This is a genomic window from Corynebacterium sp. CCUG 71335 (assembly GCF_024454075.1).
GTDB lineage: Bacteria > Actinomycetota > Actinomycetes > Mycobacteriales > Mycobacteriaceae > Corynebacterium > Corynebacterium genitalium.
The window spans coordinates 1-56,952 of sequence record NZ_JAGPYY010000010.1; the positions used below are offsets into that span (position 1 = coordinate 1).

The 56,952-nt window shown below is 62.9% G+C and carries 51 protein-coding genes (1 of these 51 only partly in view); 37 read left to right on the forward strand and 14 right to left on the reverse strand.

Features of this window, described 5'->3' with window-relative positions; genetic code table 11:
• Positions 1-682: 682 nt before the first annotated feature.
• From KBX19_RS08000 to KBX19_RS08015, 4 genes are all read right to left on the reverse strand, one after another.
• Complete coding sequence (locus KBX19_RS08000; RefSeq protein WP_255998284.1) at positions 683-1,336, reverse strand: suppressor of fused domain protein; 654 nt, start codon at positions 1,334-1,336, stop codon at positions 683-685.
• Positions 1,337-1,378: 42 nt separating this feature from the next.
• Positions 1,379-1,690 (reverse strand): hypothetical protein, encoded by a 312-nt coding sequence (locus KBX19_RS08005; protein ID WP_255998285.1) that lies wholly within the window; start codon positions 1,688-1,690, stop codon positions 1,379-1,381.
• Positions 1,691-1,814: 124 nt separating this feature from the next.
• Positions 1,815-4,208: a glycogen/starch/alpha-glucan phosphorylase gene (locus tag KBX19_RS08010; protein WP_255998287.1), complete on the reverse strand. Its 2,394-nt coding sequence runs from the start codon at positions 4,206-4,208 to the stop codon at positions 1,815-1,817.
• Between the two features lie 171 nt (positions 4,209-4,379).
• Positions 4,380-5,690 (reverse strand): DUF4921 family protein, encoded by a 1,311-nt coding sequence (locus KBX19_RS08015; protein ID WP_255998289.1) that lies wholly within the window; start codon positions 5,688-5,690, stop codon positions 4,380-4,382.
• A 31-nt stretch (positions 5,691-5,721) separates the two neighbouring features.
• On the opposite strand from KBX19_RS08015, the gene KBX19_RS08020 reads away from it, so the two are divergent.
• A complete protein-coding gene (locus KBX19_RS08020) occupies positions 5,722-6,117 on the forward strand; it encodes a hypothetical protein (protein WP_255998291.1) in 396 nt (131 codons plus the stop codon).
• Here KBX19_RS08020 and KBX19_RS08025 read toward each other — a convergent pair.
• The gene (locus tag KBX19_RS08025) at positions 6,087-7,289 is read right to left on the reverse strand and encodes a glycerate kinase (RefSeq protein ID WP_255998293.1); all 1,203 of its coding nucleotides are present in this window, start codon (positions 7,287-7,289) and stop codon (positions 6,087-6,089) included. The genes KBX19_RS08020 and KBX19_RS08025 overlap by 31 nt on opposite strands.
• A gap of 167 nt (positions 7,290-7,456) precedes the next feature.
• Here KBX19_RS08025 and gdhA point away from each other — a divergent pair, with 167 nt between their 5' ends.
• The 10 genes from gdhA (at position 7,457) to ffh (ending at position 20,837) form a co-directional block, all read left to right on the forward strand.
• The gene (gene gdhA, locus KBX19_RS08030) at positions 7,457-8,800 is read left to right on the forward strand and encodes an NADP-specific glutamate dehydrogenase (RefSeq protein ID WP_255995838.1); all 1,344 of its coding nucleotides are present in this window, start codon (positions 7,457-7,459) and stop codon (positions 8,798-8,800) included.
• An 80-nt stretch (positions 8,801-8,880) separates the two neighbouring features.
• On the forward strand, positions 8,881-9,675 hold the full coding sequence (locus KBX19_RS08035; RefSeq protein WP_255998294.1) for a DivIVA domain-containing protein: 795 nt from the start codon (positions 8,881-8,883) through the stop codon (positions 9,673-9,675).
• A gap of 74 nt (positions 9,676-9,749) precedes the next feature.
• Positions 9,750-10,310: a DUF177 domain-containing protein gene (locus KBX19_RS08040; RefSeq protein ID WP_255998296.1), complete on the forward strand. Its 561-nt coding sequence runs from the start codon at positions 9,750-9,752 to the stop codon at positions 10,308-10,310.
• Positions 10,310-11,068, forward strand: a complete 759-nt coding sequence (rnc, locus tag KBX19_RS08045) for a ribonuclease III (RefSeq protein WP_255998297.1) — start codon at positions 10,310-10,312, stop codon at positions 11,066-11,068. The genes KBX19_RS08040 and rnc overlap by 1 nt, the downstream gene beginning before the upstream one ends.
• Positions 11,069-11,905 (forward strand): bifunctional DNA-formamidopyrimidine glycosylase/DNA-(apurinic or apyrimidinic site) lyase, encoded by an 837-nt coding sequence (gene mutM, locus KBX19_RS08050; RefSeq protein ID WP_255998299.1) that lies wholly within the window; start codon positions 11,069-11,071, stop codon positions 11,903-11,905.
• 57 nt (positions 11,906-11,962) lie between these two features.
• The gene (locus KBX19_RS08055) at positions 11,963-13,510 is read left to right on the forward strand and encodes a sodium:alanine symporter family protein (protein ID WP_255998301.1); all 1,548 of its coding nucleotides are present in this window, start codon (positions 11,963-11,965) and stop codon (positions 13,508-13,510) included.
• A 10-nt stretch (positions 13,511-13,520) separates the two neighbouring features.
• Positions 13,521-13,805, forward strand: coding sequence for an acylphosphatase (locus KBX19_RS08060; RefSeq protein ID WP_040423615.1), 285 nt, complete (start codon positions 13,521-13,523; stop codon positions 13,803-13,805).
• A 37-nt stretch (positions 13,806-13,842) separates the two neighbouring features.
• Entirely contained in the window at positions 13,843-17,304 is a 3,462-nt protein-coding gene (smc, locus tag KBX19_RS08065; protein ID WP_255998303.1) for a chromosome segregation protein SMC, read from the forward strand.
• A 34-nt stretch (positions 17,305-17,338) separates the two neighbouring features.
• Positions 17,339-19,018, forward strand: coding sequence for a signal recognition particle-docking protein FtsY (ftsY, locus tag KBX19_RS08070; RefSeq protein ID WP_370687011.1), 1,680 nt, complete (start codon positions 17,339-17,341; stop codon positions 19,016-19,018).
• Between the two features lie 76 nt (positions 19,019-19,094).
• The gene (gene ffh, locus KBX19_RS08075; RefSeq protein WP_255998304.1) at positions 19,095-20,837 is read left to right on the forward strand and encodes a signal recognition particle protein; all 1,743 of its coding nucleotides are present in this window, start codon (positions 19,095-19,097) and stop codon (positions 20,835-20,837) included.
• A 124-nt stretch (positions 20,838-20,961) separates the two neighbouring features.
• Here ffh and KBX19_RS08080 read toward each other — a convergent pair whose 3' ends face one another.
• Positions 20,962-23,301 carry an acyltransferase family protein gene (locus KBX19_RS08080; protein ID WP_255998305.1) on the reverse strand — a complete coding sequence of 780 codons (2,340 nt, stop codon included), beginning with the start codon at positions 23,299-23,301 and terminating at the stop codon, positions 20,962-20,964.
• 274 nt (positions 23,302-23,575) lie between these two features.
• Between KBX19_RS08080 and rpsP the strand changes: the two genes are divergently transcribed.
• From rpsP to KBX19_RS08135, 11 genes are all read left to right on the forward strand, one after another.
• Complete coding sequence (gene rpsP, locus KBX19_RS08085) at positions 23,576-24,100, forward strand: 30S ribosomal protein S16 (RefSeq protein WP_255995845.1); 525 nt, start codon at positions 23,576-23,578, stop codon at positions 24,098-24,100.
• A gap of 82 nt (positions 24,101-24,182) precedes the next feature.
• Entirely contained in the window at positions 24,183-24,692 is a 510-nt protein-coding gene (rimM, locus tag KBX19_RS08090; RefSeq protein WP_255998306.1) for a ribosome maturation factor RimM, read from the forward strand.
• A 2-nt stretch (positions 24,693-24,694) separates the two neighbouring features.
• Positions 24,695-25,900, forward strand: coding sequence for a tRNA (guanosine(37)-N1)-methyltransferase TrmD (gene trmD, locus KBX19_RS08095; RefSeq protein WP_255998308.1), 1,206 nt, complete (start codon positions 24,695-24,697; stop codon positions 25,898-25,900).
• A 117-nt stretch (positions 25,901-26,017) separates the two neighbouring features.
• Complete coding sequence (rplS, locus tag KBX19_RS08100) at positions 26,018-26,365, forward strand: 50S ribosomal protein L19 (protein WP_005289675.1); 348 nt, start codon at positions 26,018-26,020, stop codon at positions 26,363-26,365.
• Positions 26,366-26,584: 219 nt separating this feature from the next.
• Positions 26,585-27,286, forward strand: a complete 702-nt coding sequence (gene lepB, locus KBX19_RS08105) for a signal peptidase I (protein WP_083770353.1) — start codon at positions 26,585-26,587, stop codon at positions 27,284-27,286.
• A gap of 1 nt (position 27,287) precedes the next feature.
• Positions 27,288-27,935 (forward strand): ribonuclease HII, encoded by a 648-nt coding sequence (locus tag KBX19_RS08110; protein WP_255998309.1) that lies wholly within the window; start codon positions 27,288-27,290, stop codon positions 27,933-27,935.
• A complete protein-coding gene (locus KBX19_RS08115; RefSeq protein WP_005289678.1) occupies positions 27,932-28,237 on the forward strand; it encodes a DUF2469 domain-containing protein in 306 nt (101 codons plus the stop codon). The genes KBX19_RS08110 and KBX19_RS08115 overlap by 4 nt, the downstream gene beginning before the upstream one ends.
• A 179-nt stretch (positions 28,238-28,416) precedes the next feature.
• Positions 28,417-28,794: a YraN family protein gene (locus KBX19_RS08120; protein ID WP_255998310.1), complete on the forward strand. Its 378-nt coding sequence runs from the start codon at positions 28,417-28,419 to the stop codon at positions 28,792-28,794.
• On the forward strand, positions 28,781-30,313 hold the full coding sequence (locus KBX19_RS08125; RefSeq protein ID WP_005289680.1) for a YifB family Mg chelatase-like AAA ATPase: 1,533 nt from the start codon (positions 28,781-28,783) through the stop codon (positions 30,311-30,313). The genes KBX19_RS08120 and KBX19_RS08125 overlap by 14 nt, the downstream gene beginning before the upstream one ends.
• Positions 30,310-31,506, forward strand: a complete 1,197-nt coding sequence (locus tag KBX19_RS08130) for a DNA-processing protein DprA (RefSeq protein WP_255998313.1) — start codon at positions 30,310-30,312, stop codon at positions 31,504-31,506. The genes KBX19_RS08125 and KBX19_RS08130 overlap by 4 nt, the downstream gene beginning before the upstream one ends.
• Positions 31,507-31,802: 296 nt before the next feature.
• Complete coding sequence (locus tag KBX19_RS08135; RefSeq protein ID WP_255998315.1) at positions 31,803-32,687, forward strand: tyrosine recombinase XerC; 885 nt, start codon at positions 31,803-31,805, stop codon at positions 32,685-32,687.
• Here the strand turns inward: KBX19_RS08135 and KBX19_RS08140 are convergent.
• A complete protein-coding gene (locus KBX19_RS08140; protein ID WP_255998316.1) occupies positions 32,650-33,195 on the reverse strand; it encodes a M23 family metallopeptidase in 546 nt (181 codons plus the stop codon). The two genes, KBX19_RS08135 and KBX19_RS08140, sit on opposite strands and share 38 nt — an antisense overlap.
• 387 nt (positions 33,196-33,582) lie before the next feature.
• Here KBX19_RS08140 and rpsB point away from each other — a divergent pair, with 387 nt between their 5' ends.
• The 4 genes from rpsB to KBX19_RS08160 all read left to right on the forward strand — a co-directional run bounded on the left by rpsB (position 33,583) and on the right by KBX19_RS08160 (position 37,392).
• On the forward strand, positions 33,583-34,563 hold the full coding sequence (gene rpsB / locus KBX19_RS08145) for a 30S ribosomal protein S2 (RefSeq protein WP_005289686.1): 981 nt from the start codon (positions 33,583-33,585) through the stop codon (positions 34,561-34,563).
• A 192-nt stretch (positions 34,564-34,755) separates the two neighbouring features.
• Positions 34,756-35,574, forward strand: coding sequence for a translation elongation factor Ts (gene tsf / locus KBX19_RS08150; RefSeq protein WP_005289687.1), 819 nt, complete (start codon positions 34,756-34,758; stop codon positions 35,572-35,574).
• A gap of 192 nt (positions 35,575-35,766) precedes the next feature.
• On the forward strand, positions 35,767-36,450 hold the full coding sequence (gene pyrH, locus KBX19_RS08155; protein WP_232210339.1) for a UMP kinase: 684 nt from the start codon (positions 35,767-35,769) through the stop codon (positions 36,448-36,450).
• Positions 36,451-36,462: 12 nt separating this feature from the next.
• Positions 36,463-37,392 (forward strand): DMT family transporter, encoded by a 930-nt coding sequence (locus KBX19_RS08160; protein ID WP_255995856.1) that lies wholly within the window; start codon positions 36,463-36,465, stop codon positions 37,390-37,392.
• Here KBX19_RS08160 and KBX19_RS08165 read toward each other — a convergent pair.
• Positions 37,379-38,479: an amidase gene (locus tag KBX19_RS08165; RefSeq protein WP_005289690.1), complete on the reverse strand. Its 1,101-nt coding sequence runs from the start codon at positions 38,477-38,479 to the stop codon at positions 37,379-37,381. The genes KBX19_RS08160 and KBX19_RS08165 overlap by 14 nt on opposite strands.
• Before the next feature lie 79 nt (positions 38,480-38,558).
• Here KBX19_RS08165 and frr point away from each other — a divergent pair, with 79 nt between their 5' ends.
• The 3 genes from frr to rlmN all read left to right on the forward strand — a co-directional run bounded on the left by frr (position 38,559) and on the right by rlmN (position 41,206).
• Positions 38,559-39,116 (forward strand): ribosome recycling factor, encoded by a 558-nt coding sequence (gene frr / locus KBX19_RS08170; protein ID WP_005289691.1) that lies wholly within the window; start codon positions 38,559-38,561, stop codon positions 39,114-39,116.
• A gap of 4 nt (positions 39,117-39,120) precedes the next feature.
• On the forward strand, positions 39,121-40,014 hold the full coding sequence (locus KBX19_RS08175) for a phosphatidate cytidylyltransferase (RefSeq protein WP_255998318.1): 894 nt from the start codon (positions 39,121-39,123) through the stop codon (positions 40,012-40,014).
• Between the two features lie 70 nt (positions 40,015-40,084).
• Positions 40,085-41,206 carry a 23S rRNA (adenine(2503)-C(2))-methyltransferase RlmN gene (rlmN, locus tag KBX19_RS08180; protein WP_156774825.1) on the forward strand — a complete coding sequence of 374 codons (1,122 nt, stop codon included), beginning with the start codon at positions 40,085-40,087 and terminating at the stop codon, positions 41,204-41,206.
• A 93-nt stretch (positions 41,207-41,299) separates the two neighbouring features.
• Here the strand turns inward: rlmN and KBX19_RS08185 are convergent, their stop codons facing one another.
• Positions 41,300-41,830, reverse strand: coding sequence for a DUF2631 domain-containing protein (locus KBX19_RS08185; RefSeq protein WP_370687012.1), 531 nt, complete (start codon positions 41,828-41,830; stop codon positions 41,300-41,302).
• Positions 41,831-42,047: 217 nt separating this feature from the next.
• On the opposite strand from KBX19_RS08185, the gene dxr reads away from it, so the two are divergent.
• The 6 genes from dxr to map all read left to right on the forward strand — a co-directional run bounded on the left by dxr (position 42,048) and on the right by map (position 49,822).
• Positions 42,048-43,196 carry a 1-deoxy-D-xylulose-5-phosphate reductoisomerase gene (gene dxr, locus KBX19_RS08190; RefSeq protein WP_255998322.1) on the forward strand — a complete coding sequence of 383 codons (1,149 nt, stop codon included), beginning with the start codon at positions 42,048-42,050 and terminating at the stop codon, positions 43,194-43,196.
• Positions 43,187-44,389, forward strand: coding sequence for an RIP metalloprotease (locus tag KBX19_RS08195; protein WP_255998323.1), 1,203 nt, complete (start codon positions 43,187-43,189; stop codon positions 44,387-44,389). Before dxr ends, KBX19_RS08195 begins: the two co-directional genes overlap by 10 nt.
• A gap of 10 nt (positions 44,390-44,399) precedes the next feature.
• Positions 44,400-45,563, forward strand: a complete 1,164-nt coding sequence (ispG, locus tag KBX19_RS08200; RefSeq protein WP_255998324.1) for a flavodoxin-dependent (E)-4-hydroxy-3-methylbut-2-enyl-diphosphate synthase — start codon at positions 44,400-44,402, stop codon at positions 45,561-45,563.
• A 63-nt stretch (positions 45,564-45,626) separates the two neighbouring features.
• Positions 45,627-47,480 carry a penicillin-binding transpeptidase domain-containing protein gene (locus KBX19_RS08205; protein ID WP_255998326.1) on the forward strand — a complete coding sequence of 618 codons (1,854 nt, stop codon included), beginning with the start codon at positions 45,627-45,629 and terminating at the stop codon, positions 47,478-47,480.
• Between the two features lie 91 nt (positions 47,481-47,571).
• Positions 47,572-48,800, forward strand: a protein-coding gene (locus KBX19_RS08210; protein WP_255998328.1) for an IS3 family transposase whose coding sequence is annotated in 2 segments (ribosomal slippage) — positions 47,572-47,848 and positions 47,848-48,800 — 1,230 coding nt in all. Because the reading frame shifts where the segments join, the coding sequence is not laid out codon by codon here.
• 149 nt (positions 48,801-48,949) lie between these two features.
• Positions 48,950-49,822 (forward strand): type I methionyl aminopeptidase, encoded by an 873-nt coding sequence (gene map, locus KBX19_RS08215; RefSeq protein WP_040424368.1) that lies wholly within the window; start codon positions 48,950-48,952, stop codon positions 49,820-49,822.
• 101 nt (positions 49,823-49,923) lie between these two features.
• Here the strand turns inward: map and KBX19_RS08220 are convergent, their stop codons facing one another.
• The 4 genes from KBX19_RS08220 to KBX19_RS08235 form a co-directional block, all read right to left on the reverse strand.
• Complete coding sequence (locus KBX19_RS08220) at positions 49,924-50,319, reverse strand: hypothetical protein (RefSeq protein WP_005289700.1); 396 nt, start codon at positions 50,317-50,319, stop codon at positions 49,924-49,926.
• Between the two features lie 51 nt (positions 50,320-50,370).
• Positions 50,371-50,742 carry a hypothetical protein gene (locus tag KBX19_RS08225; protein WP_005289702.1) on the reverse strand — a complete coding sequence of 124 codons (372 nt, stop codon included), beginning with the start codon at positions 50,740-50,742 and terminating at the stop codon, positions 50,371-50,373.
• Positions 50,743-50,969: 227 nt separating this feature from the next.
• A complete protein-coding gene (gene mtr / locus KBX19_RS08230; protein ID WP_255998329.1) occupies positions 50,970-52,382 on the reverse strand; it encodes a mycothione reductase in 1,413 nt (470 codons plus the stop codon).
• Entirely contained in the window at positions 52,364-53,368 is a 1,005-nt protein-coding gene (locus tag KBX19_RS08235; RefSeq protein ID WP_255998330.1) for an alpha/beta hydrolase, read from the reverse strand. The genes mtr and KBX19_RS08235 overlap by 19 nt, the downstream gene beginning before the upstream one ends.
• 141 nt (positions 53,369-53,509) lie before the next feature.
• On the opposite strand from KBX19_RS08235, the gene mqo reads away from it, so the two are divergent.
• A complete protein-coding gene (gene mqo / locus KBX19_RS08240; RefSeq protein WP_255994978.1) occupies positions 53,510-55,057 on the forward strand; it encodes a malate dehydrogenase (quinone) in 1,548 nt (515 codons plus the stop codon).
• A gap of 28 nt (positions 55,058-55,085) precedes the next feature.
• Here the strand turns inward: mqo and KBX19_RS08245 are convergent, their stop codons facing one another.
• The gene (locus KBX19_RS08245) at positions 55,086-56,270 is read right to left on the reverse strand and encodes a protein adenylyltransferase SelO family protein (protein ID WP_255998331.1); all 1,185 of its coding nucleotides are present in this window, start codon (positions 56,268-56,270) and stop codon (positions 55,086-55,088) included.
• A gap of 24 nt (positions 56,271-56,294) precedes the next feature.
• Between KBX19_RS08245 and cobA the strand changes: the two genes are divergently transcribed.
• Positions 56,295-56,952, forward strand: partial view of a uroporphyrinogen-III C-methyltransferase gene (cobA, locus tag KBX19_RS08250; RefSeq protein ID WP_255998332.1) — the 5' portion only. Its footprint extends 83 nt past the window's final position; the window shows 658 of its 741 coding nt (coding positions 1-658); the start codon lies at positions 56,295-56,297; its stop codon lies off the right edge, out of view.

The window sequence follows — 56,952 nt, forward strand, 5'->3', positions numbered from 1 at the left end:
AACTCGTCACTGAACTTCCTAGGCATGATCCAATCCTCCTCTAGAAACGATCGGAACTAAACCCAGGACACTTCAACCCGTCTGGGCCCCAAAGGTTTCAACTTGACAGAAGTAGTTCCGAAAGATTGGGATAGCCATTAACTGTTCTGGCGGAAACCTTGGCCGACTGACCTTTTCGCTAACGCAATACCCTCAGCCTGGCGCTCACGGATAATGGCCCGCTCAAACTTCGCAAACGAACCAAAATGCCGAGCATTGGATCCGCACGCGGATCCGTGGTGCCTTTCGCAAACGTGAGATTCTAATGAAGAAAAGTAACAGTCACGCCCGTGTCGGTAAGTTCATCAACCATACCGCGCGAATCCGTGTGCGCGGTGGAAACTATTGCTGACAACAGCCTGACAGAATCGTTTAGCGTCACGCGCAAGCGTGAAGTACTGCGCGCTCGGAACGTCTAATCCAATCATGTGCTACCAAGGAGGTTTCCAATGGTGCATGCGCTACAGTGCGCACCGGCGACACTCTTAGTGCGACTTTGAACCTCGATGATTTCAAAGCCCTCACTTCGGTAACGTTGGAGCAAAATCAATCCTATAGTCCATCCTCGCCTTTATAAAAGGGAATAAGCTGAAGTGACATCGTAGGGCACACTCCACAACTGCACCTGCGGGAAAACTATCTTTTAGGCCACTGGCGGACGGCCGGGATGGGCACCTTCTGCAAAACCAGCTTCGTAGAGGAGATCGAGCACCTCAACCCCAGCTAGGTAGGCTTCAATTTCCTGCGCGTACAGCGGGAAAAGACCCAAGAAGTGGACTGTCTCACCGCCGAACTGTGTCTTGAGCAGGTCGAACTCAGTATCCAGGGAAACCGCGCCACCGAGAACGAATCCAGAGAAGTCACTGCCCGGATAGGTTTCCTCCAAGGACTCACCCCACTGGGAAGAGGAGCCGTACGACAACCACGAGTTCGTGCTCCGGGGCAAGCGCGCAGTCATCTTCAGCAAGTCTAGCGGCCATGAGATCCCTTCTTGCCCTTCATTCGCACTCGACGTGACCTCATCTAGGGGCCAGTCACCCGGCAGAGTCATGATCAACTCAATGCGGTCGAAGTCTTCTCTGCCCTGAGGCATCTCCATCTTGTGCCAGCTCATACCGGACGTGACCAGTGTCCACAATGGACGCTCTTCGGTGGGCCGCCAGCAGTAGATGTGGACCGGTTGCCCGTCCAGTCCGAGCATTTCGTGGTAGACCCAGTAGTCCTCACCGAGGACGGGGGTGAAGCGCGAAGCGACGAGGTCGTCGGGATTGAACTCTTGTCCTGCAATGTTGTCCATGGCTGGGTTCCTTCTGTGTGTGAATTCAGGGGTCAGGGAGAGTTACCAGCCGTCCTCGCCTGCTTCGACCTTGCTGTCAATCAGCGCGCGGATCGGCTCGTTGTACCACTCCTCCAAGATCTCGGCTTCCGCCAGGCGCATGGCTTGTCCGTGGCAACGACCAGTGACTTCACCCGGTATCCACGGGTTGCCACCGTTTTCTTCGCGCCACTGGGCGATGAGCCGAGCGAAGTGATCATCGCAGCGCTCGCAGGCTGCTTCGTTTGCGTCCTCGAAAGCGGCTTGAATCGTTTCCTCATCGGTAGGTCGGCCAAGTTCCTCGTGTGCCGCACGAATCGTTTCTTTGAAAATCATTGTGGGCCTTTCTCCGTGTGGTGCCTTCAGTTTCAATACGACGGGGGGTGCTGTGGGGTGGTGCTAGGTGATGCGCTGGTTCCCGCCCCGATCCGCTGCACAGGGTCGAATTCAAACAGGGGAATCAGCGGTTGATCGGGGTCGGCTCGATCTTCCACACCTCGTTCGCGTAGTCGCGGATGGTGCGGTCGGAGGAGAAGCGGCCGGACTCGCAGATGTTGATCCAGCACATGCGTGCCCAGTGCAGCGGGTCCGCGTAGTACTCGGCTGCCATGCGGTCGCGGGTCTCTTTGTAGGAGTCAAAGTCACCGAGCACGTAGTACGGATCGGCGGTGTTCCAGCCGCCGTCGATAAGCAGGGAGTCACGCAGGTCGGCGAACATACCGGTGCCGGAGTCGTCGAGGGTGCCGTCGGTAAGCGCATCGATCGCGCGCTTGATGGCGGGGTTGTTCTCGTAGACCTCCTGGGGCTGGTAGTTCTCCTTGAGCTCCGGCAGCTCCTCCTCGCGTGCGCCGAAGATGTAGGCGTTGTCCTCGCCGACGGAATCGACGATCTCCACGTTCGCGCCGTCCATGGTGCCCAGGGTCAACGCACCGTTCATCATGAACTTCATGTTGGAGGTACCGGAAGCTTCCTTACCGGCGGTGGAGATCTGCTCTGAGACGTCGGTCGCAGGAATGATCTGCTCTGCCGGCGAGACGTTGTAGTTCTCCACGAACACAACGCGGAGGAACTCGGAGACCTCCGGGTCGTTGTTCACCAGGTCACCGATGACGTTGATGAGTTTGATGATGCCCTTGGCGCGGTCATAACCGGGTGCTGCCTTCGCGCCGAAGATGAAGGTGCGCTTGGGCACGTCACGCTCACCGTCGTGCTTGATGCGGAAGTACAGGTCCAGGATGTAGAGCGCGTTGAGCAGCTGGCGCTTGTACTCGTGCAGGCGCTTGATCTGGGTGTCGTAGACGGACTCGGGATCGATCTCCACGTGCTCGTGGACGCGGACCCAGTCGGCAAAGTCGCGCTTGTTGGAGGACTTGATCGCGCGCAGTTCCTTCATCACTGCGTCATCGTCAGCGTAGCGGCGCAACTCGTTGAGCTTGTCCATGTCGGTGACCCATGCGTCGGAACCGACGAGGCGGTCCAGCAATTCCGACAGACGCGGGTTGCACATGCGCAGCCAACGGCGCGGGGTGACACCGTTGGTCTTGTTGTTGAACTTCTCCGGGTACAGCTCGTGCCAGTAACCCAAGGTGTCGCGTTTGATGATCTCGGTGTGGATCGCGGCGACACCGTTGATGGAGTACGCGGCGTAGCAGGCGATCCACGCCATGTGCACCTTGTTGTCGTGCACGGGCGAGTATTGGTGAATCGTGTCGGGAGAAAGCTGGCGGGACGCCATGTCCTCGCGGTAGCGGCGGTCGATCTCCACAACGATCTCCCACACTCGGCCGAAGAGCTGCTGGAAGATGGATACGTCCCAGGTCTCCAGCGCCTCCTGGAGGACAGTGTGGTTGGTGTAGGCGAACGTGTTGGTGACAACGTCCCAGGCATCTTCCCAGGTCATGCCGTGGTCATCGAGCAGGATGCGCATGAGTTCCGGGATGCCCAGCACCGGGTGGGTGTCGTTGAGCTGCACGGAGTTGTAGTCGGCAAAACCGCGCAGGTCGTCCCCGTGGTGCTCGATGTAGTTGTCCACCATCTCCTGCAGCGAGGCGGAGACGAAGAAGTACTGCTGGCGCACGCGCAGCACCTTGCCGTCGTAGGTGGTGTCGTTCGGGTAGAGCACGCGGGTCAGGTCATGCACGGCCTCGCGCTCAAGGATGGCGTCAGAGAAGCGCTGGGAGTTGAATGCGTCGTAGTCGAACTCGCTCATCGGGGAGGCGTCCCACAGGCGCAAGGTGCCTACGTTGTCGGTGCCGTACCCGGTGATGGGCATGTCGTAGGGGATGGCACGGACGTGCATGTCATCGAATTTGACGATGCGCTGCTGCGTGCCGCGGCGGACCGCGAACGGGTGGAAGCTCTCGCGCCACGCGTCCGGGTGCTCTTTCTGGAAGCCGTCGACGATTTCCTGGCGGAACAGGCCGTAGCGGTAGAGGATGCCGTAGCCGGTGACCGGGTAGTCCTGCGCGGCGGCAGAGTCGAGGAAGCACGCAGCCAGGCGGCCCAGGCCGCCGTTGCCCAGCGCGGCGTCGTGCTCAGCTTCGAGCACATCGAGGAAGTCGTGGTCATTCTCTGCTGCTGCGCGCTTCGCATCGTCCACCAGCCCAAGGTTGGTCAGGTTGTTCAGCAGCGCGCGACCCATGAGGAACTCTGCGGAGAAGTACGCCTGTTGGCGGGTGGCAGAGTACGCCTCGCGAGTAGCCTCCCACTTGTCGCCGATGTTCTCGATGACGGCCAGGGACAGGCCGGTCCAGAACTTCTTGCGGGATGCGGAGTCGGGGGCGGAACCAGAGACCGAGCGGACGTGGCCTCCAACAGTGTCAACGAATGCGGGCGGATGTGCTGGCATGTTCATTGCGGTGTTTACCTCAGTTATTCATCTGGTTTCATCAGGGTGCGCTTTCGTGCGCCTGCCACTGTACCGAGATTGCGGATACTGGGTGCCGCCCCAACTAGTGCACCCGGGCGACATCAGACAACGTCAACCAGCACCGAGCTGCATCGGGTAATCCCGAGCAACACAGGGCTACTGCAGCACAGGGTTGTAGCGCAACGCGTTGCGCACGGGCGAGCATTCTGTGGCGATGCGCAGCCCGTCGGCTACTCGTCCCTGCTCACGCAACCTGTAGAGGTTGCTTACCATGCGGTCACGGATGTCGTACGGGGACAATGTATTCACGTAGACCTTGGTGCCGCCTTCGAAGCCGGCCAGGGTGGATACACGCCATTTCAGGTTGATGTGCCACGGCATGGGCATGTCCAGGTCGATGGGTTTGTGGTGCCATTCTTCGTTGCTCGGTACTTCCGGGCCGGTCGCCGCGTGGGCGGCGTGAATGAGGTCGGACATCCCGCGCACCTCGTCTGCTGTTTGCAGCCACGGTTCCGGGGTCGCGGACTTGGAGTAAATGTTCATGGTGGGGTAGCGGTGGCCGATGCCCGCCGTCATCACCGCGTGATCGTTCTCCGCGATGATGAGGTTGTGGTAGCTGGCGTAGTTGATGCCCCACTCGTTGTAAATGTTGGGGTTCTGGCGCAGTTTGTCTATCTCAAAGTCGGCTTGCACACCGCGTTCGTCGATCGCAACGAGCTGTTTGTGCAGATGGTCGAACGAGGCACCGGCAGGAGCGAGCCAGTTTTGGAAGACGGACACGTACGGCGCGTAGCGGTTGCGTTCATAGAGGTCGCGCAAGGAATCGATGGTGAACGCGATGAACGCGTGGTGCTCGTCGGGCGTCAGGGTGCCGGAGGACGCGAGCTGGGAAGAGTCCTGCGCGCCGTCGACAAAGTGGCGGCTGCCGATGATCACGTCGTGTCCGCCGCCGAAGTAGGCGGGCACGTGCGCGAGCAATTCCTCTTCGGTCAGGTTGTCGTCGTGGCCGCCGGCTTTCAGGCGCATGCGCACGACGTCGAAGACGTGGTGGCGCCCGGCATCGTCGGCGAGGTAGCGCTCCATGTGGTCTTCGCGGGAGGTGTCCATGTGGAAGCCGTAGTTCTTCGCCCAGTAGTCGTAGGAGACGATCTCGAAGAGGTTGGGCACGCGGCGGAACATCGGCTGCGTGTCGTCCAATTCATGCGGCAACAGGTCGCGGAGGATCTCCCACCCGCCGTCGCGCTGGACAATGCGGGATTTCTCCGGCGGGGTCTTCAGCTTGCGTTCCGCGCAGAAATTGCAGGAGTCGGTGAAGTCGTGCGGCTCCAGGGAGTGCGGTTCTTGCTTGGGTACGGCCAGCGGCCGGTTGCCGCGCCCCGGCACCGTCCACACCTGGGTGCCCGAGAACGGGTTGTACTGTTTGATGGTTCCGTCCGCCATGTGGCTGATCGGGTCGCGGTGAGTCATGCTCCTCAAGGCTATTAGCTAGTCTGTTTTCATGCCTGCTATTCAGTTTGACGTGCTTGTTCCCGACGATTCCGCCGCGCGCGAAGTGGGGGAGGCATTCACGCGTGCGGTGGAGATTTTGGTGCGGCGCGGCAAGCTTAGCGACGGCTCCGTCCGCCACACCGGCACACCCGACCTCCACGGGGACACCCTTGAGCAGCTGCGCGGCGCCTACCGCGAAGAGCGTGGGGAAGAGCCGGCCGGGGCAGTCGTGCACCGCTACGTCATTGAGGCCGACGGGGCTAGTTCCATCAACAGCCTGGCCATGGGCTTGTCGCGCGTACTCACCCCGAAGGCGGATTTGCCGAAGGATCCGGTGGCGCTGGAGCGCCAGATGGACTTCGAGCTTCCGGCTGTCTATCCCTGGGCCGTGGAAGTGTTGAGGTAACCCACCGCGGCCTGGGCGCCGGCACGGATGAGCTGATCGCGAACGTCTGCCTCGGACTCGCCGGGCTCACCGATCTCCACCGTGATCACATCGTCTGGCAGCTCTTCTTCGAAGCCGCCCGCAATGACTGCGACGGTCGCACCGGTGCCCTCGGCGAGCTCGGCGACGACGGAGACCACCTTGCCGCCTGCGGACTGCTCGTCGTATGTGCCCTCGCCGGTGACTACGAGGTTGGCCCCAGCGATCTTCTCCTTGAGGCCGTAGGAAGAGGCGACGGTGCGGGCACCGGAGACGACGTGGACGTGCTCGTCGTTGCCGTGCAGGAACCGCGACAGCCACGTGATGCCCACGGGCAGCGCGCCGGCGGCACCATAGCCGGGCTGGTCCGGGTCGATGCCGGCGAACTCGCAGAAGTGGTGCAACGCGGCATCGACACGCTCGATGTCTTCGTCGCTGGCACCCTTCTGTGGACCGAAGATGCGGGCAGCGCCACGTGGGCCGGTTGCGGGGAACTCGGAGTCCGCCAAGAGCACCCAGTCCACAGACGCTGCCGGAATGTTCAGCTGCGCGGTGTCGATGTCGTGGAGGTCGCCCAAGTTCCCGCCGCCGTGGCGTAGGGGATGCCCGTTGGCATCCATCGGGTTGGCGCCTAGGGCAACGAGGATGCCGGTGCCACCGTCGATCGTGGCAGATCCGCCCATGCCCAGCACGATCGTTGTCGCGCCGCGGCTCTGCGCGTCAGCGATGAGGACCCCAGTGCCGTAGGTGTCGCCGGTGAGCGGGACAGGCTTGTCCTTCACAGCGGGTAGCCCTGTTGCTGCCGAGACGTCGATGTACGCGGTTTCCTCCGCGGCGTTGTAGACGTAGCTAGCCTCGGTGAGACGTCCAGCGGCGTCGGTGGAGGGGAGGGTGACCACGGTGCCGTCGAAAAGCGACGAGGTACCCTCGCCACCGTCTGCCATAGGCATGTGCTCAATGTCACAGTCGATGATGACTGACTGGATTCCTTCCGCAATCCATTCCGCAGCGTCGGCGGCAGAGGCCGTGCCCTTGAATGAGTCTGGGGCGACGATGACGCGGATGGTCTGCGCATCTGGCTGAAAATTAGCAGGTAAGCCGACGTTGTCCTCATCTTCGTTGCGTCGGGCGGGAGCTGGGTAGGGGTGCGTCATCGAAATCCTTCGTTCATGCTCATCCAGCTGGGTGGGGCCGGACGCGGTAGGTTCATAGCTGCCAGTTCACCGAAGACGATAGCAACGGGCGGCAAGAAAAAGCGCAGGGAGTCCATGCGGGACTATAGTGCTTAACTGTCAACCGTTAGAAAAGGAAAGGATCCAGCATGGCTAACTACGACGATGAAATGTCCGGTTACTACGACAAGCTGCTCCGCCGCAACGCCGGCGAACCCGAATTCCACCAGGCAGTCGCTGAAGTCCTCGACTCCCTGAAGATCGTCCTGCAGAAGGATCCTCACTACAACGACTACGGCCTCATCGAGCGCCTCTGCGAGCCGGAACGCCAGATCATCTTCCGCGTGCCGTGGGTCACTGACTCCGGCGAGGTACGCGTTAACCGTGGCTTCCGCGTTCAGTTCAACTCCGCGCTGGGTCCTTACAAAGGCGGCCTACGCTTCCACCCGAGCGTGAACCTCGGCATCATCAAATTCCTCGGCTTCGAGCAGATCTTCAAGAACTCCCTGACCGGCCTGCCCATTGGCGGCGGCAAGGGCGGTTCCGACTTTGACCCGAAGGGCAAGTCCGAGCAGGAGATCATGCGTTTCTGCCAGTCCTTCATGACGGAGCTGCACCGCCACATCGGTGAGTACCGCGACGTCCCGGCGGGTGACATCGGTGTCGGCGGCCGCGAGGTCGGCTACCTCTTCGGCCAGTACCGCCGCCTTTCTAACGAGCATGAGTCCGGTGTCCTCACCGGCAAGGGCCTGACATGGGGTGGCTCCCTGGTCCGCACCGAGGCCACCGGCTACGGCGTTGTCTACATCACCAACGAGGCGATGAAGCACAACGGTGACTCCTTCGACGGGGCGAAGGTCATCGTCTCTGGCTCCGGCAACGTGGCCACCTACGCCATCCAGAAGGCGCAGGAGCTTGGCGCCACCGTCATCGGTTTCTCCGACTCGTCCGGCTGGGTGGAGACGCCGAACGGTGTCAACCTTGAGCTGCTCCGTGAGATCAAGGAAGTCCGCCGCGGCCGCGTTGACGAGTACTGCAAGGAGGCAGAAGGTACCTTCCACTCCGACGGCTCCATCTGGGACCTGTCCGCCGATGTCGCTCTGCCGTGCGCAACCCAGAACGAGCTCGACGGCGATCACGCCCAAAAACTCGTGGACAACGGCGTGAAGTACGTCGCCGAGGGTGCGAATATGCCGTCCACCGCTGATGCCATTGAGGTCTTCCGCAAGTCCGGCACCCACTTCATTCCGGGCAAGGCCGCTAACGCCGGCGGCGTGGCAACCTCCGCCCTGGAGATGCAGCAGAACGCCTCCCGTGACTCCTGGTCCTTCGACTACACCGACGAGCGCCTCAAGCGCATCATGGAGAACATCTTCCGCAACGTTTCCGACACCGCGGCCGAGTACGACCACGAAGGTGACTACGTTGTCGGCTCCAACATCGCCGGCTTCAAGAAGGTCGCCGACGCTATGCTTGCTCAGGGTGTTATCTAGCCTGATCTAGGCTGCGCCACCTGCAACACACCGCCCCGGCCTGCCGGGGCTTTAGTGTTTCTACCAGTACTTTAGAAGTCATGTACCGCGTATTTGAAGCATTGGATGAGTTGGTCACCACTGTCGAGCAGGCTTACGGCGTGCCCATGACATCGAACTGCATGGTTCCCCGCAACGAAGTGCTCGCGCTGCTTGACGACATCCGCAACGCCCTCCCCGTCGAAGTCGACGATGCACAAGACGTCCTGGACAAGCAGGACGAGATCCTCCGCGGCGCCGAGGAGCGCGCAGACGAGATGATCGTCGAGGCCGAAGATCAAGCTCAGCGCCTCGTCTCCGACGCCCACAACGAGTCGGAGTCGATGCTGGGTGAGGCGCAGCAGCGCGCCACCATGCTCGTTGCAACCGCCGAAGACGACGCGAACACGCTCGTCGACCGCGCACGCGAGGAGGCCGACACAACGGTCGACCGCGCCCGACGCGATTCCGAGCGCCTTATCGCTGACGGTAATGAGTCCTACGAGCGCTCTGTGGTCGAAGGCCGCGAAGAGCAGCAGCGTCTCGTCTCCGAGGCTGAGGTCACCCGCCGCGCCGACGAGGAAGCGCACCGTATCGTCGAGACCGCCCACACCGAGTCCAACCGCCTGCGCACTGAGTGCGATGAGTACGTCGACTCCAAGTTGGGTGAGTTCGAGGAAACTTTGACCAGCGTGCTGCGCACCGTCTCCTCTGACCGTTCCGCTCTGCGCCACGGCGCCGGAGCATCCGGCCGCGCTACGCACGCCGACGGGTACGCCCGTTACGACCGTGAGCGCGCTGAGCGTCCAGAGCGCCCCGACCGTGCCGACCGCGCCCGTCGCCCGCGTTCAAACTAACGCATCACCGCCCCTGCCACCTGCTCTGCCTGAATCTGTCGCGGGGGCGGGGACACGGTAGGCTTGTGCGCGTTATGGCTACGAATCCGTTTGTCTTCGATGTAGCCGACGTCCTGCGCGGCGACGGCCTTCCGAAAACTCTCACTCATACCGGCCCATCCCCGTCACGCATCGGCCCCGAGATGATCGCCATCCCGGAAGGCGCCGAAGTTGAGGTGGAGGCAGCGATCACGCCGCTGGGCAGTGGCGTGCTCGTTGATGCTACAGCGACCGCTCAGCTCCAAGGCCAGTGCGTTCGCTGCCTGCGTCCCCTCACCCCGACCGAGACCCTGACCGTCTCCCAGGTCTTTTCCGGTGGCGACGACTTCATCACCGGCGACGCTGAGGATGACGCGGATGCCGGCTCCGGCGACGATGTGCCCCGCATTGTGGACGACACAGTTGATTTGGAACAGGCGTTTGTCGACGAAGCAGGCCTGAACCTGCCGTTCAACCCCACCTGCCAGCCGGAGTGCCCGGAAGATTCCGACGTTCCCGCGCCCGACGGTATCTCCGAAGAAGAGACGGACCGCGTCGACCCGCGCTGGGCCGGTTTGGAGAAGTTCCTCGGCGACGGGGACAGCGGGAGCAAATAGTGCCGCGGGCGAAGAAGAACAAGCTCTCGGGTTCTCAGGCGTGGGCTGAGGCGTTCGCGGGAATCGATCACGCTTCACTGCTGGAGCGTCTCGGTGTTGACGTTGAGCCTGATCTGCTCAAACTGGCGCTGACTCACCGGTCTTTCGCGAATGAGCACGGGACCTTACCGAACAACGAGCGTCTCGAGTTCGTTGGTGACGCCGTGTTGGGTCTCACGATTGCCAACGAGCTGTTCGACCGTTTCCCGTCCCGGCCGGAGTCTGACTTGTCGCCCATGCGCGCCCGCATCGTCTCGCGCTACGGGTTGGCGGATGTTGCTCGCAGCATCGACCTCGGCGCACACGTCCTGTTGGGGAAAGGCGAGGAAGCCACCGGTGGCCGCAAGAAGGACTCGATCTTGGCGGATACGACCGAAGCCGTGCTGGGTGCAATCTACCGGCAGCACGGCTTTGATGTGACCCGCGACGTGATTACCCGGCTCTTTGACGACAAGATCGAGAACGCGCATTGGATCCAGGACTGGAAGACGGAGCTGCAAGAACGCGTCGCAGAGCTCGGCGGCAACCCGCCCGTCTACACCGCCACGGCCAAGGGGCCGGAGCACGAGCAGATCTTCACCGCCGAAGTCGCCATCGACGGGGTTCGCCGTGGCGTAGGCCGCGGCCAGAACAAGAAGACAGCGGAGCAGAACTCGGCCCGCGAGGCATTCTTCTTCCTCAAGGAGCACCCTGAAGCTGTCGCGCTGAGGCAGAAGTAAATGCCCGAACTCCCCGAAGTCGAGGTAGTCCGGCGGGGGTTGGACACGCACATCGTCGGCAGCACCTTCGACACCGTCGAGGTGCTTCACCCGCGCGCTGTGCGCGGCAACGATGTCGATCTCACGGAGATCCTGCCTGGCCTGAGTGTCACGGGCACAGGTAGGCGCGGCAAGTTCATGTGGCTCGAGCTTTCCGACGGCGCCGCGGTCATGGTCCACCTCCGCATGTCCGGCCAGATGATCGTCGGAGAACCAGGGCTCGTCGACAGCCCCCACCTGCGCATCCGCGCGCTCATGCACGGCGTGGGTTCCGCGCCATTCGAGCTCGACTTCATTGACCAGCGCACATTCGGGTCCTGGCAATATACGCAGCTTATCGACGGCATCCCCGCCGCCATCCCGCATATCGCCCCGGACCCGTTCGAGACGGATTTTGACCCAGTGGCTACCGCCCGTGCGATCCGGAAAAAGAACGTGGCCATTAAGACGGTTTTGCTGGACCAGTCGGTGGTCAGCGGCATCGGTTCTATTTATGCCGACGAGGCTATGTGGGCCGCCGGGATCAAACCCACCCGCAAGGGGCGCGCCCTACGGCAGCGCGACGCAGTCCGGTTGCTGGAGGAATCTCGCGCCGTGATGGCCCGCGCGCTCCAGGCAGGCGGAACGAGCTTCGATTCGCTCTACGTCAACGTCAACGGCGCCTCCGGTTACTTCTCCCGATCCTTGAATGCGTACGGGCAGGCGGACGAGCCGTGCGCCCGCTGCGGTACCCCCATCGCCCGGACCGTGGTCAATGGCCGATCCAGTTATTTTTGCCCGGTCTGCCAGGTGCTTTAGGCACTGCTCCTAGTAACCATTACGTCGATGGGTCGGGTTGCCGATAAACTCCCCGGCATGGAAACCGCCTTAAACGTTGTTGACGGCACCATCAACGACATTCTCTGGACATACATCGTCCCATTCTTCCTGGTGCTGGGTGGGCTGTACTTCGGCCTACGCACGATCTTCGTGCAGATTCGGTCGTTGCCGGACATGTTCAAAGCCATTACCGAGTCCCCAAAGGGCAAGGACCGGGAAGGGCGCGACCTGGATGAGGAATACGGTGGGCTCTCCGCGTTCAAGTCCTTCACCATCTCTGCTGCCTCCCGTGTGGGCACCGGCAACGTCGCCGGTGTTGCCCTGGCTATCTCTGTCGGCGGTCCCGGCGCTGTGTTCTGGATGTGGATGCTCGCCCTTCTCGGAGGAGCGACGGCCTTCGTTGAGTCGACGCTTGCCCAGCTGTGGAAGACCAAGGACGAGGACGGCAACTACCACGGTGGCCCCGCTTACTACATGACCCGCGGTCTGGGATGGGCCCCGCTGGCCACGATCTTTTCCGTCTTTCTCGCGTTGACCTACGGGTTCGTCTACAACGCCATCCAGACCAACTCGATCGTTGAGGCAGTCGGCGGTTCCCTGGGCACCGACTCACTGGTTATGAAGGGCGCGGTCGCAGCGATTATCGCGGCGCTGACTGCAGTGGTCATCTTCGGCGGTGTCACACGCATCGCTAACTGGACCCAGGTCATCGTGCCGTTCATGGCCGGCGCATACATCATCATGGGTGTCACCGTCGTTGTGTTGAACATCGGCGAGGTCCCTGGCATGGTCAGCCTCATCGTGGGCCACGCCCTCGGCTTCCAGCAGGTTGCTGGTGCCACGGTCGGCTTAGCGCTCATGCAGGGCATGCGCCGCGGCTTGTTCTCCAACGAGGCCGGCATGGGCTCCGCCCCGAACGCCGCTGCGACTGCAACCGTGTCCCACCCGGTCAAGCAGGGCCTAGTGCAAACGCTCGGCGTGTACTTTGACACCCTCATCGTCTGTTCCATCACGGCCTTCGTCGTGCTGCTCGGCCCGGCGGTGAGTTACGGAAAAGACGACATCCAGGGCGCCGCGTTGACCCAGTCCGCGCTGGCTGATTCCGTCGGTGCATGGGGCGCCCACGCGATCACATTCATCCTGTTCTTCCTGGCGTTCTCCTCCGTGCTGGGCAACTACTACCTTGCACAGGCCAATGTGGAGTACCTGACGGAGAACAAGACCGTCATGCTCGTCTTCCGCCTTGTGGTGATTGGCTTCGTCATCTTCGGTGCATTCGGCTCCGTGCCGCTCGTGTGGGCGCTCGGCGACACCATGGCTGGTCTGCTGGCCGTCTTCAACATCGCGGCAATTGTTCCGCTTGGCGGAGTGGCCATCAAGCTGCTGAAGAACTTCAACGATCAACGCCAGCAGGGCATGGATCCGGTCTTCCACCGCGACATGCTGCCTGAGGTGAAGAACGTCGAGTTCTGGGACGGCTCCGACCCAGTCACCCGCCGCAGCATCGAAGATCGTGTCACCGCACGCGATGCACGCCGCTCTGGCGAAAGCAACGACGAGGGCGGGCTGACAGAAGCACGCTAATCTGGTCTGCATGGCAGACACACGCATGACAGCCCACGTTCACGGACACGTCCAAGGCGTGGGCTTTCGCTATTGGGTGAAATCCCAGGCGAAGAAGCACAACATCACCGGTTACGCGAAGAACCTCGAAGATGGCCGCGTGGAGGTTGTGGCTGAGGGGGAAGAGGCGGACGTCGATAAGCTTCTGGCGCTGTTGCGCGAAGACCCGTCGACGGCCGACCGCCCGGGGAACGTGACTCACGTGGAGGCGCAGCACAGTGAGCCGAAGGGCGCGCAGGGTTTTGAGGAGCGGTAGGTACTCCGTCAACTAACTGTCGACTAGAATCACCCGAATGCACCTCAGTTCGTTGACGCTTAAAGGATTCAAGTCCTTCGCGTCGTCGACGACGATGAAATTCGAGCCGGGCATCTGCGCGGTCGTTGGCCCGAACGGTTCTGGCAAGTCGAACGTGGTCGATGCGCTGGCGTGGGTGATGGGGGAGCAGGGGGCCAAGAATCTCCGCGGCGGGAAGATGGAGGACGTCATCTTCGCTGGTGCTGGCGAGCGCAAGCAGCTCGGCCGCGCGGAGGTGACGCTGACGTTCGACAACTCGGACCGCAAGCTGCCAATCGAGTACACGCAGGTGGCCATCACCCGCCGCATGTTCCGCGATGGCGCGTCGGAGTATGAGATCAACGGCTCCAAGGCTCGCCTGATGGATATTCAGGAGCTGCTGTCGGACTCAGGCATTGGCCGCGAGATGCACATCATCGTCGGCCAGGGCAAGCTCAATGAGATTCTCGAGTCGCGCCCGGAGGACCGCCGCGCGTTCATCGAGGAAGCTGCCGGTGTGCTCAAGCACCGCCGCCGCAAGGAGAAAGCACAGCGCAAGCTGACGGGCATGCAGGCGAACCTGGACCGCCTCACCGACCTCACCGACGAGCTGGGCAAGCAGCTCAAGCCGTTGGCGCGCCAAGCTGAAGCCGCGCAGCGGGCGGCGACAGTCCAGGCGGATCTGCGCGACGCTCGCCTGAAAATCGCAGGCCACAGGGTTGTCACTCTTCGCGCGTCGCTTATCGACGCCACTCGCGCAGCCGAACTCCACGCCCAGAAAGTCCAGGACGTCACCGCCGAGTTGGAAGACGCCGAAGGACACCAGCAGACAGTAGAAGAAAACCAGGCACGCGCGACGGGCACTGCTGACGCTGCGCAACAGCTCTGGTTCGGCCTGTCGTCGCTGGCAGAGCGAACGTCGGCGACACTGCGCATTGCCTCCGAACGCGCCCGTCATGCTGACGAGATTGTGGACTACCGCGGCCAGGATCCGAAGAAACTGATCGCGCTCGCCGAGCGGGCGGAGGAAGACCATGCCGCGAAACAGGCCGCGCACGACAAGGCCCAGGCTGCATTGAACGCTGTGCTGTCCGAAGTCGCGGAACTGAAGGAGAAAGCCGCCGCGGCCGAAGCTGAGCACAAAGCCCAAGTCAGGGCGATTGCTGACCGGCGTGAAGGCGTGGTTCGCCTGCTCGCCCAGGAGGAAAGCCAAGCAGGAGCGGTTGAGTCCGCCCAGCAAGAAGTGGAAAGGCTTGCGGCAGCGGCGGAGGAGACGCGCCAGCAGGCCCGCAATGCGGAGGAGCAGGCGGCTCAAGCTGCTGAGAAGCTGGCGTCCGTCGACAGTGAGCGGGAACCTCTCGTCCAGGCGCACACCCGCGCCGGGGCGGAAGCCGATGCGGCGGAGAAGCGCCTCGACCAGCTCCGTGAGGAGCAAAAACAGCGTGAGAAGACTGTCTACTCTCTATCTGCACGCATCTCCACACTCGCTGAAACCGCCCCGGTCGCCGACGCGGCCGATGTCTTAGGCCAAGGTTTCGCCCCGTTGGCCGACTGGGTCAAGGCAGAAGCAGGGTTGGAGAAAGCTTTGGCAGCGGCGCTCGGCCCGCACGCTGAGGCTCTCGCCGGCGAGGTCGGCGAGGAGGTTGCAAGTGAGCTCGGTCAGGCGACGCGCACAGTGGTGGTGGACACCCAGGCCGGTGGCCGCTCCTGGCGTCTCGACGGTGCACCCCCAGCCGGTACGACCTGGCTGCTCGATCACGTGACACTGGCACCGGAGATCACTGGCCCTGTGACGCGCCTGCTTGTCGATGTCATTTTGGCCGAGGATGTCACCTCCGCCCGGGCTGCGGTGCAGGATGATCCCCGCTTGCGTGCCGTGACGGCGGGCGGCACCGTTGTCGGCGAGGGCTGGATCGCAGCCGGATCCGGTGGCGCGTCGTCGGTTGAGGTCGCCGCCCAGATCGAACAGGCGACTGCGGAACTGGAACGCGCTCAGGCTGCGCTCGACGAGCTCTCCGGTACCCTTGAGGGCGCGAAGATCGCTGCCGAGGAAGCCCGGGTCGCAGCCGCCTCAGCGAAAGCTGCGCTCAAGGAGCACGACGCGCACGCCGCCTCGTGGAAACGCGACCACCAACGCCTGACCAGTCAGGCGCAGCAGGCGCGGCAGCAGCATGAGCGCGCCGCCAAACAAGCCACCGAGGCAGAAATCCGGCTCGCTGACCGGGTGAAGCACCTTGCGGAGACCCGCGACCGGCTATCCCGGGTCGAGCAGCCCGACACCGACGAAGAGGCAGATTCTACTGCCCGCGACGAGGCTGCTGCGCAATTAGCGGACGCCCGATCCCGCGAAATGGAAGCCACACTGGCCGCCCGTTCCGCCCAACAGGCGGTGGAGCAGGTTGCGGGCCGGGGCGCTGCGCTGCGTCGTCAAGCGGAAAGCGAACAGCAAGCCAAAGCACGTCATGAGGCGGCAATGGCGCGGAAGCGAGCCCAGGCACAGCTCGCCCGGACCGTCGCAGCGCACGCCGAAACGCTGCAGGAACGCATCGCCGACGCGCTCAGCCGCGCGACCGAACAGCGCGACGAGCTCACCTCCCAGGTCAAGCAGCTCACCGCCGCGCAGTCACAAGCGCGCGAGAAAGTCAGCGCGTTGCGCCAGCAGTTGAGCCGGCTTGGTGACACCGCACATGCCGCTGACATCGCCCGTGAGCAGGCGCAGGTGCGCATTTCCGAGGCGGAGGAGAAGATCGTCGAGCAGCTCGGCATCGCCATCGACGATCTTCTCGAGGGGTACACGCCCGGTAAGGACTTCGAGAAAGATGCCGAAACCAAGCGCCTCAAGCAGGCCGAGAAGGATCTCGCCGCGTTAGGCAAGGTCAACCCGCTGGCGCTGGAAGAGTACAAGGCGATGGAGGAGCGGTACAGCTTCCTGTCCACCCAACTCGCTGATGTCATCCAGGCGCGGAAAGATCTCACCGGGGTGATCGATGACGTCGATAAGCAAATCCTGCAGCTGTTCACCGACGCGTGGCACGACGTGGAACGCGAATTCCCCCGCGTATTCCAGACGCTGTTTCCCGGCGGTGAAGCGCGGCTGCTGCTGACTGACCCTTCGGACATGCTCGCCACCGGGATCGAGATCGAGGCGCGTCCCCCGGGCAAGAAGGTCAAACGGCTCTCGCTGCTCTCCGGCGGGGAGAAGTCACTCACGGCGTTGGCGATGCTCGTGGCCATTTTCCGTGCCCGCCCGAGCCCGTTCTACGTGTTGGACGAGGTCGAAGCAGCGCTTGACGACGTCAACCTCCGTCGCCTCATCGCCCTCCTCGAAGAGCTCCGCGAGGACTCGCAGCTCATTGTGATCACCCACCAGAAGCCGACGATGGATGTCGCGAACGTGCTCTACGGCGTGACCATGCGTGGCGACGGTGTGACCCGCGTGATCTCCCAGCGCATGAGCCCCTCGCCGAACCCGCAGGAGTAGGGTGCCGCCCCGCTCGCTGTGATCTGGTGGCACTATGGGGGCCATGATGAATTCAACCGTTCTGTGGATCATTGTCGCCGTCATCGTGGTGCTTCTCATCATCGTGGGCATCATCGTGGTGGTGGGCAACAACCGCAAGAAGTCCAAGACCGTCTCCTTTGACAAGGCGGAGCCGGAGGAGCCGAAGGAACTCACCCAGCAGGAGAAGTCCGGTAACTACCAGGCTAAAGGCGGTTTCAACTTCGCCCCGGCGGGTGCTGCGACCGCGGAGAAAGAGCCCGTGCGTGTCGACGAGCCCTTGAACACGCCGACACCCGCCGAGCCTGAGCCGGCAGCTGCTGCGGCCAGCGCTGAGCCTGATGCTGTGGTGGATGTTGACGGTGATCCGGTCGTCGACGACGACATCGTCGAGGTCGACGAGCCTGTCGAGGTCGAGGAGCCGGTTGAGGAAGAGCCGGTTGAGGACGAACTGCTTGATGACGCACCGGCCGAGGCTGTTGATCCGGACGGTTTGAGCGTGGGTAAGCCACTTGGGGCGATGTCCGCCAATCCGGAAGCTGGTGCGGCTGATGATGCAGCTGAGGATGCCGTGTCTGCCCAGGTGCACGACGACGCAGCCGATGTTGCCGAGCCGGCTGCCCCAGTCAACCAGACCCCGGAGGAGGAAGCAGAAGAAGCGGCTGAAATCGCCCGCACCACTGCGGATGTGGCTGAGGAAGCCCGTGCGCAGACCCCGGTGCCCGAAGGCGAACCTGCCCCTCAGCAGCAGCCACTGGATGACATTGCCCCGGCTGCTGGCCGCATCGGCCGTTTGCGCGGTCGCCTGTCCCGCTCCCAGAACGCCATCGGTCAGGGCCTGCTGGGCATTCTCACCGCCGGTGATTTGGACGAGGACGCGTGGGAAGAGATCGAAGACACCCTCATCATGGCAGACCTCGGTGCAGAGCTGACCATGAAGGTGACGGAGAATCTGCGCGCGAAGATCGCTGAGCGCGGTGTGGCCTCTGAGGAAGAAGCTCGCGCCATGCTGCGGGAGACCCTCATCGAGGCAGGCCGTCCCGAGCTGGACCGCTCCATCAAAGCGATGCCGAATGAGGGCAAGCCCGCCGTCATTCTCGTCGTGGGTGTGAACGGCACCGGCAAGACCACTACGACGGGCAAGCTTGCCCGCGTGCTCATCTCCATGGGCCACCGCGTTGTGCTGGGCGCGGCTGATACCTTCCGTGCTGCAGCCGCCGACCAGCTTGAGACTTGGGGTCGCCGTGTCGGTGCGTCCACGGTCCGTGGTGCTGAGGGTGCTGACCCCGCCGCAGTTGCTTTCGACGCGGTGAAGACCGGCGTCGAGGAGCAGGCTGACGTGGTCATCGTCGACACCGCTGGGCGCCTGCACACCTCGACCGGCCTGATGGATCAGTTGGGCAAGGTCAAGCGCGTCGTCGAGAAGAAGTCTCAGGTCGATGAAGTTCTGCTCGTCCTCGACGCGACGGTGGGGCAGAACGGCCTGATGCAAGCCCGCGTGTTCAAGGACGTTGTGGAGATCACCGGTGTGGTACTGACCAAACTCGACGGCACAGCCAAGGGCGGTATCGTCTTCCAGGTGCAGGAAGAACTTGGCGTGCCGGTCAAGCTCGTCGGCCTCGGCGAGGGCGCGGACGATCTCGCACCGTTCGAGGTGGAGGGCTTTGTCGACGCGCTGCTGGGCACGTCGAAATAGCAATGTGATTTAGGTGGTGGGTAGCAGCTAGGCTGTACCCACCACTTTTTTCATTTGCTACGAGGGAGCTTTTTTCGTGTTCGAGTCATTGTCAGACCGCTTGCAAACAGCGCTGAAAGGTCTGCGGGGCAAGGGCAAACTCACGGAAGAGGACATTAACGCCACCGCCCGTGAGATCCGCATCGCGCTGCTTGAAGCCGATGTCTCCCTGACCGTCGTCCGCGCCTTCATCAAGCGGGTCAAGGAGCGCGCGCTCGGTGCCGACGTGTCTGAGGCGCTCAACCCGGCGCAGCAAGTGATCAAGATCGTCGACGAGGAACTGACCAACATCCTCGGCGGTGAGACGCGCCGCCTGAACCTGGCGAAGAACCCGCCGACTGTGATTATGCTGGCCGGTCTGCAAGGTGCCGGTAAGACCACCTTGGCCGGCAGGCTCGCACTGCACCTGAAGAAGCAAGGGCACGCCCCCATGCTTGTGGCCTGCGACCTGCAGCGCCCTGGTGCTGTCCAGCAGCTGCAGATCGTCGGCGAGCGCGCCGGGGTGCGTACTTTCGCGCCGGACCCGGGTACCTCGCTGGATTCCGCAGAACACGAAATGGGCACCTCTCACGGCGATCCGGTTTCCGTGGCTCAGGCGAGTATCGACGAAGCCCGCCGCACGAACGCGGATGTGGTCATCATCGATACCGCCGGCCGGTTGGGTATTGATGAAACCCTGATGACCCAGGCTCGCAATATCCGCAACGCGGTCAACCCGGACGAAGTCCTCTTCGTCATCGATGCCATGATCGGTCAGGACGCGGTGACCACCGCGCAAGCCTTCGCTGACGGTGTGGACTTCACCGGTGTCGTGTTGACCAAGCTCGATGGTGACGCCCGCGGTGGTGCAGCGCTGTCGATTCGTGAGGTGACGGGCAAGCCGATCCTGTTTGCGTCGACAGGCGAAAAGCTCGAAGACTTCGATGTCTTCCACCCGGACCGCATGTCCAGCCGCATCCTCGGCATGGGTGACCTGCTCTCCCTGATCGAGCAGGCAGAGACCATGATGGACCAGCAGAAGGCGGAAGAAGCCGCCATGAAGCTGGGGTCCGGCGAACTGACGCTGGAGGACTTCCTGGATCAGCTGCTGATGATCCGCCGCATGGGGCCGATCGGCAACCTGCTGAAAATGATGCCCGGCGGCAAGCAAATGAACGACATGGCTGACATGGTCGACGAGAAGCAGCTCGACCGCATCCAGGCCATCATCCGCGGTATGACCCCGCAGGAGCGTGAGGACCCGAAGATCCTCAACGCTTCCAGGCGCAAGCGGATTGCTAACGGTTCCGGAGTCACTGTCGCTGACGTCAACCAGCTGGTGGAGCGCTTCTTCGAGGCGAAGAAGATGATGAGCAAGATGGCTAACCAGTTCGGCATGTCCGGAATGCCCGGCATGCCGGGGATGCCTGGCATGGGCGGCGGCCGGTCCGCGACGAAGAAGCAGCCGAAGGGCCGCAAGAACAAGAAGGGCAAGCGCAAGCCGCCGAAGAAGCAGAACGGGCCGAAGATGCCGCCGATGGGCGGAGCGCCCGGTGCCCCGGCAGCCCCCGCCGGTCCTGGTGGAATGCCGGGGATGCCCGGGATGGACGGCCTCGATCCGGCTGAGCTGAAGAAGATTCAGGAGCAGCTGCCTCCCGGCATGGACGGGCTGGACCTAGGCAACCTGAACAACATGGACATGAACGAGATGATGAAGCGCATGGGCGGCATGCCCGGAATGGGAGGCATGCCCGGAATGGGCGGTGGCTTCCCGGGCTTCGGGGGGAAGAGAAAGAAGTAAGGTCCGAGAGTTACTCGGACCCGGAATACTGCTCGAGCTTATAAGCCGATCTGCATGTTTCTCACCAGGGCTTTCACGTGAGCAGTATTACGGAAAACCCCGAGTAGTATTCCGGTGTCGCGCGTTAGTTGAAGATCAATTTGCCCGGTTCTCCCAGCGCGGGGTTGTTCGGGTCCGCGGGTGCGTAGGGTCCGTTGGGGTGAGCCTCGCCGGTAGGGTCCCCGTCGTCGGTGGCAGGGTCAGCATTCTCCGGTGCAGGCGGCGTGGTCGGGCTGCTTTCGCCGGTGGCTTCAGTGGCATCGGTGGCATCGGTGGCATCGGTGCCGCCGTTGTGCGGAATCTCCAGGGCGTCGAAGATCTCTCTGAGCTTCTCCCACACCAGCGGGGTGGTGGTTCGCGCGTAGGCGTTGGAGATGTGGTTCTGATCGCGGTAGACGTAAAGGTTGCCGATGATCGGCGGGCACAGCGTGTCGTCGCAGAACCAGTCGGACGTATCCAGGGACCACTGCTGGTTCTCCGGGAAGAGGAACGCCTCGCCCGGGTCTTCGTATCCGTAGACGGTTTCGCGGACGGTCGAGCAGGCTTCCATGGAGTTGCCGGCAACGAGGCACTCGTTGGGGTCCATGTGCTCGCCCTCGCGGCTGAATACCCACGGGTTGTCGCGAATGCCCAGGAAGGGGATGTCGTTCAGGCGGAGAGTGTCCCACACGTTTGCGTAGGCGGCTGGAACGAGGTCAGGGCCGACACTGCCTTCGCCGGCGCGGCCGGCCGGCCGGGTCGAGGTGGACACCGCCAGGTCCGGGTCGAGGTCGATGATCTTTTGGAAGGCTTGCTGGGACCACTCGGCACACACTTCAGACACAGTGTCCAGATCATCGAGGACTAGCGGGCACTCCTGACGCATGTACGGTACGACCTTGAACCCGTGTTCGCGGCCGAGGATGTCCAGGGGGATGACCCAGGGCTCCGAGTGGGAGCCGCCGAAAAGAACCACGGTGGTGTCGGCTTCGGTGTCGCCGTAAACGCAATGCTCGCCAGGCATCATGTCGGCTGGCTGGTCCATCCAGATCAAGCAGCCGTCATCAACGGTCGGCGGGAACATGTCAGCGATCAAGGTGGGGTCCGGTTCGGCTTGGGCCTCCGGTACATCGGCGCCGAAACGCGCCATCACGCCCGGGTAGGTGGCCGCGTCCAGGACGCCCTCGGCGTTGTCCACTTGGCGGGCAAAGACCGGCTGAATCGCCAGCAGACCTGCCAACAGTAGTGCGATGACGGCACCGCCGGCAGCGCGGAGGCGGCCAGGAAGCGTCGTCAAGCTTGCTTTGGCGCGTTGAACGGGCTTGTCCGTCGTTTTAGGGCGCTTGGCGTGCTGGCGCAACGGGTCTTCGACCAAGCTGTAGGTCAGGTGCGCGAGCGCGAGCGACAGGCCGATGACGAGGATGCCCAAAGCGATCGACGGCGTGTCGCGTTCCGATCTCACCGTGAACAGAATGAGCAGCGGCCAGTGCCACAAGTAGAGGGAGTAGGCCACCTTGCCCAACCACTTCATCGGGGAGGACGCCAGTACGCGGGCGACAGCGTGATCCGGCCCGGCCACGACCACCAGCGCTGCACCCAGCAGCGGGAGCAGCGCGGCGGGGCCGGGGAATGCCAGCGAGGTGGAGATGACAAAGCCGGTGATCGTGATCATCACTAGGCCGAGACCCGCTGCGAACGAGCGGAGGCGTGCCGGGATGACATCGGCGAAGGGGATCATGGCCAGCAGTGCACCGAAGCTCAGTTCCCACAGGCGGGAGGGGAAGGCGTAGTAGTTCTCCGGCGTGCCGACGAGCCCGTGCCGCGACGCGTAGGCAAAGGACGCGATCGTGACCAGTGAGAGCACGACAATGGCGCCGCGGCGCAGTCGCTTAACACCGATATGTGCGCGGGTAGCCAACAGCGCCACGATGATGCCGGCCGCGATGGCGAAGAGGTAGAACTGCCCCTGCACACTCATGGACCACAGGTGTTGCAGCGGGGATGTCTCTGAACCCGCGGCGGCATAGGCGGCGTCCTGCGCAGCGAGCTCGTAGTTCTGGTAGTACAACACGGACGCGGTGAACTGCTGAGTCAGCTCTAGGCTGAGCAACTCCGGCGTGAGATACTTGATCCCCAGGTAGGTCGCGGATAGCACCACCGCCAGCGCTGGCAGAAGACGCCGTGCGGTGCGCCACAACGGCCACCATGGGTTGAGCGACGGGTTCGGGCGGACTGCATAGCGCAGCTGCGCACCCATGAAGAAATAACCGGACAGCAGCAGGAAGACATCCACACCGCCGGAAACGCGCCCGACGAAGACGTGGAAGACTACGACTAAGGCAATGGCGAAACCGCGCAGGCCGTCTAGGTCGTTGCGGTACGTCAGCCTAGGCAAGGGGGCTTGCCCCTGCTCGCGTGGCTTCTGTGTGCTTACCGTGGTAGTCATGCAATCTTGTCCGGCGTGTCTCGCTCGTATGTTTTGTTGATCCCCGCAGACCTTACCGCGCTTTCCCTGTAAACCTCATAACCCACGCCTCTTTTGGTGTATAGGCCAGCAGCGGGTAGGGTGATTCGAGCTGCGTAAGCGCCGACCCCGGTAGTGCCAGTACAGCACACAACCGGCCGGCCAGTCACACGCAGGGAAATCTAAGGGTTGAACCGGTCCGCCAATAAGTGGCGGATGTCTGCACTGCCCAGTGACCGTAAGGAAGTACTTAAACATGGCTGTCAAGATCAAGCTGCAGCGCGTGGGCAAGATCCGCAATGCCCAGTACCGTGTTGTCGTTGCCGATGCCCGCACCCGCCGCGATGGTCAGGTCATCGAGAACATCGGTATCTACCACCCGAAAGAAGAGCCGTCGCTCATCCGCATCGATTCCGAGCGTGCACAGTACTGGCTCGGCGTCGGCGCACAGCCGACGGAGCCGGTTGCGGCTCTGCTCAAGGTGACCGGCGACTGGCAGAAGCACAAGGGCCTCGACGGTGCAGAGGGCACCCTCAAGGTTGCTGATGAGAAGCCGTCCAAGCTCGACCTGTTCAACCAGGCTCTTGAGGAAGCTGCTGGCGGCCCGACCGCTGAGGCCATCACCGAGAAGCGCAAGAAGGCTAAGGAAGAGGCAGAGGCTAAGGCTGCTGCTGAGGCTGCCGCTGAAGCTGAGGCTGCAGAGGCAGCTGAGGCTGAGGCTGAGTCCGATGACGCTGCTGAGGACGCACCGGCTGAAGAGGCTGAGGCCGAAGAGAACTAGTCGCCATCCCGCGAACCTCTCTGGGCTAGGACCTGGGGAGGTTTTCTCATGCCCGGAAGGAGATCGCGGTAGCCTGAGCTGCATGGAAATCCGGATTGGCAGGGTAGTGAAATCTCATGGTGTCCGCGGTGAGGTGGTTGTGGAGCCACTCGCGGACGACGAGGACATTCATTTCGCTCAAGGCGAGGTGCTCCACGGCCGACAGGCCGGCAAGGAGCGAGACCTGACCGTCACATCGGTGCGTCCGCATCAGAAGCGCCTGCTGGTCACGTTCGAGGAGGTTGCGGACCGCACTGCCGCAGAATCTCTGCGCGGCATGCAGTTCTTCGCCGAGCCGCTCGAGCGCGACGAGGACTCCGACGAGTACTACGACCACGAGCTCATCGGCCTGAAAGTGCTCCTTGACCATGCCGGAGGCACGCACATCGGCGATGTCACCGGCGTGATGACCATGCCCAACCGCAAACTCCTCGAAGTGGATTACCACGGCAAAGAAGTGCTGGTGCCGTTCGTGATGGACATCGTGCCGGAGATCGACCTGGATGAGGGCTACCTGGTGATCACTCCGCCGGAGGGTCTGTTGGAGCTGTGAGCATGAGACTGGACATCATCACGATCTTCCCCGAGTACCTCGACCCGCTGCGCCACGCGCTGCTGGGCAAAGCGATCGAACAGGGGATTCTCTCCGTCGGCGTGCATAACCTGCGCGACTGGGCCACCGGCAACCACAAAGCGGTGGACGATTCGCCGCTCGGCGGCGGCCCCGGGATGGTCATGCTCCCGGAGGTTTGGGGCCAGGCGCTCGATTATGTGGCGCAGCTTCCGCTTATCGACGGCAGCGCCCCCCAACTCCATTCCGCCACCCCGCACCGCAACGACAAAGCGCGCCATGACGACGTCGCCGCTGTGGCGCCGCGGCCGTACCAGGAAGAGAGGGATTGCCGGGCGGGCGAGGATCCAGAAGCGCCCTTGCTGCTCGTACCCACGCCCGCCGGGGTGCCGTTCACCCAGGCGGATGCACGGGCGTGGTCGCGCGAAGAGCACATTGTTATCGCCTGCGGGCGCTATGAAGGCATTGACCAACGTGTGTTCATGGACGCCGCGCAGCGCTACCGGGTGCGGGAGGTCTCCATCGGCGACTACGTGCTCATCGGTGGGGAAGTGGCGGCATTGGTCATCGCTGAGGCCGTGACGCGACTCATTCCCGGTGTGCTGGGCAACACCGAGAGCCACGAGGAAGACAGTTTCTCTGACGGCCTAGTCGAGGGACCTTCCTACACTAAGCCGCGTCAGTGGCGGGGACTCTCGGCACCGGAGGTGTTGCTGTCGGGGGACCACGGCAAGATCGCCCGGTGGCGCCGTGATGAGGCTTTGCGCAGGACGCAGCAGGTGCGGCCGGAACTCGTCGATAAGCTGCGCGCAGAAGGTGGGCTGGATGGAGATGACCTATTCACGCTCGATGCGCGGGATGTCTCCACCGACATCGCGGTGATCATGAATGCGGTCGCGTGGGAAAAGTCCCAGGGCAAAGTGGCGAAGAAGCTGCGCCGGGCGGGATTCATGGATGCCGCCGTGACAGTGGAGCTGCAGGATCAGATGTGTGTGGTGGACAATGCCGTCGTCACGCAATATTTGCAGGCTGAAGACGGCCCGCTGCTCGATCCGGTGTACCGCGTTGTTGTGGAGGGCCGCACGGCGCTGCCGCTGAAGGACGCGACTCAGGCCGTGGTCAACGCACTTCCCGGTGTCCAGTACTGGTACGGAACGACGACGGAGAAAACCGCACGGCGATTTGGGTGAACCCCTGGTGGTGTGCTTGAATATTCGGGTCATGTAGCCGACACGAACCAGCCGAGCGCCTTGCATAGGGAAGAGCCGCTAGGGTCCTCTGTCCAAATCTGAAAAGGAACATTCGTTATGTCTAACGGCATTATCGACAAGGTCGACGCAGGCCAGCTGCGCGATGACATCCCCGACTTCCGTCCCGGTGACACCCTGGGTGTCCACGTGAAGGTTATTGAGGGCAACGTTACCCGTACCCAGCTCTTCGAGGGCTTCGTGGTCCGCCGCCAGGGTTCTGGTATCCGCGAGACCTTCACTGTCCGCAAGATCTCCTTCGGCATCGGTGTGGAGCGTACCTTCCCGGTTCACTCCCCGAACATCGACCACATCGAGGTTGTCCGCCGCGGCCGTGTCCGCCGCGCGAAGCTGTACTACATGCGCGATTTGCGCGGTAAGGCAGCGCGCATCAAGGAGCGCCGCTAAGCTCCTGCCGTGCGAAACGCCCTCACCTGGTGGTGGGGGCGTTTGGATTTCCTGGTGCTAAGGTGATTGCCCGTGACCCACAACCCTGATCCCCGGTCTTCCCGCCGAACCGCCCCGTGGCCCGAACTTCCGCAGCAGTCCGGTAGTCCTGTGACGGCGCGGTACCAGCCCCGCCCTTCTGGTGAGTCGAAGAAGGCACCGAAGGACGACAAGGCCACGATGCCGTGGTACGTGGAGATCCCCATGGTGGTCGTGCTGACGCTGGGATTGATCTTCCTGCTCCAGACGTTTGTGGGACGCGTTTACCTGATTCCGTCGGCGTCGATGGAACCGACGCTGCACGGCTGTGAGGGCTGCAACGGTGACCGCATCTTCGTAGAGAAGGTCTCCTATTACTTCTCCGACCCGGAGCCGGGCGACATTGTGGTCTTCGAGGGCACTGACTCCTGGAACACCAATTACGTGTCTAACCGCTCGGACAACCCGATTGTGGCTGGGCTGCAGCAGCTCGGTTCGTACGTGGGCTTGGTCGCCCCCGACGAGAACGATTTGGTCAAGCGCATTGTCGCAACCGGTGGCCAGACCGTGTCGTGCCAGGCGGGAGACCCTGCCGTGATGGTTGACGACGAGCCGATTGACCAGTCCTACATTCTTCAGCCCCACGCGAACCCGATCATCGGTGATGAGGCTTCAGAGGCCTGCGGTGGAAGCTTCTTCGGGCCGCTGACAGTGCCGGACGATCATGTCTTCGTCATGGGCGATAACCGCACGAACTCGCTCGACTCCCGCGCCCACATGGGCGACCAGTTCCAGGGAACGATTCCGGAGGAGAACATCCGCGGCAAAGTCTCCTTCATCATTCTGCCGCTGACGCGCATTGGGTCTGTGAACAACCAGGACATTCAGCCGCAGCAGCAGTAGCGTGAGGCGACTCAAGCAGTTGCGCACGTATGAAGTCGCGCTGAGCAAAGCGGGCTTGGGGCCTGTCGCAGGTATCGACGAAGCCGGCCGCGGCGCATGCTTCGGCCCTGTCACTATCGCCGCGTGCGTGCTGCCCGACAAGCCCATTCCAGCGCTCGACGGTCTGACGGATTCCAAGAAGCTCACGCCTGCCAAAAGAGCTTCGCTTTACGACGCTATCCTCACCGTCTCGGACGCCCACTGCGTCGTGCATATCCCTGCCGCGGAGGTGGATCGGCGCGGTATCCACAACGCCAACCTTGACGGCGCGCGCCTGGCCGTAGCGGGTCTCGGACTTACTCCGGGCTTCACGCTTGTCGACGCATTCCGCGTCCCGGGTCTTACCATGCCCCAGTTGCCGATCATCGGCGGGGACTACACCGCCCGCTGCATCGCCGCGGCGAGCGTGCTGGCGAAAGTCAGCCGCGACCGGCTCATCACGAAGATGGCGGAGACTTTCCCTGACTACGGCTTGGAGAGCCATAAGGGCTACGGCACGGCGGCGCACATGGATGCGGTGCGCCGTCACGGTGCGAGCGCGGAGCATCGCTACACTTATGCCAACGTTGCAGCTGCCCACGAGATGTACATGAGGAGCCGGACACAATGAGTGCTGAGGAACTGGACAACTACGAAGCAGAGGTGGAGCTGTCCCTCTACCGCGAGTACCGCGACGTGGTCAGCCAGTTCTCCTACGTGGTCGAGACAGACCGCCGCTTCTACCTGGCCAACGCCGTGGAGCTGATCCCGCACACCGAGGGCAAGGATGTCTACTACGAGGTCCGCATGTCAGACGCGTGGGTCTGGGACATGTACCGTGCGGTCCGTTTCGTCCGCTACGTCCGCGTGATTACCTACAAGGACGTCAACATCGAGGAGCTGGATAAGCCGGAGATGGTCATTCCTGAGTGACCCCTTTTCTAGCTCTGGCCGCTAATAGGACCTGTGGATAACGGTGGTAATCCACAGGTTTTGTCGTTCTCGGATGTTTCTCTCCCCCTGACGGAACCGATCGAGGTTCTCCGGTAGTCCAACGAAGTAGATCGTTTCAGCACGACTCTTCACACAGGTTCTGGACAACAGGGGGATACATGACTGCGGGCATCACGCCACGCGACCAGTACATGCTGGGAGCACTGGGGGAGACAGAGGTAGCCACCCGCTACGAACAAGCGGGGTACATCATCGTGGCGCGCAACTACCGCTGTCGCGATGGGGAGATAGACATTATCGCCATGGCCACAGACGGCACGACTGTGTTCGTGGAGGTGAAAACGCGCCGGGGCACGAACTTCGGCGGCGCTGAATCCGTGACCGCACGCAAGCTTGCGCGCATGCGCAAAGCCGCGGTGCACTGGCTCAGAGATAAACCGTTCAGGCAGGTGCGGTTCGACGTTGTCGAAGTGCTTTTCGACGGTCACGACTGCCACACCCGCCTCTACCAAGGAGTCGACGATGGCTCTTGCTAGCACCTACTCCGCCACCGTCGAAGGCGTGACGGCGCATTCGGTCACCGTGGAGGCCAACGTCGGTCCCGGCTTGCCGGGGATGCACATTGTCGGCCTCGGTGACAAAGCTGTCGGGGAGTCCCGGGACCGGATCCGCACCGCGGTGGCCAACTCGGGCTTGCCGTGGCCGCGGACGAAGATCATGGTCTCGCTCTCACCGGCCAACTTGCCGAAAGCCGGCTCACAATTCGATCTCCCTATCGCGCTGGCCGTTTTGGCCAGCATGGATCCGGTTATCGAGCGTCGCCTCAAGGGCTGCCTGGTAGTCGGCGAACTGGGGTTGAGTGGCCAGCTCAGGCGTGTCGACGGCATTTTGCAGATCATCCTCGATGCCCTCCACAGCGTCCCGCTCCGAACCATCGAGCACATCGTCATTCCCGCCGGTAACGCTCAAGAAGCGGCATTGGTTGGCCACCCCAGTGTGCGGATTGCGCAGAGTCTCACCGAAGCGTGGCAATGGCTCGCGGGGGAGCGGGAACTGCCCGGCTTGGAGAAGGTCGACCACGTCGTGCGTTCGGTCCCGGTTGCCGATTTCCGGGATGTCGTCGGGCAAGAGCAAGAGCGCCGCGCTTTCGAGATCGCTGCCGCCGGGGCGCACCACATCCTCATGATCGGCGCACCGGGTTCGGGCAAATCCATGCTGGCCGAGCGGTTGCCGTCCATCCTGCCCGAGCTTTCGTCACAGCAAGTCGTCGAGGCCACCGCGATTCATTCCATTTCCGGGGAGTCGAGTGGTGAGGTGATAGGGCAAGCTCCCTTTGTGGCGCCGCATCCGTCGTTAAGCAAGGCGGCGCTGATTGGTGGTGGTTCCGGCATTCCGCGACCGGGTGCCGTGAGCCACGCGCATCATGGCGTGCTGTTTCTCGACGAAGTAAGCGAGATCCCTGCCGACACCCTCGACGGGCTGCGCGTGCCGCTGGAAAAGGGGGAAGTTCGGCTTACCCGGGCGCGCCGGGAGGTGGTGTACCCGGCGAACTTTCAGCTGGTCATGGCGGCGAATCCATGTCGTTGCGGGGTGGACGTGCCGGAGAAGTGCACCTGCCGGCCGATGGAACGTGTTAACTATCTGCGCAATGTGTCGGGCCCGCTGCGTGATCGCGTCGATATCTCGCTCAGGACGTCTTCGGTCGGGGCGGTGGTGGGCAGGGCCGACAACGAACCGTCGGAAGCGATCGCGCAGCGAGTGTTGGCGGCGCGTGACCGGGCCAAGCACCGGTGGGAGAAAGCAGGCGTGCGCGCGGCAACCAATTCGCGCGTTGCGGGGGCGACATTGCGGCGGCACTTTCCGGCGGATGACGCCGGCATGGCGGTGATTGAGGGTGCCTTGGCGAATGGCGACATCACGCAGCGGGGAGTCGACCGGATCCTGCGTCTGTCGTGGACCATCGCCGATCTCGCGGGCGCGGAGCGGCCGAGCCTGGAGCACGTTTTCGATGCGCTGGAACTGCGCGCATCCAAGGAGAGGGGAGTACTGGTATGAGTGCATCGAAACTTGAGTCGTGGGCATATTTGAACCGGGTCGTGGAGGGGCCCAACCGCCACTTGCTCGCGCACTTGGGTGCCGGGCGCGATGCCGACGAGCTTGCCCGCGGCATCCGCACCCGCGCGAGTTGGCTGGGGGAGCTGGGTCCCGCGACAGAATCGCGCTACACCTGGGACCGCCCCGCCGAAGACCTGGAGGAGGCCGCGCAGCACGGATACTCGTTGATCACCCCGGAGCATCCGGAGTGGCCCGCCGATGAGATCGCAGCGTCATTCGGCAGCGCGTTGAGCAAGCAGGAGCGGGGCCTGGGCCCGGCTGCCGACGAAGAGCCCCTCCCGCCTGAGGGGTACCCACCGCACTCCTTGTGGGCGCGGGGCAATACGAACCTGGCGCAGTTGTTCGCGCAGTCGGTGGGGATCGTCGGCACGCGAGCGGCGAGCGCCTACGGCCACCACGCAACCGCGGATTTGTGTACCGGTCTTGCGCGGCATAGGTACACGATCGTGTCCGGCGGGGCACTGGGTATTGACACCGTCGCCCACGAGACCGCCTTGAACAACCAGGCGTTGACCGTTGTTGTGGCCGCGTGCGGGCCGGGGCAGATCTACCCGAAGCGCAACGGCAAACTGTTTGACCGGATCGCGGCTGAGGGCGGTGCCATTGTCACCGAGTACCCGCCGGGAATGACTCCGGACCGGCACCGATTCCTGACTCGAAACCGTCTCGTGGCGGCGTTGACTCAAGGGTCGATCGTCGTCGAGGCTGCGTTCCGGTCGGGCGCGTTGAACACGCTGAAATGGGTGAAGACGTACAACCGCATTCCGCTCGCTGTGCCGGGGCCGATCCTGGGGCCGGGCTCGCTGGGAACGAATCTGGCCATCAGAAACGACAGGGCTGACATGGTGCTCAGTGCCGACGATGCGCACCAGCAGCTCGGTGCGATCGGCTCCACTGATGCCGATGGACAGTTGGAGATCGACTTCGAGGCAGACGCGATCCAGAAGCTCTCCCGCAACGAGCTGCGCGTCTACGACTCGCTGCCAGTGGCCGGAGCGGGCGGAATCGACGTCGAGGCCGTTGCCCAGGCGAGCGGGTTCACAATCGCCCTCGCAGTTCACTTGCTTATGGACCTGCACAAGAAAGGGCTCGTGGTCAGGAAAGGGAAGATGTGGGAAAGGAGTGAGAGCTAGACGGCAGCGCGGCACTTTCGCGTGTGAAGCGCCGCGCTGGCTGCTGCATTTTCGTGCCGTCCACGCGTCAAGTAACACCAGCACCAGCAGTAACATCTGAAATGGGTGTATGTAGGGCCGATTTCAACGGCACGAAAATGCGAAAAATCTTATGGGTTGAGCACCGCTAGAAGTTAAACCATCTGACCGGCGAGACCGTGTGCTCGGTCAGGCGTATGCGTGGATGTCCCGGTGAGCACGAGGTGCGCCCATATACTTCCACTGAAGATGAGAAGTAGAGTTCCGGAGGTTGGGCGATGGCGCAGTTAGAAGAGGCCATCGATGACTTCGCTGACCACGCGCTGCTTGTCAAAGGCCGCTCCGAGGCGACAGTCAGGGGCTACCGCAGCGACCTGCGCACCTTGGCCGAGGTTGCTCCGACCTTCGACGATTTCACCCTCATCGCCCTGCGCGGGTGGCTCGCCGACGCGATGCGGCAGGGCCTTGCGCGCTCCACAATGGCGCGGCGCACCGCGGCGGCGCGAAGCTTTTCGACGTGGGCGTACGAGCGCGGCTACCTTGACTCAGATGTCGCAGCACGGCTGGTGACACCCCAGATCAACCGTCACCTGCCTGACGTGGTGACGCCATCGCGGGCGGGCGAGCTCGTCGAGGCGGAAATCAATCCTGACGCCGACGGGCCAGAAGCTGCGCGCGACCGGGCCATGCTTGAGTTGATGTACGCGACAGGCATGCGCGTGGCGGAGCTGACGGGACTCGATGTGGATGATGTCGATACCAAGCAAGGGCTTGCCCGCGTCACCGGAAAAGGCAACAAACAGCGGGTTGTGCCGTTCGGGGAGCGTGCCACGGCAGCCATCGAGGAGTGGAAGACCCGCCGCACCGAACTCGTGGGGGAGAAGAGCGGGCACGCGCTGTTTCTCGGCTCCCGGGGCGGGCGGATCGACCAGCGGCAAGTCCGGCGCGTGGTGGAGCGCGCCGCCCAGCGCACCGGGGACACGGATCTGAGCCCCCACGCGCTGCGGCACAGTGCGGCGACCCACATGCTGGAAGGCGGGGCGGACCTGCGTGTGGTGCAGGAGTTGCTGGGGCACTCGTCGCTGCAGACGACGCAGATCTACACGCACGTTTCCGCGCAGCGGCTCAAGAACGTGTACGACCAGGCGCACCCGCGGGCGTGACACGCTGACCGTCGACGGGTTTGAGCCGGATCGGCGGGGCGTCGAGCAGGCTCAGCGGGTTGATGTAGGAGTCTTTGCCGGTGCGCGCACCCCAGTGCAGGCCGGCATGGTCTGCCATGGGGTGGGCCATTCTTCCGATCGGTTGGCCTTCGCGGACGTGGTCGCCAACCTTCACGGTGGCGTGGACAGGCTGATAGGTGGTGCGGATTCCGTCGGGGTGGTCGATGGAGACCGTCGGCACGCCGACGACAAGGCCGGTGAAAGCGACCACTCCCTCCCCGGCGGCGAGGATGTCTTGGCCGGTGCGGGCAGCTAGGTCGACGCCGCGGTGGCCGGGCAGCCAATTCTTCTCCGGGATGTCGGCGCTGCGGGTAACGCCCGTGGCGTGCGGGGTACCTGTTGTCGGGTCGACATAGGCGGCGGCCGGGGTGGCAGCGGCGATGCCCGTCACAAGCGTCATGAGCATCACAAGCGCGGCTAACGGGGGTGAAGCGGTGCGGGTGTTCATGGGGTTCAGTGTGGCGGGGATGGTGGGAGGATGCGTCGCTAAGCGAAATGCCCTGTGGAAAACCCGGAGTTGTCCACAACCCCGATTCGTCCGCGTGCCGTGAATTGGCGCATACGCTGGAACGATGTAGACTCCACTACTAGCAGTGTGCCCTACGGGGTGTGCTGACTACGCGCGATGAAAATGCCTGGTAAGACCCTTGCGTCAAGGGCCTTGCGCAACACAGGTGCTATTACCCGCAACGGTCCCACGAACATGAGCACACGGGCGGTTCCCTGCCCGGTGAGAATTTTTGAGGGCGTGGGTGTGGCTCGTCGCTAGGGTGCGGGCAAAACCCGCACAACAGACAAGTAACCGAACACGATTAACTCCCAAGGAGACATTCCCATGGCAGTCGTAACCATGCGTGAACTCCTCGACGCCGGTGTGCACTTCGGCCACCAGACGCGTCGTTGGAACCCGAAGATGCGTCGTTTCATCTTCACCGACCGCAACGGCATCTACATCATCGACCTGCAGCAGACGCTGACCTACATCGACGAGGCATACGAGTTTGTCAAGGAGACCGTCGCACACGGCGGCACCATCCTCTTCGTCGGCACCAAGAAGCAGGCTCAGGAGCCTGTCCAGGAAGAAGCTGACCGCGTGGGCATGCCGTACGTCAACCACCGCTGGCTCGGTGGCATGCTGACCAACTTCCAGACCGTGTCCAAGCGCCTCGCCCGCATGAAGGAGCTGCAGGCCATGGACGCTGCCGAGGACGGTTACGCTGGCCGCGGCAAGAAGGAAATCCTCATGCTCAACCGCGAGCGCACCAAGCTCGAGCGCGTGCTGGGCGGCATTTCCGACATGACCAAGACCCCGTCCGCACTGTGGATCGTGGACACCAACAAGGAGCACATCGCTGTCGCCGAGGCAGAGAAGCTGCGCATCCCTGTTGTCGCCATCCTGGACACCAACTGCGACCCGGACACCGTCGACTACCCGATCCCGGGCAACGACGACGCGATCCGCTCCGTCAAGCTGCTCACCCACATCGTGGGCGAGGCTGTTGTTGCTGGTAAGCAGCAGCGCGAGGAGCGCCAGCTGGCAAAGGCTCGCGAGGCTGCTGGTGACGCTCCGGCAGCTGGCACCACCCAGGACGCCGGCATCGCCGAGGTTCAGGCTGAGGCTCCGGCAAACGCTTCTGGCGAGAACGTTGCTGAGGCTGTCGCAGACGTGGAGGCCACCGAGACCGGTGCGCCGCAGGGCACTCCGGCAACCCCGGCCGCTCAGGAGGCAGACGCTGCTTCCGCTCCGGCGCAGGAGGCTGCAGCTGAGGCTGTGGAGAACGTCGACAACCCGAACAACGACGTCGACCCGGTCTAAAACACGTGACATCGCGAATGTGACCCCCGCGCCCGCAGTGCGCCCTGTGAGCATAAAACGCCACGAAGGGTGCGGGACGCGGGGGTTTGTCGTGGTGTAAGACAGCTCCGGCAAACTCCGCGCGAGTCCACTACGCTGTCTAACGAACTACATAAAGAACGAAGATCCAATAACGAGGAGGCTCGCCCCACTATGGCGAACTACACCGCTGCAGACGTGAAGAAGCTGCGCGAAACCACCGGTTCCGGCATGCTCGACTGCAAGAAGGCCCTGGAAGAGGCCGGCGGAGACTTTGACAAGGCCGTTGAGATCCTGCGCGTCAAGGGCGCAAAGGACGTGGGCAAGCGCGCTGAGCGCAACGCCCTGGAGGGCTTGGTCGCCGTCTCCGGCAATACCATCGTTGAGATCAACTCTGAGACCGACTTCGTTGCCAAGAACGAGGAGTTCAAGCAGACCGCCGACCAGATTGCCCAGGCCGCGGCCGCTGTGAAGGCGAACACCCCGGAGGAGCTGGCCAACGCTGACGTCAACGGTCAGCCGGCTACCGAGGTGCTGCAGAACCTGTCCGCGAAGATCGGCGAGAAGCTGGAGCTGCGCCGCGCCGCCACCATCGAGGGCGACAACGTGGAGGTCTACCTGCACCAGAAGGCTGCCGACCTGCCGCCGGCAGTGGGCGTGCTCGTCGCCTACACCGGTGACAGCGCTGAGGCTGCTCACCAGGTTGCTCTGCAGATCGCCGCTATGAAGGCCCGCTACCTGGACAAGGACTCCGTCCCGGCTGATGTCGTGGAGAAGGAGCGCGCGGTCCAGGAGGAGATCACCCGCAACGAGGGCAAGCCGGAAGCTGCCATCGAGAAGATCGTCGAAGGCCGCTTGGGTGGCTTCTTCAAGGATGTTGCTTTGCTCGAGCAGCCGTCCCTGGCTGACTCCAAGAAGACTGTCCGTCAGTTCGCTGAGGAGTCCGGCATCACTGTGACTGACTTCATCCGTTTCGAGGTTGGCCAGCAGTAAGCTCACGCTTTCCGCGGACCCCGGTATCGTCGCTTGTCGACGGCACCGGGGTCTTGCTTTTGCAGCCTCCAGTGCGAGTAGACTGGGTCGGCGGAATAGCCCGCCCCCTGTCGAACCCCGTCGAAGGAGCTTTCGGTGACCGACCCGATCAACGAAGATCACGTCCAGTCTCGCCGCGGATACAACCGCGTCATGCTCAAGCTGGGAGGTGAGATGTTCGGCGGCGGCAAGGTCGGCATCGACCCGGATGTGGTGGAGAACGTGGCCCGCCAGATCGCCGATATTGCTCAGAGCGGCACCGAGGTGGCGGTGGTCATCGGTGGCGGTAACTTCTTCCGCGGTGCGGAATTGCAGCAGCGCGGCATGGACCGCGCCCGCTCCGACTACATGGGCATGCTGGGCACGGTGATGAACTGCTTGGCGCTGCAGGACTTCTTGCAGCAGCTGGGCGTGGACTGCCGTGTGCAGACCGCCATTAACATGGCGCAGATCGCGGAGCCGTACCTGCCGCTGCGCGCATCCCGCCACCTGGAGAAGGGGCGCGTGGTCATCTTCGGTGCAGGCATGGGTATGCCGTACTTCTCCACCGACACGACTGCTGCTCAGCGCGCCCTCGAGATCGGGTGTGAGGTACTCCTCATGGCTAAGGCTGTCGACGGCGTGTACTCCGACGACCCGCGCACCAACCCGGACGCGGAACTCTACACCGAGATCACCCCGCGCGAGGCGATCGAGAAGGGTCTCAAGGTCGCCGACGCCACCGCGTTCAGCCTGTGCATGGACAACAACATGCCCATCTTGGTGTTCAACCTCCTCAAAGAGGGCAATATTGCGCGTGCTGTCGCCGGTGAGCGCATCGGCACCCTCGTCCAGTAGGCGGCCCGGTAATTGCTAGTTGGAGCCGCCCTCGGTGTCGGGTCAGTTGTTCCTGCCCAGACTGCGGTGAACGCCCGGCTGCGTAGCAGCATCGGCGCACCGATCCCGGCATCGCTCATTTCTTTCTTCGTCGCGCTGTGCTGCGCCGCGGCGGTGGCCCTTGCCGTTTCCGGGCCGAACGTCGATTTTGCGGCGGCTGCCGCGCAGCCGTGGTGGGTGTGGATCGGCGGCGCTATGGGCGTGGTTTTCCTCACTGGCAGCGTGGTTTTGTTTCCCATGCTGGGCGCGGTGGAAACGATCATCATCCCGATCCTGGGGCAAGTGATCATGGCCCTGGTCATCGACCACTTCGGGCTGTATAACTCTCCCCAAAACGAGGCGACGTTCTGGCGCGTGCTCGGGGCGTTCGTCGTGGTGGCTGGCATTGTGACTGTTCATGTCCTGGGCACCCCCGGTTCGCAGCCGGGGCTCGGGGAGGGACGCGCTGACGCCGGTGCCGCCTGGGGATGGCGCGCCTTCGGAGTGCTCATGGGCATGTGCTCGGCTACGCAGACCGCCGTCAACGGCCACCTGGGCACTGTGCTGGGCAGTTCATTGCAGGCCGGCACGATCAGCTTGTTCGTCGGTGTTGTCCTGCTGCTTTTGCTCAGCATGCTCGAACCGACCTCCCGCAAAGCCCTGCTCACCGGGATTGAGCCCGGGCCGTGGTGGATGTGGCTCGGGGGTGTCTTCGGCGCGATCTTCGTCGTGGGCATGGCCACGCTCGCACCCATCTTGGGCACCGGAACGACGGTCATTGCTCAGCTGGCCGGCGCGATTATTTGCGGCCAGGTCATTGAGGCGCTCGGGTTGTTCGGCTCGGCCCGCACGCGCATCAACGGTGCGCGTATCGGGGGGCTTGTCCTCGTCTTCGCCGGCGTGGCGATGGTCAGACTCCTCTAGCCGCCTTCCATTCCTGCCACACGTCTTCGACTTCTGCGGCGAGCGCGAGCACCTCGCTGTCGCTGGCAGTAATACCGCCGATGTGGATGGGCCCGACAGCAATCGCCGGCCCGCCAGTGAGGTTGAAAAGAGAGCACCACGGCGACCACGCAGTCTGCGCGGCGAAGCTCTCCGCTGGGCTCATCGCGGAAAAGTGACCCACCGGCGGGGGATCTGTAGCGACGGTCGGGGTGAGCAGCACATCCACACCCCACTCACGCTGCAATGCCTGCGACAATCCGGCAATATGGCGCTGACCCTCCGCGAGCTGCGCGGCAGTCACGGCGATACCTTGCTCCTTCAACCAGGAAATGTAGGCACTGTCCAGCGGGTCCACCTTCACGAACGCCTGCTGGATACGGCGGGTGAAGTGCGTAAACGTCTCTGCGGCCGCCTGATACGGGTGGAGCTTAACGACGTCGCAGCTGCCCCCGAGCACCTCCGCCGCCTGCTCAACGACTGCTATTCGGTCGGGGCTGACCACCGATTCAGTGGAGAAGAGGGGAGTGGTGAGGAGGCCGACGCGCAGGCGTCGATAAGCATTGGGCGCGTTGTGCAAGAACTGCTGGTCCGCGACTGTCGCTGTGATGAAGCCGTCGGTGGACACGGTCTTGCTGGTACCCGCGGGCTTGAAACCGACAACCTCGCATGCGGCGGCCGGAACGCGCAAAGAGCCGCCCGCGTCGCTGCCGTGCGCCGCGCGGTGCAGGCCCTCGGCGACGACGACAGCAGCCCCGGTGGATGACCCGCCTGGAGTCGCGCCCGGATAGGCAGGTGAAGTGAGCACAGGAACGTCGGGACGCTCGGCATAGATCGTGGCGCCAAGCTCGGAGGTGGCTGTCTTGCCGTTGATCGTCGCGCCCTCGCGCTGGAGAGCAGCTAAAAAGGGGCTGGTGGTCCCCGCAACGTATGTGCGCTGCGGGTTTCCGCCGGTGGTGGGCATGCCTGCGACATCGGACAGATCTTTAGCAGGGATGACCCAGCCGCTCAAGCGGCCCGTAGTTACGGGCTGCGGATCCGGGGCAAGATACGCGAAGGCGGGGTGCATAGTGTTCTACAGTCTATGACGGTAGCTGGCACTGCTAAGTTGGTAGAGAACACAATCAGGATCAGTGAAGGATGAACCCATGATCGATGACGTATTGCTCGACGCTGAAGAGCGCATGACCAACTCCGTGGAGCACACCCGCGGCGAGCTGGTGACCATCCGCACGGGCCGCGCGAACCCGGCGATGTTCAACAGCGTCATGGCGGAGTTCTACGGCGCACCCACGCCGATCAACCAGATGGCCACCATCTCCGTGCCGGAGCCGCGCATGCTGCTGATCAAGCCGTACGACCCGTCCACCATGGGTGAGATTGAAAACGCCATCCGTAACTCTGACCTGGGTGTCAACCCGACGGACGACGGCCAGGTCATCCGTGTGACCATCCCGCAGCTGACGGAGGAGCGTCGCCGTGACCTGGTCAAGCAGGCTAAGGGCAAGGGCGAAGACGGCAAGATTGCAATCCGCAACGTCCGCCGCTCCGGCATGGATGCGCTGAAGAAGATCCAGAAGGACGGCGACGCCGGCGAGGACGAAGTCTCCGCTGCGGAGAAAGAGCTGGACAAGACCACTGCCAAGTACGTCGACATGATCGACGACCTGGTGAACAAGAAGGAAGCAGAACTGCTCGAGGTATAAGCCTGTGACAGACAGCGAGGCACCAGCAGCCGGCCATTCACGCCGGGTGCATTTGCCGAAGCCGAAGAACTCCGCAGGCCGTAACCTCCCCGCCGCCATCGCGACGGGTCTCGCGCTGATTGCCCTCGTGCTGGTGGCCACATGGGTGGGTCCCGTGATGTGGTACCCAGTGGTGTGTCTCGCCATGGCGTTGGCCATGTGGGAGGTGCTCACGCGCCTGCGCGAGCACGGTTTCGGGGTGTACCGGTTCACCATCATCGTGCTCGGTTTGAGCATGGTCGTGTCCACCTGGCCGTTCGGGTACCCGGGCTTGCTGGCCACGTTCACGGTCAGTGCGCTGGCCATCATGTTCTCCCGTCTGTTCTTCCACGGGAGGAACACTCCGCCGCAGAACTACGTCCGCGACACCGCGGTGAGCATTTTCGTGCTCGTGTGGATCGGTCTGTTCGGCTCCTTCGCCGCGATGATTTCCCGGCTGGAGTCAGGAGATGTCACCGGCAGCCACTTCATCCTCACATTCATCGCGTGTGTGGTGGCCAACGACGTGGGCGGATACGTCGCCGGAGTCCTGTTCGGCTCCCATCCCATGGCACCGGCCGTCAGCCCCAAGAAGTCCTGGGAAGGCTTTGCGGGTTCAGTGCTGTTTGGCGCGGTGACGGGCGTGTTGACGGGCATGTTCCTGCTGGACAGCCCGTGGTGGACGGGACTCATCTTTGGCGTGGGAACCGTGCTCTGCGCCACCATGGGCGACCTGGTGGAAAGCCAGTTCAAGCGTGAGCTGGGCATCAAGGACATGTCGGGGCTTTTGCCCGGCCATGGCGGCATGATGGACCGCGTCGATGGCATTCTGCCGGCCGCCGCTGCGACGTGGCTGCTGATGAGTGTCGTGGTGATCTAACGGCCGTCTCACCCGTGCCTCTGGTTGCTATTCGCTAACTGCGCTATCCCGTGCCACAATGGGGCACGTCATGAGTGATTTTCCAAAGATCCAGTTGCTGTCGCCCAAGCGCGGCATGCCGCCGAAGCACTTCGCCGACCTGAGCGAGGAAGAGCGGATTGAAGCGCTCGGTGAACTCGGCCTGCCTAAGTTCCGCGCCGATCAGATCGCGCGCCACTACTACGGCCGCTTCGAGGCGGACCCGTCCACGATGACGGATTTGCCCGCCGCGCAGCGCGAGCTGGTCAAGGATTCCCTGTTCCCGCGTCTGCTCACCCCGGTGCGCAAGGTGGAGACCGACAACGGCGACACCACCAAGACGCTGTGGCGCTTGCACGACGGCATTCTTCTGGAGTCCGTCTTGATGCGCTATCCGGGCCGCGCCACCCTGTGCATCTCGTCGCAGGCAGGGTGCGGCATGGCGTGCCCGTTCTGCGCGACCGGCCAGGGCGGCCTCGACCGCAATCTGTCCACTGCGGAGATCGTCGACCAGGTCCGTGAAGCCGCCGCGATGATGGAGGCCGAAGGCTCCCGCCTGACCAACGTCGTGTTCATGGGCATGGGCGAGCCGCTGGCCAACTACAACCGCGTCGTGTCCGCGGTGCGCCAGATTGTCAGCCCGGCCCCGCACGGTTTCGGCATCTCCCAGCGCAACGTGACGGTGTCCACGGTCGGTCTCGCCCCGGCGATCCGCAAGCTTGCCGACGAAGGCCTTTCCGTCACCCTCGCTGTGTCCCTCCACACGCCCGACGATGAACTGCGTGACGAACTCGTCCCGATGAACAACCGCTTCACCGTTCAGGACGTGCTGGATGCCGCCCGCTACTACGCGGACCAGACCGGGCGCCGTGTGTCGATTGAGTACGCGCTCATCCGCGACATCAACGACCATGACTTCCGCGCGGACATGCTGGGCCAGAAGCTTCACGACGCGCTCGGCCCCCTCGTCCACGTCAACCTCATCCCGCTCAACCCGACCCCAGGGTCGAAGTGGGATGCCTCCCCGCGTGAGCGCCAGGACGAGTTTGTTCGCCGCGTCATTGCCCAAGGCGTCACCTGCACGGTCCGCGATACCAAGGGTCAAGAGATCGCAGCTGCTTGTGGCCAGCTAGCTGCCGATGAAAAGCAGGCGGGGGAGAAGGCCGGCGCTTAGTCCCACCGGGTCTCACCCCCACGTTTCCTAGCGCTATAACAACAAAACCCCGCTGAAGCGGGGTTTTTGCGTTGCGGCCGAAGGCTACGGGGACTACTTGTCCTCGACGTGCAGGGTTTCGCGGCGGTTCGGGATCTCCGGTGCGGCAATGACCTCGTCGAAGGCCGCGCCAGAGTGAGTGGAGTGGCCTGCGCCCACGGCGGTGCGCTGGCCGGCAGGAGCCTGCTGGCGAACCGTTGCCGGGTCGACGTTCAGGGCGCGCAGCTGGCTGTCCGTCAGCTCCGCGTAGGGGCCGGTCAGAGTCTTCTGCATGTAGGTCCAGTTCGGCTCGACATGGCCGACCGGCTTGTTGTGGGATGTGACCGTGCGTGCGGTGGACAGCTCCGGGCGGATCGCGAAGAGGATTAAGCCCAAGGCGATGAGCACGGCAAGAGAGATGAGCCAGATCGTTTCGACGTGGCCTTGGTGGTTACCGAAGTTGTAGGCGATGAGGAACGCCACAGAGATCCAGCCGGCAATCTGGATGGTGGCCGGCTTCAGCTCGCTCCAGCCGAACTTGGCAGAGGGGACATCAGCCTCGGAAACACCGTTGTAGACCTGGGGTGCGTCATCCTTAGCGCTCACAGCAAACTCCTTGCACGGAAATAGCACGGTAAATAGAAGTACGTTCCTATTATATTGGCACATCGCACCCGGTTGGGACGATTGGTCCCCCCGAATGATTGCGATCTTCAGCACGATCGGCCCGACCCGTTAACCGTTAGTTTGACCCCGCCTAGAAAGACCAGCGAAATGACCAGGGCAGCGGGGTAGAACGGTCGGCGTGTGTGAGAATGGTCGGGTGCGAAAGGTACTCATTCTCGGCTCGACAGGATCGATCGGCACCCAGGCGTTGGACGTCATCGGAGACAATCCGGAGGATTTCGAGGTAGCGGGCATCGCGGCAGCGGGATCGGATCCGCAGGCGATCATTGCTCAAGCCCGGCAGTTCGGCCTGTCGGCCGAACAAGTAGCCGTGTCCAAGCCTGAGGCTGCGCAGGTCATCTCGGTGGCGCTGGGCGGCGAGGTTCTCACCTCCGCCGAGGAGCTGGTGACCAATACGAGCGCGGACGTCGTCCTGAACGCTCTCGTGGGCTCCCTCGGGCTTGCTGCCACGCTGGCGACGCTGGATACTGGGGCGATTCTGGCGCTCGCTAATAAGGAGTCCCTCGTCGCCGGCGGCGACCTCGTCCTGGAACGCGCGAAAGAAGGCCAGCTCGTGCCCGTCGATTCGGAGCACTCCGCGATGGCCCAGTGCCTCCGGGCAGGCCGCACGGAGGAAGTGTCTCGCTACGTTCTCACAGCCTCTGGTGGCCCTTTCCGCGGTTGGACGCGCGAACAGATGTGGGACGTCACCCCGGAGCAGGCGGCCGCGCATCCGACATGGTCCATGGGGCAGATGAACACGCTCAATTCCGCCACGATGGTGAATAAGGGCCTGGAGTTGATCGAGGCCACACTGCTGTTCGGCATCAGGCCCGACATCATCGACGTCACCGTCCACCCGCAGTCCATTGTCCACTCCATGGTCACGTTCTGCGACGGCGCCACCATCGCCCAGGCCTCCCCGCCGTCGATGAAGATGCCCATCGCGCACGCGCTGGCCTGGCCGGGCCGTGTGCCGGAGGCGCAGCACAGCCTCGACTTCACCCAGGCGATGGACTGGCGTTTTGAGCCCCTGGACGAAGACACTTTTCCCGCCGTCAAACTCGCCCGTGAAGTTTCCCGCCTGCGCGGGACGTACCCCGCCGTCTATAACGCTGCCAATGAGGAAGCTGCGGCCGCGTTCCTTGCCGGGCGGATCCGCTTTCCCCAAATCGTCGACGTGGTGGGCGACGTGCTTGACGCCGCGTCCGATTTCGCCGTGCAGGCTGGGTCGTTCGGGGAGGTTGTAGACGTCGAAAAGCAAGCGCGCGTGCGGGCGAATGAGCTGGTGGACGCATGCTCGTAGGCGTCGTTGTATTCGCGCTGTGCATTGCGTTGTCGATCGCGCTGCACGAAGCCGGGCACATGCTCACCGCGAAGGCGTTCGGCATGCGCGTGCGCCGTTACTTCATTGGTTTCGGGCCCACGCTTGTGTCGCAGAAAGTGGGGGAGACCGAGTACGGTCTTGCCGCACTGCCGTTCGGAGGGTTTTGCGACATTGCGGGCATGACCGCGATGGATCCGCTCACGCCGGAGGAAGAACCGCACGCGATGTACCGCAAGCCGTGGTGGCAGCGGGTCGCGGTGATGAGCGGCGGCATCATCATGAACCTGTTTCTCGGATTCCTCGTGCTCTACATCGTCGCGGTGACAGCCGGTATCCCCAACCCGTACGCGGACCGCACACCGACGGTGGGGGAGGTCAGCTGCACCTCCGACCAGGTCGATGCGGAAACGCTCGCTGACTGCACCGGCCCCGGACCTGCTGGCAACGCTGGTATCGAGCCGGGCGACAAGCTCCTTGCTGTCGATGGACAGGCGCTGGAAAGCTTCGTCGATCTGCGCGACTACGTGCTCGAGCGCCCGGGCGAGACCATTGAACTCACTGTGGGGCGCGGTGAGAGCGAGGTGCTTATTCGCGTCCCCCTCGCCTCCGTCCAGCGCCTCGACCCTCAAGGGCAGGCCTATACGGCGGGTGCCATTGGTCTCACCAGCGCGCCCGTGAAAGACGCGGTGAAGCAGTTCGGTCCGGTCGAAGCAATCCCAGCTGCGGCAAACCTGTCGGGGGAGATGCTCCAAGCTTCTGTTGAAGGCCTAATTGCGTTCCCGGCGAAGATCCCAGGCGTAGTCACCGCGATCTTCGGCGGCGAGCGTGACGTGGAGGGCCCGATCAGCGTCGTCGGTGCGTCGCGCACCGGTGGAGAACTTGTGGAGAGGTCCATGTGGGATGTGTTTTTCATGCTGCTGGTCTCGCTGAACTTCTTCCTTGCCCTGTTCAACCTGGTGCCGCTGCCGCCGCTGGACGGAGGCCACATTGCCGTCGTCCTGTTCGAGCAGGTGCGGGACGTCTTCCGTCGCCTTCGCGGCCTGCCTCCGGGTGGGCCGGTGAACTACGAGAAACTCATGCCGTTGACCTACTTCATGGCGGCGTTGCTGCTCGGCGTGGGTGTGTTGGTCATGGTGGCGGACGTGGTTAATCCTGTCCGGCTCTTCGGCTAGGCTGTAGACCATGAATCAACCCATCGGTTTGGGCATGCCCGAAGGCCCGCCTCCGACCCTCGCTCCGCGCCGTAAGACCCGCCAGCTCTTCGTCGGCGGTGTCGGTGTCGGTTCGGAGCACCCCATCACCGTGCAGTCGATGACCACCACGAAGACGCACGACGTAAACGCCACGTTACAGCAGATCGCGCAGCTGACCGCGTCCGGTTGCGACATTGTGCGTGTGGCCTGCCCGAAGACGGTGGACGCGGAAGCGCTCCCGGCGATCGCGCAGAAATCCCCGATCCCGGTCATCGCCGACATTCACTTCCAGCCGAAGTACATCTTCGCTGCGATTGAGGCAGGGTGCGCTGCCGTGCGCGTCAACCCCGGCAACATCAAAGAGTTCGACGGCCGCGTTAAAGAGGTCGCCCAGGCAGCCGGTGACGCTGGCATCCCGATCCGTATTGGTGTCAACGGTGGTTCCCTGGACCAGCGCCTGCTGCAGAAGTATGGCAAGGCCACCCCGGAAGCGCTCGTGGAGTCCGCCTTGTGGGAGGCGAGCCTGTTTGAGGAGCACGGGTTCGGTGACATTGCCATCTCGGTGAAGCACTCCGATCCGGTGCTCATGGTGGAGGCCTACCGCCAGCTGGCTGAGCAGTGTGATTACCCGCTGCACCTCGGCGTGACGGAGGCTGGCCCGGCTTTCATGGGCACGATCAAGTCCTCCGTGGCCTTCGGTGCGCTGCTTGCTGAGGGCATTGGTGACACCATCCGTGTCTCCCTGTCCGCTGACCCGGTCGAGGAGATCAAGGTCGGCGACCAGATCCTCCAGTCGCTCAACCTGCGCCCCCGGAAACTGGAGATCGTGTCCTGCCCGTCTTGTGGCCGCGCCCAGGTGGATGTTTACTCGCTCGCCGAGGAGGTCACTGCTGGTCTCGAGGGCATGGAGTACCCGCTGCGCGTCGCCGTCATGGGCTGCGTTGTCAACGGTCCCGGTGAGGCACGTGACGCCGACCTCGGTGTGGCATCCGGTAACGGCAAGGGCCAGATTTTCGTCAAGGGCGAGGTGGTAGAGACCGTGCCCGAGTCCAAGATTGTGGAAACCCTCATCGCTCACGCAGAGCGCATCGCCGAAGAGGAAGGCCTTGAGGAGATCGAGGGCGCCAAGGCTGAGGTCAAGGTCACCAGGTAGACCTTCACCCCGCTCAGAGTGGCAGCGCTGGAAAGCTTTCCGGCGCTGCTATTTTTGAACCCCATGGAATCCAGGCTGACAGTGCGCGTCGCGGCGATCCTCGCTGTGCTCGCACTCGCCTTCGGGGTGGTGGCTTGCACACCGAAACCGAACCCCGCTCAGCCAGTGGCCAACGACTTCCTCGAAGCATTGCAGGAGCTCGATTACGACGCGATGTCGGAGCTTGTCGACGACCCCGACACCGCCATCCCCTCTATCCAAGCCACCGTCGGCGGCCTGCAAATGGAGGGTGTCACCGCCACGTTGAACCACGTGGACCAGCAAGAGAACATCGCCACGGCGAACTACACCTTCGACTGGCAACTTCCGCGCGGCCGCAACGTGTCCTATGACGCGTCGATGACCTTGACCCAGTCCAACGATGATTGGACGATCCGCTGGCAGCCCTCGATCCTCCACCCGCGGCTCGGCGCCAGCCACCACTTGGAGCTGCGCACTGTCCCCGCCGATCAAGCCAATGTGGTCTCCTCCGATGGTGTGGCGCTGCTCAGCCCCGGCATTGCCTACCGCTTGCTTGTGGACACTGAGGCAGTGCGCAACCACGCCGAGGCTGCATCCGCCGTCTCCTCCGCGTTGCAGAAAGCCCACGCTGAAGACCCGTCTGTGCCCACCCGGGACGCAGGTGAGCTGCAGAGTTCATTCTTGTCCGTCACCGGTGTCTACTCCGTGGCGATGATTCCGGCCGGCACACACAAGATCGTCCAAGACGCCCTCAAGGGCACCCCGGGTGTGCGGCTCAACGAAGAAGCCTCAATGGTCAACAACGACCCATCTTTTGCTCCCGACATCATGGCCCGCGTTGGCGAAGTCGTCCGCGATGACCTTGAAGGCGACTCCGGGTGGAAGATCGCCGTTGTCAACGAAAACGGTAATGAGATGGAGGATGTTGAATTCCATGAGGCGCGGCCGTCGCCGTCGATAAGCGTCAGCTTGTCGCATGAAGCGCAGACGGCGGCGGAGAAAGCCCTCGAGCCGATCAACGGGCAGAAGGCGATGATCGTGGCCATTCGCCCGTCGACCGGGGAAATTCTCGCTGTGGCGCAGACGAAAGCCGCCGATGAAGACGGCAACCTGGCCATGATGGGGCAGTACCCGCCGGGATCGACGTTCAAGATCATTACCTCCTTCGCCGGAATGGAGAAGCAGGGGCTCACGCCGGAGTCGGTCGTGCCGTGCCCGGGATCGATGGATATCTACGGGCGCGTGGTGAACAACTACGCCGGATTCGGCCTGGGCAATGTGCCGATGGACACCGCGTTCGCGCGCTCGTGCAACACCACGTTTGCCGACATTTCCACGAAGCTCGAGCCGGGGGAGCTGCAGACAGCGGGCAAGCAATTCGGCCTGGGAATCGACTACGAGATCCCGGGGCTGGAGTCCATGACCGGATCCATTCCCGTCGGCGAGGAACCGCTCGACCGCACGGAAGCCGGGTACGGCCAGGGCCTCGACCTTGCCAGCCCCTTTGGAATGGCGCTTGTTTCCGCCACCGCAGCGCGCGGGGAGACGCCGATGCCGTACCTGATCAAGGGGGAGGAGACCAAGGCCAGCGAGACGGCCGCGAAGCCGAACCCTCAGGCTATCGACGGTCTGCGCTCCATGATGCAGTCCGTGACCGGGCCGGGTGGCACCGCAGGCGGCATGGGCGCTGGCGGTGACATCCGCGGAAAGACCGGTGAGGCCGAGATCAACGAAGGTTCCCACTCCTGGTTTACTGGCTACCGCGACGATGACATCGCTTTTGCCACCCTCGTCGTTCTCGGGGGCGGGTCCGAGGCGGCGGTCGCAGTTACCGACGCGATGTTCCGCAATATTGATGACCCGGGACCGGAGGCGGGAGCGCCGAAGCCCGAGTAACTGCAGGGGCGGGCGCGGGTCTCGCCGGTTGTACATTTTCAGTGAAGTGTCCTGGGTTTAGTTCCGATCGTTTCTAGAGGAGGATTGGATCATGCCTAGGAAGTTCAGTGACGAGTTCAAGGACAAGGCGGTGCGGTTAGCCGAGGAGCTCGTTGAGCTTGAGGGGTGCTCGAAGTGGGCGGCGGCGGAGGAGATCGGCGAGAAGCTCGGCGTCTCGGCGCACACGCTCAACAACTGGTTGAAACCTGTCAAAGCGTCCCCCGACGTTCAGCGGAGCACTGGGGAGTCGGTTGACGACGAACTGAAGCGTCTGCGGCAGGAGAACAAAGAGCTGCGCAGGTCAAACGAGATCTTAAAGACCGCGTCAGCTTTTTTCGCAGCGGAACTCGACCGTCCCACCAGAAGATGATCGAATACATCGATGCGTATCGCGGTCGCTTCGGGGTCGAGGCCATCTGTCGCACATTGAAAGAGACAGAGTGTGGGTTTATCACCTCTCGTGGCTACCGAGCAGCGAAAACACGAGCCCCGTCGGCCAGGAGCTTGTCAGATGCGCTGCTTATCCCCGAATTGGTGAAAGTCTTCGAGGACAACTTCAGCGTGTACGGGGTACGCAAGATGTGGAAGGCCATGCAGCGCGCCGGCTGGGACATCGGTCGTGATCAGACGGCACGGTTGATGAAACTCGCCGGCATCCAAGGCCGCAGAAGGGGCCGCACTCCGATCACAACGCTTCGGGCTGATGTCCCGGATTGTCGTCCTGATCTGGTCAATCGTGACTTCACCGCGTCAGCGCCGCACCGGCTGTGGGTCGCTGACATCACCTACGTGCGTACCCTGTCGGGGTTTGCGTACACCGCGTTCATCACCGATGCGTACTCCCGCAAGATTGTCGGGGTTGCCACCAGGGCGAGCATGCGCACCGATGAGCTGCCTTTGGAGGCTTTTGAGCACGCTCTTTATCACGCAGGTGATCTCCGTGCTGAAGGACTTGTCCACCACAGCGATCGCGGCTCGCAGTACGTGTCCATTCGTTACAGTGAGGCACTTGCTCAAGCTGGGATCGATCCGTCCGTTGGCACCGTCGGCGATTCCTACGACAACGCGTTGGCGGAAACGGTCAACGGTCTCTACAAGACCGAGCTGATCTATCCCCACCGGCCGTGGGCGTCGGTTGGGGAAGTCGAGATCGCGACCCTTCGCTGGGTGTACTGGTGGAACAACCACCGCCTGCACGAGTCATTGGGATACATCACCCCACAAGAGATGGAAGACGCCTACTATCAACAATCACACGCCCACCCGTTGGGCGTTCAATAAGCGGAACGAAAACCAGGACGCTTCACAGTATCGCCTTTCGGATCTTTTCCGGCCGGTTCTGGGCCAGTTTTCGGGCTGAAGGGCGATACTAGAATGCTGCCTCGGACCCGCCCCGTTCGGTTTTGGTGCGCGGGACTAACATGGCCCGCATGAACCCACGTGGAAAACTCACTCCTGGTAAGCCGACCCCGCAACTCGAGGTGCCTGCGGACATTGAACGCCCTGAATACGTCTGGAAGAACGAGGTCCAAGAGAATGTCGGCGAGCCGGTCATCCAAACCCCGGAGACCATCGAGGCGATGCGGGAGGCGTCCCGTATCGCGGCGAACGCTCTCGAAGCGGCTGGCGCTGCCGTTGCCCCCGGCGTGACGACGGATGAGATCGATCGCATCGCCCACCAATACATGATCGACCACGGTGCTTACCCGTCAACGTTGGGCTACCGAGGCTACCCGAAATCCACCTGCATCTCGCTCAACGAGATCGTGTGCCACGGCATCCCGGATACGACCGTGATCCAGGAAGGCGACATCGTCAACATCGACGTCACTGCCTTCAAGAACGGAGTCCACGGTGATACCAATGCGACCTTCCTCGCTGGCGAGGTTGCCGAGGAGCACCGCCACTTGGTCGAGCGCACTGAGGAAGCCATGATGCGCGGCATCAAGGCCGCCAAGCCTGGCCGTCAGATCAACGTCATCGGTCGAGTGATTGAGGCCTATGCAAAGCGCTTCGGCTACAACGTGGTCACCGATTTCACCGGCCACGGTGTCGGCCCGACATTTCACAATGGTCTCGTTGTCCTGCACTACGATTCCGATTCCTACACCGACATTCTCGAACCCGGCATGACCCTGACGATCGAGCCGATGATCAACCTGGGCGAGTTGCCGTACGACGTCTGGGACGACGGCTGGACCGTCCAGAACCGCGACGGTGAGTACACCGCTCAGTTCGAGCACACCATCGTCATTACCGATGACGGCAACGAGATCCTGACCATTCCGGACTCGCAGCGCTAGGTCGTAGATCTTCCGCCTGCTTGGCGTACGCACGAAAAAAGGGAACCGCCGAAGCGGCTCCCCTTTCTCTATGGGAATCTAGAGCGAATCTAGAAGTCTATTTACCACGGGATCTGCGGCAGCAGGCCCTGGTTCAGGGCGTAGTTGCCCAGACCGATCACAGCGCCGATGGCAGCCAGGACGGAAACGGCAGTGAAAGCCTCGTGCCAGATGCGCGCCCACTGCGGCATATCTTCCGGGTTCGTGAAGAAGTTGTTGATATCGGCAGGCTTGCCAGCATCGGTGGCCTTGCCGATCTCGTGACGCACGTTACCCCCGCCGAGCTTGCCGAGCAGGTCCTTCAGGGGGGTGTCACCCTCCTGGTTGTAACCGATGCTGGAGCCCGAGCTCTGTGTTTTGGTGTCTTGAGTCTCCTCTGCCATTGCGACGGAGGTACCACCGAAAGCGACAGCGGTAGCGGTTGCGGCTGCGAGGGCAGCGTTGCGGAACTTGCGCATGATATTTCCTTACTACTGAAAGGTCGGGTGATTTTCGAAGCTCGAACGCAGTTACTTAGCGAACGGACCGTACTTGATGAAGTTGTCGATCGGGCCAGCGATCGCGCCAATCACAGCAGCGATGCCGAGAATCCAGGTTCCGACGTACAGGGCCTTCCAACCAGCCGGGACGTCCTTCCACTTCTTCTTGTCGCCGAAGATGTCCTCGCCCTTAGCCTCAGTCTGCTTCTCCGAGAGTTTCTCGCCTTCGGTAGCCTCTTCCTTCTTGTTCTCGTCGCCCTCAGGCTGGGTATTGGCGTCTGCCGGAGCCTGCGCGGCCGGTTGTGTGTCGGTGTTCTCCTGGGCCATTGCAACGGAGGTGCTGCCGAATGCAACAGCAACGGCGGTAGCGCCGGCGAGTGCGGCGTTGCGGAACTTACGCATAATACGAATCCCTTTCTGTGGATCTAGGTGGGGGCCAGCGGAACCAGGCTTCAAGCAAGATTGGAGTTTGCTGGAAGTCTGATCCACTTTCCAGAGAAACATACTAGCGCATGGCAGGCTGCTTTGCCTATATGACCTGGTAATTTTCAGGTTCTGATGTGTCTCTCAGGAACCTGGACGGCTGCCAGGGAGCGTACAGACTGCGCGGATTGAGCGGCGGTGGAACCTTAGACCGGCGGAAACTCGAAATCGAGACCCAGAATCGCGTTCTCCGTGACCTCCGCGAGGGCAGGGTGAATCCAATACTCGCGACGCGCCACGTCACGCAAATCTAATCCAAAACTTATGACGGTGATCATCTGTTGGATCAGAGTCGCGGCTTGTGGGCCCATGTAGTGAGCACCAAGGAGTTTGGCGGTCTTCTTGTCGGCAATGAGCTTGACGGCGCTGGTGGAATCCTCCAGGGCCCAGCCATAAGCGACGTCGCCGTAGGACTGGATCTTGGTGGTCACCTCGTACCCCTCGTCGCGCGCTTGCTGCTCGGTGAGACCGACAGATGCGATCTGCGGGTAGGTGAACACTGCGGACGGAACGTGGTCGTGGGGGAGTTTGACCAGGTCGTCGTTGAGAAGGTTGTGGCGCACTGCGCGCAGTTCCGCGTTGGCAACGTGCTTGAGCATGTGTGGGGAGGAGACATCGCCAATAGCCCACACGCCCTCGCAGGTCGTGCGGCCATACTCGTCAACTTTGATGCGGTGGTCGTCATGCATCTCAATCCCGGTGGCATCCAGGTTGAGACGGTCGCCATTGGCCACGCGTCCGGTGGCAACGAGGAGAGCATCGGAGGTGAGGGTGGAGCCGTCGTCAAGCGTGAGCGTGACGCCGCTGTCATCGTGCGACGCGGAGGCGACCGTTCGACCCACGTGCGTTTCGTAGCGCGGAGCTGCCAGGGCGTTGAAGCGGTCGTGGATGTCTTTGTCCAGGTGACGCATGAACGGAGAGCGGTTCACAATGCGCACGTGCGTGCCCAGCGACTGGAACACGTGGGCGAACTCCATCGCGATGTAGCCACCGCCGAGGATGGTAAGCGTTTTCGGCTGCTCCGGAAGACGCATGATGTCCTCGTTGGTGTGGAACGGCACACCAGAGTCGAGGATGACCTGTGGAATGAACGGGCGGGAGCCGGCGGCGATGAGGATCGTGTCGCCGGTGATCGTGGCGGGTTCACCGTCGATCGACGTGGTCAGCGTCTTTGGGCCGACGAACTCCGCATGGCCGTTGTAGAGGGTGATGTTCGGGCACTCCTCGCCGCGGCGGTACTCCTCGCCGGAACGGGAGATCACGTCGACGCGGTGGCCGAAGACACGGTCGACGATGGCCGGCCAATCCGCACCCTCGAAGGTGGTGTGGATGCCGAGCCGCTCTGAGTTCGCGGCAGCAGCTGCAGTGTCGGCGGCGACAACGTACATCTTCGTCGGAATGCAACCGGCGTTAAGGCAAGTGCCGCCGAACTGCGGGTTCTCCTCAATCAGCGCAATGGATTTGTCGTCGAACTCCGGACCGGGCAACGAGTTGCCGGAGCCGGAACCGATGATGATCAGGTCGTAGTGGGTCGGGTTTGTCACAGGTTCTCCAACCATTCGTCGAGGGTGTCAAACGCCTTTTGGCGGGCGTGCGGGAGGGATAGGAAGACGTCGTGAAGGGCACCGTCGATAGGCTTGGTCTCGTTGTGCTTGTCGGAGACAAACGGGGCCCAATGCTGGATCTGCTCGATGTCGAGAACCGTGTCAGCGGAGTCGGCGGCCGCCGAGTAAGACTTGCCCAAGTACGAGTGGGACGAGCACAGCGTCAGGGTGGGAACGCCGGCGTCGACAGAACCCTCGTGGATCCGGTCCTGGCCGACCATGACCGCACGTAGCCAACCGAGGTATTTGTCGTGGCCGCCGATAGCCTTCTTCTCGGTATCGAAGTCCCAGTGGCCGTGACGGCCTTTATAAATGGACTCGCCGTACGTGCCCTCGCCGACGGAAGGAAGGCGCAGGTTGGGGAACCTCGCGCCGAAGACGTTGACCACGGGCTTGAGCGCCTTCACCGCCCAGCCCGGGAACTGCATGTCCAACCATGGGCTGTTGAGCACTTGACCGGCGATTTGCTGGTGCGTGCGCCAGTCATGGCGGCGGACGTGGTCGATCCACAACGGGACGATAAGGCCACCGGTGGAGTGGGCGAGCGGAATGACGGCACCGTGCTTGGCGGCGATGAGCTTCGTGGCCGCGGTCAGCTCGTCGTAGTAGTAGCGCAGGTCGGTGGTGTAGTGCCAGCGCTGGCCCTCCTTGTGGGCGCGGCCGCACTTGCGCAGGTCGATCGCATAGAACGGGTAGCCGAGCTCCTTGTAATGCTTGGCGACGTGCTCCTGGAAGAAGTAATCCGACATTCCGTGCACCCACAGCAGAGCAGGTTTGCCGGTCGGCTCCTCCGGCTGGGACTGCACGAGGACCGCGGCGACCTCGCCCTCTCCGTCTGGATCACGGCCTAGGGGGAGTGTCGCGCGCAGAAAACCATCGAGTTCGTCGTCGATCCAGTTCAATGAGTTCAGGTCGGTAGCGTCGAAGTCCATGCTGTCCATCCTAGAGCGTGTCCTAGGTCTCTTCGCCGCGTCACTGTGTCCGCGAGCTGATTTGCTAAGGCGTTGTTACTCGCGTGGAATGGGGGAGGAGTAGAATGCGGAAAAGCATTCAAAGGTGACAAGATCAAAGAGGTCATAAAGGTGTCAACAACCCAGTCCCAGCAGTCCAAGAAAAACACCCGAGGGGACGAGGTTGACGTCCTGCTTATCGGTGCCGGAATCATGAGCGCCACGCTCGGCGCGATGATCCACCAGCTGGAGCCGAGCTGGTCCCAGCTGATTTACGAGCGTCTCGACGGCGCATCACTGGAGTCCTCCTACCCGTGGAACAACGCGGGCACTGGCCACTCCGCGCTGTGCGAGCTCAACTACACGCCGGAGAAGAACGGCCGTATCGATGTTTCCAAGGCCATCAACATCAACGAGAAATTTCAGGTGTCTCGCCAGTTCTGGTCCCACCAGGTTCTCGAAGGCGTGTTGACGGACCCCACCGCGTTCATTAACCCGGTCCCGCACGTCTCTTTCGCCCAGGGCGAAGATCAGATCGATTATCTTCAGCGCCGTTACGACGCGTTGAAGGACAATTACATGTTCCCGGACATGGAATTCACGACCGACCGCGACAAGTTCGCCGAGGTGCTGCCACTCATGGCGAAGGACCGCGACTTCGACAAGGAGCCAGTCGCGATCTCCTGGACCACGGCGGGTACCGATGTCAACTACGGTGCGCTCACTAACCAGTTCATCGACCACGCTGGGCAGGTAGGCACGGAGGTCCGTTACGGCCACGAAGTGACCAACATCAAGAAGAAGGGCAACTTCTGGCACGTCACCGCCAAGAACCTGCACACCGGTGAGAAGGAGACCACCCGCGCACGCTTCGTCTTCGTCGGCGCCGGCGGTTACGCGCTGGACTTGCTGCGCAAGGCTGGCGTGCCCGAGGTCCGCGGTTACGCCGGTTTCCCGATCTCCGGTGCGTGGCTGCGTACCACCAACCAGGAACTGGTCAAGCAGCACCAGGCCAAGGTTTACGGCAAGGCGAAGGTCGGTGCTCCGCCGATGTCGGTACCGCACCTGGACCTGCGTGTTATCGATGGCAAGCAGTCCCTGCTGTTCGGGCCCTTCGGTGGCTGGACCCCGAAGTTCCTCAAGAAGGGGTCCTACCTGGATCTGTTCAAGTCCATCCGCGTCGACAACATCCCGTCCTACCTGGGTGTCGCCGGCTGGAACTTCGATCTGGTCAAGTACCTCGTCGAAGAGGTGTTCAAGCCCTTCGACGGCCGTGTTGAGGATCTGCGTGAATACTTGCCGTCCGCTGACGGCACGGACTGGGAGGAGGTCATCGCTGGCCAGCGCGTCCAGATCATCAAACCGGCTACCCCGCCGCACTTCGGCTCGCTCGAGTTCGGTACCGCTCTGGTCAACGATCAGGACGGCACGATCGCCGGTATTCTCGGTGCTTCCCCGGGTGCGTCTATCGCTCCGGCTGCAATGCTTGAGCTGCTCGAGCGCTGCTTCGGTGAGCGCATGATCGACTGGAGCGAGAAGCTCTACGACATGATCCCGACCTACGGCAAGTCCCTCATGCGTGAGAAGAGCGTTTACGACGAGCAGTGGGCCTACACCCTGAAGACCCTGCACCTTGACGAGCCTCGGGAGTTTTCCGGCACGACCAGCGCACACGACTAAGCTATCGGTAGGCGTGATCTAGCGTCGGCTACGTCCCGCAGAAGCTGACAAACGGGATGTCGCCCTGGGGCTCGGCCATCCAGGCCGGGCCCGCTTTGTCGTTATAGGGGTCAGTCACAGCCCGGAGCAGCTCAAAGTAAGGCTCGACTTTGCCCTCCTGCTCGGCAGCAGTGATAGCTCGCTCCAGCATCTGATTGCGGGGAATGAAGACTGGCCCATCGCGGTGCTCGCGGTTGTAGGCGGTGATGTCCTCAGCGGCAGCGAGAGCTTCCGGATCGGGAATGTGCTTCTCCCAAGCGCGATCCCAGGTCGGCTCAACCTCGGCAAGCACCTCGCGAAGTGCGTCCTCATTGCTCACGGGAAGCAGCGCCTCGGCGAGGCGGGCGAGGTTCCATGCCATGATGTTGGGCTGGTTGCCAAAGGCGTAGCGCCCACCCCGGTCAATGGAGGAGAACACTGCGTCACCGCGGAACTTCTCAGTGAACGCGCACGGCCCGTAGTCGATGGTCTCACCAGACAGGGCGGTGTTGTCGGTGTTCATCACACCGTGGACGAAGCCGATGCTCATCCACTGCGCAACAAGGTTGAGTTGGCGCTGTATGACGGTGGACAGCAGGTCCTCCGGATCCTCGAAACCAGCCGCGGCAACCACGTCGCGCACGAGTTCGTGCGAGCGCATGGCTGCGTACTGCACGGAGCCAACACGAAGGTGGCTGCGTGCCACCCGCACCACGATGCCGCCCGGGACGTGCCCCTGCTGGCGCAGCACCGTCTCCCCAGTGCTCAGAACGGCCAGCGAGCGGGTAGTCGGGACGCCGATTGCGTGCATGAACTCACTGACCAGGTACTCCCGCAGCATCGGGCCGATCGCACCGCGCCCGTCCGATCCGGGCCGTGAAAACGGAGTCGGGCCGGAGCCTTTGGCCTGGAACTCGTAGCGTTCGTTCGCGGGATCGGGGTTGGGGAGGATAAGGGCGCGACCGTCGCCAAGCACGGGCACGAACTGGCTGAACTGATGCCCGGCGTACGCCATGGCGTGGCCGCCGCTCGCTCCAGTGAGCCACGCGATGCCGTCTGTGCTGCGCAGCCAGGTGGAATCTAAGCCGAGCTCCGCAGCGAGTGGCTCGTTGAGCACCACGATCTGCGGGTCAGGAAAGTCCGCGCCGCGCGCGGGGATGGCCATGTCGGGGAGTGCGTCGACAATGTGAGGCATGGCCCTAGCCTAGACTTGATCGCCATGACGAACGGACACGTGACCCTAGTCGGCGGCGGCCCGGGCGAGTGGGACCTGATCACTGTGCGCGGACTGCGTGCTCTTGAGGCGGCGGATGTGATTCTCACCGACCACTTGGGCCCCACGAATCAGCTTGACCAGTTTCTTGACCTCACCGGCAAAGAGGTCATTGACGTGGCCAAGCTGCCGTACAAAAAGCAGGTCGCACAGGAGCGCATCAACGAGCTGCTGGTCACCCACGCCCAAGACGGCAAGTGCGTCGTGCGGCTCAAAGGCGGGGACCCGTATGTATTCGGCCGTGGTTTCGAGGAGCTGCAAGCCTGCGCTGCCGCCGGCGTCCCGTGCTCAGTTGTCCCCGGTGTGACCAGCGCGACGTCTGTCCCCGCAGCAGCCGGCGTGCCTGTCACACAGCGCGGGGTCACCCATTCCTTCACGGTTGTCTCCGGCCATCTCGCACCCGGTGACCCGCGCTCCCTGGTCGACTGGGACGCTCTCGGGCGCGTCGGCGGGACCATCGTGGTCATCATGGGCGTGCGCCAGGTGCGCCCCATCACGCGTGCGCTTATCGACGCAGGCCTGCCCCCTTCCACCCCCTCCACCGCCATTCAAGACGGCGAAACCGCAGACCAGCGCCAATTCCGGGCGACACTCGGGGACTTAG

Bases quoted from the DNA above. Each gene is read 5' to 3' on its own strand.
- KBX19_RS08000 (WP_255998284.1), bottom strand. From the start codon at position 1,336: ATGGACAACATTGCAGGACAAGAGTTCAATCCCGACGACCTCGTCGCT.
- KBX19_RS08005 (WP_255998285.1), bottom strand. From the start codon at position 1,690: ATGATTTTCAAAGAAACGATTCGTGCGGCACACGAGGAACTTGGCCGA.
- KBX19_RS08010 (WP_255998287.1), bottom strand. From the start codon at position 4,208: ATGAACATGCCAGCACATCCGCCCGCATTCGTTGACACTGTTGGAGGC.
- KBX19_RS08015 (WP_255998289.1), bottom strand. From the start codon at position 5,690: ATGACTCACCGCGACCCGATCAGCCACATGGCGGACGGAACCATCAAA.
- KBX19_RS08020 (WP_255998291.1), top strand. From the start codon at position 5,722: ATGCCTGCTATTCAGTTTGACGTGCTTGTTCCCGACGATTCCGCCGCG.
- KBX19_RS08025 (WP_255998293.1), bottom strand. From the start codon at position 7,289: ATGACGCACCCCTACCCAGCTCCCGCCCGACGCAACGAAGATGAGGAC.
- gdhA (WP_255995838.1), top strand. From the start codon at position 7,457: ATGGCTAACTACGACGATGAAATGTCCGGTTACTACGACAAGCTGCTC.
- KBX19_RS08035 (WP_255998294.1), top strand. From the start codon at position 8,881: ATGTACCGCGTATTTGAAGCATTGGATGAGTTGGTCACCACTGTCGAG.
- KBX19_RS08040 (WP_255998296.1), top strand. From the start codon at position 9,750: ATGGCTACGAATCCGTTTGTCTTCGATGTAGCCGACGTCCTGCGCGGC.
- mutM (WP_255998299.1), top strand. From the start codon at position 11,069: ATGCCCGAACTCCCCGAAGTCGAGGTAGTCCGGCGGGGGTTGGACACG.
- KBX19_RS08055 (WP_255998301.1), top strand. From the start codon at position 11,963: ATGGAAACCGCCTTAAACGTTGTTGACGGCACCATCAACGACATTCTC.
- KBX19_RS08060 (WP_040423615.1), top strand. From the start codon at position 13,521: ATGGCAGACACACGCATGACAGCCCACGTTCACGGACACGTCCAAGGC.
- smc (WP_255998303.1), top strand. From the start codon at position 13,843: ATGCACCTCAGTTCGTTGACGCTTAAAGGATTCAAGTCCTTCGCGTCG.
- ftsY (WP_370687011.1), top strand. From the start codon at position 17,339: ATGGGGGCCATGATGAATTCAACCGTTCTGTGGATCATTGTCGCCGTC.
- KBX19_RS08080 (WP_255998305.1), bottom strand. From the start codon at position 23,301: ATGACTACCACGGTAAGCACACAGAAGCCACGCGAGCAGGGGCAAGCC.
- rpsP (WP_255995845.1), top strand. From the start codon at position 23,576: ATGGCTGTCAAGATCAAGCTGCAGCGCGTGGGCAAGATCCGCAATGCC.
- rimM (WP_255998306.1), top strand. From the start codon at position 24,183: ATGGAAATCCGGATTGGCAGGGTAGTGAAATCTCATGGTGTCCGCGGT.
- trmD (WP_255998308.1), top strand. From the start codon at position 24,695: ATGAGACTGGACATCATCACGATCTTCCCCGAGTACCTCGACCCGCTG.
- rplS (WP_005289675.1), top strand. From the start codon at position 26,018: ATGTCTAACGGCATTATCGACAAGGTCGACGCAGGCCAGCTGCGCGAT.
- lepB (WP_083770353.1), top strand. From the start codon at position 26,585: ATGCCGTGGTACGTGGAGATCCCCATGGTGGTCGTGCTGACGCTGGGA.
- KBX19_RS08115 (WP_005289678.1), top strand. From the start codon at position 27,932: ATGAGTGCTGAGGAACTGGACAACTACGAAGCAGAGGTGGAGCTGTCC.
- KBX19_RS08120 (WP_255998310.1), top strand. From the start codon at position 28,417: ATGACTGCGGGCATCACGCCACGCGACCAGTACATGCTGGGAGCACTG.
- KBX19_RS08125 (WP_005289680.1), top strand. From the start codon at position 28,781: ATGGCTCTTGCTAGCACCTACTCCGCCACCGTCGAAGGCGTGACGGCG.
- KBX19_RS08130 (WP_255998313.1), top strand. From the start codon at position 30,310: ATGAGTGCATCGAAACTTGAGTCGTGGGCATATTTGAACCGGGTCGTG.
- KBX19_RS08135 (WP_255998315.1), top strand. From the start codon at position 31,803: ATGGCGCAGTTAGAAGAGGCCATCGATGACTTCGCTGACCACGCGCTG.
- KBX19_RS08140 (WP_255998316.1), bottom strand. From the start codon at position 33,195: ATGAACACCCGCACCGCTTCACCCCCGTTAGCCGCGCTTGTGATGCTC.
- rpsB (WP_005289686.1), top strand. From the start codon at position 33,583: ATGGCAGTCGTAACCATGCGTGAACTCCTCGACGCCGGTGTGCACTTC.
- tsf (WP_005289687.1), top strand. From the start codon at position 34,756: ATGGCGAACTACACCGCTGCAGACGTGAAGAAGCTGCGCGAAACCACC.
- pyrH (WP_232210339.1), top strand. From the start codon at position 35,767: ATGCTCAAGCTGGGAGGTGAGATGTTCGGCGGCGGCAAGGTCGGCATC.
- KBX19_RS08165 (WP_005289690.1), bottom strand. From the start codon at position 38,479: ATGCACCCCGCCTTCGCGTATCTTGCCCCGGATCCGCAGCCCGTAACT.
- frr (WP_005289691.1), top strand. From the start codon at position 38,559: ATGATCGATGACGTATTGCTCGACGCTGAAGAGCGCATGACCAACTCC.
- rlmN (WP_156774825.1), top strand. From the start codon at position 40,085: ATGAGTGATTTTCCAAAGATCCAGTTGCTGTCGCCCAAGCGCGGCATG.
- KBX19_RS08195 (WP_255998323.1), top strand. From the start codon at position 43,187: ATGCTCGTAGGCGTCGTTGTATTCGCGCTGTGCATTGCGTTGTCGATC.
- ispG (WP_255998324.1), top strand. From the start codon at position 44,400: ATGAATCAACCCATCGGTTTGGGCATGCCCGAAGGCCCGCCTCCGACC.
- KBX19_RS08205 (WP_255998326.1), top strand. From the start codon at position 45,627: ATGGAATCCAGGCTGACAGTGCGCGTCGCGGCGATCCTCGCTGTGCTC.
- map (WP_040424368.1), top strand. From the start codon at position 48,950: ATGAACCCACGTGGAAAACTCACTCCTGGTAAGCCGACCCCGCAACTC.
- KBX19_RS08220 (WP_005289700.1), bottom strand. From the start codon at position 50,319: ATGCGCAAGTTCCGCAACGCTGCCCTCGCAGCCGCAACCGCTACCGCT.
- KBX19_RS08225 (WP_005289702.1), bottom strand. From the start codon at position 50,742: ATGCGTAAGTTCCGCAACGCCGCACTCGCCGGCGCTACCGCCGTTGCT.
- mtr (WP_255998329.1), bottom strand. From the start codon at position 52,382: ATGGTTGGAGAACCTGTGACAAACCCGACCCACTACGACCTGATCATC.
- KBX19_RS08235 (WP_255998330.1), bottom strand. From the start codon at position 53,368: ATGGACAGCATGGACTTCGACGCTACCGACCTGAACTCATTGAACTGG.
- KBX19_RS08245 (WP_255998331.1), bottom strand. From the start codon at position 56,270: ATGCCTCACATTGTCGACGCACTCCCCGACATGGCCATCCCCGCGCGC.